Here is a 47,208-nt window from a genome sequence, read left to right as displayed (position 1 = left end):
CGCCGATCGGGCGCTTTGGCCGAGCGGCCGATTCACGGCTTCGGCACAAGCGCCTGCGCCGATCGGGCGCTTTGGCCGAGCGGCCGATTCACGGCTTCGGCACAAGCGCCTGCGCCGATCGGGCGCTTTGGCCGAGCGGCCGATTCACGGCTTCGGCACAAGCGCCTGCGCCGATCGGGCGCTACCGCGCCGGCGCGGGATCCGGCACCGTCCCCGCCGCATCCTGGCCGATGCCGAAGATGCCGCGCAGGAAGCCCGGCGTCAGCGCCGCCAGCGGGTTCACCGAGACCCCCGGATCGGCCATCGGCCCGCGCATCCGGTAGGTCGCGGCGAACAGCCCGCCGCCCTGCTCGGGGCTGAAGATGCGCCCCAGCACCGGGATGCGCCCGAGCAGCGAATTGAACACATAGGCCGGCACGATGGTGCCTTCCATGTCGATGGTGTCGCGCTGCCGGTCGATCCGCCCGCGCGCCGTCACCCCCAGCGAGACCGAGAAGGCACGCGCATCGTTCAGCACCAGGGCCTCGCGCGTGAGCACGAAGGGCGCGGTCAGGCTGGCGAAGGACAGACCGCGCTGGTCCAGCGCCTCGAACACGCCGAACACCGTCATCGCCTGCAGCAGCTTGGCCAGCGCCGGCGCGTCGCGCACCGCGAATTCCTCCAGCGTCGCGCTGCCGGTCAGCGGCGCGTTCGGCCGCGCATTGGCATAGGTCGCATCCACCGCGAGCCGCCCGCCCTGGATCGTGCGCAGCACGCCGAAGGCGCGCAGCAGCGCGCCGCCGTCGCTCGAGCCGATCCGCACGCGCCGCTGCGCGCCCTGCGGCGTGATCCGCATGTCGAAGGGCCCGCCGCCGGCCACGCCGCCGCGCACCTCGGCCGCCATGATCACGCCATGGCCATCGACGCGGGCCGAGGCGCTGACGCCGGTCAGGGCGCGGTCGTCGGCCAGCAGCATGCGGTCGAAGCGCGCCTCCACCGCGGTGCCCGGCCCGCTCGGCGCCTGTGCGCCGGGCAGCGGGCCATGCGGTGCGGCCAGCACCGGCACCAGGTCCAGCACCGGACCGCGCAGCCCGACGGTCCAGGAATCGGCACGGCTGCGCGGCGGCGCGATCTCGGCCGTGAAGCGGTTGCGGCCGAGGTTGCCCTGCTGGATCTCGATGCGCTGCGGGATGTTGTCGCGCGGGTTGATCGCACGGCCACGCAACAGCGCGTCGGGCGCCTCGACGCGGATCGCCTCGACCGCGGCGAGCGACCCGTTCAGCATGTTGATGGTGGCCTCGCCGGTCGCGCGCAGGCCCGGCGCCTTCGCCCAGGCCAGCGGTTCGACCGACAGGCGCGCGGCCGTGAGGTCGGCGCGCAGCTGGATGCGGCCCTGCCCGTTGCGCCGCGTCTCGCCACGGATGTCGAGCCCGACCGGCCCCTCCACGAAGGGCCGCGGGTCGAGCCCGAGCCCGGCGATCTGCGCCGCATCGGCGCGCCCCGTCGCCGTCTCGCGCGAGACCACCTGGCCCGGCGGGCCGGGGCGGAAATCGGCTTCCTGCGTCAGGCGCAGCTGGATGCCGGCGAGCGTCGCGGTGCCGTTCACGCGCAGCCCCTCGGTATCGGCGGTGAAGTCGAAGCTGCCGCGCTCGATGTCGCGCCCGAGGATGGCGCGCGGCACCCGCACCTCGGTGCCGCGGCCGGAGGCGCTCACGCGCACCGCCTCGACCGGCACGGACGCGAACAGCGGCAGGCTGACCTGCACGCGGCCTTCGCGCAGGGTGCCGGTGATGGCGGTGATGGGCGGCGGGCGGCGGTCGAACAGCCGCAGGCGCGGATGGCGCAGCAGCGCCCAGACATCGGCCAGCGGCCCGGCCGCCACCAGGGCGATGTCGGCGGTCTCCGGATCGCTGTCGAGGCCGATGCGCACGCTGCCCTCGCGCACCACGATGCCGCCGCCGGCCTGCCGCCCGCCGGCGATCTCGATGGTGATGGCATCGAGCGCGAAGCGTGCCCGCCCGCGCGCATCCTCGGCCGGCGGGATGGGGCGCAGCCAATGCACCGTGACGTCCTCGGCCTCGGCGCTGCCCTCGACCGCGGTGACGCGAACCGCGCCGGTCGCGACATCGCCGGCGAAGCCGACGCGCCAGGCGCCATCGCGCGCAATGCCCTCGGTCAGGTTTTCCGCCAGCCAGCCGCGCGCGCCGCGGGCCAGGCCGGCCGGCCAATAGTGCGGCAGGTCGGCCAGTTCGACCGCATCCAGGCGCAGCCGCGCCTCGCCGGTCCAGGCATCGCCATCGAGCCGCGCCTCGGCCTGCGCCTCGATGACCGGCCCGGGGGCGCCGGGCCGCGCGGGGGCGGGGCGCAGCAGCGCGTGCTCGACCCGCAGCGCCGCGCCATCCAGCGCCAGGTCCGCCTCGATCGCCGCCACCGCCAGCCGGCCACCGGCGCCGAGGTCGATCGCCCCGGGCCCGACGCGCAGCCGCGCCTGGGCGCGCGAGGGCAGGCGCAGGCCCTCGATCCGCACATCGAGCGCGATCGCGGCCGGCGCGTCCAGCGCGGCGAGCGGGCGCAGCAAGGGCGCGGCGCGCGCCAGGGCCGCCGGGCGGATCGCCGGCAGGCTCAGCGTCACCTGCCCGTCGCGCGTCGCGCCCTCGATCATGCCGGCCAGGCGCAGCGGGACCTGTTCGGGCCCGATGCTGGCGGCGCCGGTGCCGCCCAGGTCCAGCCCGCCGCGCTCGCGCCGCGTGAGCGACAGGGCGGCGAATTCGATCGACCAGGTGCGGTCGAGCTGCGCATCCGCGACCACCAGGCGCGTATCGACCAGCCGCAACCGCCGCAGCGCCGCCAGCGGCGTAGCGTCCGATGGCGGCTGCATGAGTTCGCCCAGCAGCGCCAGCACCGCTTCCTCGGCGCCGGAGGGCGCCGCGGCGGCATCGCCATCCTGCGGCACCAGCCCCAGGCCCAGGCTGAAGGCACCATCGGCGGCGCGCACCGCGCGCAGGCTGAGCCCGCGCATCTCCAGCACGCGCGGCGCCACCCGCCCGCGCAGCAGCCAGTCGGGCGACAGCGAGACCGCGGCATCGGGCAGTTCGGCCCGCACCGCGCCGTCGCGATCGATCGCGCGCACGCGCCGCAGGGTGAATTCCAGCGGCGATGCGTGGCCCTCGCGCCAGCCGGCCCAGGCGATCGTCGCCTCGCCGATCGACAGGCGCGCGGGGGCATCGGCGGTGTTGAAGGACGCCTCGGCCTGGCGTGCCAGCCAGGGCACCTCGACCGGCCCCTGGCCGAGCCGCCAGGCCACCGCCGTCAGGCCGACCGCCGCCAGCATCACCACGGCCGAACAGCCCCGCAGCAGCCGGTTCAGGGATCGCCCGGCTTGACCCGCGGCCCGCCTCACCTGTTCCCTGCCCGGCCATGACGGCCTGCTTTGCCCCCGAACGCCTGCCCCGCCCCTTCGACCCGGCCGCCGCCGCGCTGGCCGCCGAGCATTTCGCCGAGCGCGGCGCGGCCGAGCGCGACTTCGCGGCCAGCCCCGCGGGCGCGGCGCTGATCGCGGCCCTTGGCGGCCACAGCCCCTACCTGGCCGATCTGGCGGTGCGTGAATCCGCCGCGCTGCTCGCGCTGGCCGAACGCGGGCCGGATGTCGCCTTCGAACGCGCGCTCGATCCGCTGTCGCGCATCGACCCGGCCACGCCGCGCCCGGCGCTGGCCACCATCCTGCGCCAGGCCAAGCGCCAGGGCGCGCTGGCGGCGGCGGTCGCGGACATCACGGGGCTGTGGGCGCTCGACCGCGTGACCGGGGCGCTGTCCGACCTGGCGGAGGCCGCCATCGACGCCGCCTGCGCGCACCTGCTGCGCGATGCCGCGGCGCGCGGCGAGCTCAGGCTGTCCGGCGCAACGCGGGCCGACCCGCGGCTCGTGGGCCGGAACTCGGGCCTCGTCGTGCTGGGGATGGGCAAGCTCGGCGGGCGGGAACTGAACTACTCGTCCGATGTGGACCTCATGGTGCTGTATGAACCGACGACGGCAGCCTATCACGTCGATCGCGCCCAGGCGGTGCATGTCCGCATCGCCCGCGACCTGGTGCGGCTGCTCGAGGAACGCACGGCGGAGGGCTATGTTTTCCGCACGGATCTGAGATTGCGCCCGGACCCGGCGGCGACGCCGCTCGCGGTCTCGATCCCGGCGGCCATCACCTACTACGAAAGCATGGGCCAGAACTGGGAACGCGCCGCCATGATCAAGGCGCGCCCGGTCGGCGCCGACCGCGCCGCCGGCGAATCCTTCCTGCGCGAGATCCGCCCCTTCGTGTGGCGCCGGCACCTCGATTTCGCGGCCGTGGCCGACATCCATTCCATCAAGCGGCAGATCCACGCCCATAAGGGGGCCAAGGGCGCCAACGCCACCGTCCAGGTCGAAGGCCATGACGTGAAGCTCGGCCGCGGCGGGATCCGCGAGATCGAGTTCACCGCCCAGGTGCTGCAGCTGATCTGGGGCGGGCGCGACCCGGGGCTGCGCGACCCGACCACGCTCGGCGCCCTGGTGGCGCTGGCCGCCGCCGGCAAGATCGACCGCAAGGCCGCGGCCGACCTGGCGGATGCCTACGTGTTCCTGCGCGACCTGGAACATCGCCTGCAGATGGTCGCCGACCGGCAGACCCATCGCATGCCCGAGGATGCGGAAGGGGTGGCGCGCATCGCCTCCTTCCTCGGCTTTGCCGATCCGCAGTCGTTCCGCAGCGCGTTCCTCGGCCACATGGCGAAGGTCGAACGCCACTACGGGCGCATGTTCGAGGCCGAGCCGACGCTGGCCTCCGAGGACGCCAAGGGCAGCCTGGTCTTCACCGGCGTCGAGGACGACCCGGCCACCATCGCGACGCTGCGCGCGATGGGCTACGGCAACCCGTCGGGCATCGCCGCCATGGTGCGCGGCTGGCATCACGGGCACACCCGCGCGACGCGCAGCGAACGCGCGCGCGAATTGCTGACCGCGCTGATGCCCTCGCTGCTCGGCGCCTTCGCGAAGCAGCGCGACCCGGATACCGCGGTCGGCCGGCTCGATGGTGTCTTCGCGCGCCTCGCCGCGGGGGTGCAGGTGCTGTCGCTGCTGGCGCGCAACCCGGCGCTGCTGGACCGCCTGGCCAGCGTGCTCGGCGCCGCGCCGCAGCTGGCCGACCACCTGGCCCGCCATACCTCGGCGCTGGAGGGGCTGCTGATGGGCGTCGGCGGCACGGTCGGCAGCGCCGCCGCCACCCTGCCCGCCCAGCTCGACCAGGTGCACCACATCGAGGAAGCGATGGAGGCCGCCCGCCGCCTGGTGCAGGAGGGCAAGTTCGACATCGACGCCGCCACGCTGGAAGGCACGATCGATGTCGATGCGGCCGGCGAGGCGCGCTCCGCCCTGGCCGATGCCGCGATGTCCTCCCTGTTGCCGCATGTCACCGCCGCCTTCGCGGAGCGGCACGGCAAGGTCAAGGGGGGTGCGCTGGCGATCGTCGCACTCGGCAAGCTCGGCGGGCGGGAGATGCTGCCGGGATCGGACCTCGACCTGATCCTGATCTACGACCATGCCGAGGGCATCGAGACCAGCGAGGGCCGGGCCAAGCGCGGTGCGCCCCCGCTGCGGCTGCTGCCGGTGACGCAGTACTTCAACCGGCTGACGCAGCAGATGATCGCGGCGATCACCGCGCCGGGCGCCGAGGGCAAGCTGTACGAAGTGGACATGCGGCTGCGGCCGTCGGGGTCGAAGGGGCCGGTCGCCGTCTCGCTGTCGGCCTTCCAGCGGTATCACGCCGAGGATGCCTGGACCTGGGAACGCATGGCGCTGACCCGCGCGCGGGTGGTGGCCGGCCCCCCCGCGCTGCGCCGGCGCGTCGAGGCCGCCATCCGCGGCGCCCTGCTGCGTCCCGATTCGGCGCCCAAGGCGATCCCGGATGCGGTCGCGATGCGGGCCCGGATGCTGCGCGACCTGCCGCCCGACGGGCCATGGGACGTGAAGCTCGGCCGCGGCGGGCTGGTCGAGGTGGAGTTCATCGCCCAGGCACTGCAACTGGTCGAGGCGCGCGCCCATCCGCAGGTGCTGGTGCAGACCACCCGCCGCGTGCTGGCGAAGCTGGCCGAGGTCGGCGCGCTGAGCGCCGAGGACGCCGCCACGCTGATCGCCGCCGAGAAACTCTGGCGCACCGTCAGCGGCGCGCTGCGCCTGACGGTGGGGCCGTGGCGCGAGGACGTGCTGCCCGACAGCGTGGTGGCCGCGCTGCTCAATGCCTGCCGGTCGCTCGGCCCGGACAGCGCGCCGGTTGACCTCCCGTCCCTCCAGGCACAGATGGCGGAGCGGGCGGTGGCGGTGCGCGCGATCTTCGAACGCCGCCTGGGGCGCCCGGACATCCACGGGGAGCAGGCATGAGCGACTTGGCCGAGGGCAGCACGGCGCCCGCATTCACGATGCAGGCGAGCGGCGGGCGCGAGGTCTCCTCCGCCGCGCTGAAGGGCAAGCCCTACCTGATCTATTTCTACCCGAAGGCGGATACGCCCGGCTGCACCAAGCAGGCCTGCGGCGTGCAGGAGGCGCTGCCCGCACTCGGGAAGATCGGCCTGGAGGTGATCGGCGTGAGCCCCGACGCCATGCCGCCCATCGAGAAGTTCGCCAGGAAGTACAACCTGGCCTTCCCGCTGGCCTCGGACGAGGACCACAAGGTCGCCGAGGCCTATGGCGTGTGGGTGCAGAAGTCGATGTACGGCAAGACCTACATGGGGATGGAACGCTCATCCTTCCTGGTCGGCGCGGACGGCAAGATCGCGCGCATCTGGCGCAAGGTGAAGCCGGAGGCGCATGCGGCGCAGGTGCTGGAGGCGGCGGCCGCGCTGTAGGGCAGATCCCGATCGGATGGCGCCACGCGGTCGGGTGACGCTGCGCCCGGACCGGCGGATGTCCCGACCGGAGGGCGCCGCTGCTAGCGTGACGAGGCGCGCGTCACACAGGACCGGGATGCGTCGCGGCGCGCCGCTACGAGGCAAAGCGGCGCCAGTGGACGATGCGGCGTGCGCCGGGACGCCGCCGGCAGCCCGCCCTACTCCTCCATTTCGCCGAACAGCCGGAAGCGCAGCAGCCGCCGCGTCATGCGGTCCATGCCCAGCGCCTCGGCGCGGCGATAGGCCTCGATCGCCGGCTTGATGCGCTTGCGCGTGCGCTCGGCGTCGCACAGCCCGGTCCAGGCCGGGACCAGGTCGGGCTGCAGCGCGATCGCGCGCTGGAACTGCGCCACCGCGTCCTCAATGTCGCCGTTCTCGAGCAGCAGGTGGCCGAGCCGCGAGGCCACCGCCGGCTGGTCGGGCGCCGCCTCGGCGACCTCGCGCGCGGCGGCCAGCGCCTCGGCCCGGCGCCCCTGGCGCCACAGCGCATCGGCCATCGCCAGCTGGACCACCTCCGAGGCGGGGTCCTCGGCCACCACCTCGGCCAGGGCGGCGCGCGCCGCCTCGGCATCGCCACCCGCCAACAGCAACTGGCCGAGGCGCGTGCGCAGCTCGACATTGCGCGGATGCGCCGCGACGCCCTCGCGCGCCGCCGCCTCCGCCTCCTCGACCCGCTCGGCCCGCCACAGCGCGTCGGTCAGGCCGAGCCAGGCATGGGGCGTCGCCTGGGGCTGGCGCGTCACCTCGCGGAAGGCCGCGGCGGCCGGCAGCGGCGCGTTCTGCATCAGGTGCAGGAAGGCGAGCCGCAGCAGCAGCGGCGAGGCGCCCGGCAGCGCCACCAGCCCGGCCTCGACCGCGCGCACCGCATCGCGGCCGCGATGCTGGCGCCACAGCGCATCGGCCAGCAGCAGATGCGCCGCGTCGCGCTGCGGGTCGAGCGCCACGGCGGCGCGCGCCGCCGCCTCCGCGCGGATCGGATCCTGCGCCGCCAGCAGCAGTTCGGCGTTGCGCTGCACGACCTGCAACGCCGCCGGCAGCAGCATGGCGGCCTCGGTCGCCACCTTGGCCGCTTCGGCGGTGCGCTGCTGGCGGTCCAGCAGGTCGGCCAGGCCCAGCCAGGCCGCTGGCTGGTGCGGCGCCAGCGCGGTGGCGCGGCGCCAGGCGGCTTCGGCACCGGCGACGTCGCCCGCGGACTCGCGCAACTGCGCGAGCCGGGCGAGCAACCCCGGCGCCGGCGCCGCCCCCGCCGCCATGGATGCGGCGGCGAGCGCCGCGGCCGGCCGCCCCTGGGCCTCGATCAGGTCGATCAGCGCATGCCATTCGGCCTCGGGCGCCGGCTCGGCCGCCATGGTCGCCAGCCATTCCGCGAGCCCCTGGCCCGGCCCGTCATCGGCGCCGCCCGCATCGGCCGCGACCGCCCTGCCGTGGCGCGCGGCGGCATGGTCGGGATCGGCCGCGAGGGCACGGGCGAAGGCGGCCGCCGCGTCCTCCTTGCGGCCAGCGGCGAGCAGCGCCTCGCCCAGCAGCGCCTCGGCGGCCGCATGCCCCGGCAGGGCGGCGACGGCGGCCTCGGCGGCCTGGACGGCGTCGTCCGGGCGCCGCATCCGCCGCAGCAACCCGACCAGGCGCGCCTGCAGCGCGAAGGGCAGCGAACCGAGCCCGGCGGCCGCCTTCAGCGCGAGCACCGCACGCTGCCGCTGGCCCATGGCGAGGTTCGCCGCGGCCAGCCGACGCCGCGGCAGGGGCTGGCGCGGCTGGCGCCGGATCCAGGCGTTGATCACGGAGACCGCATCGGCATGGCGCCCGAGACGCTGGAGCGCGCGCACCCGCGCATCGGTCTGCGGCTCGGCGGCGGCCGGGCGCCGCGCAGCTGCCGTGACCGCGGCGGCGAGCGATTCATGGCCAGCAGCCGTCAGCCGCGTTGCCAAGCCCACCCGCATGCGCGGCGCCGCGAGCCGGGTGACGCGCAGCGCCATTGCCGCGCGCGGCAGATCGCCCGCCAGCAGGGCATCGATCACGTCCGGCAGCGCGCCGCCGCCGAGCACGACGTCGGCGAGCGCGCCGCCGACATGGGGCATCGGCACACCCAAGGCGCCGGCGCGCGCCGCGAGGGCCGCTTCCGTCGCCTCGCCAGGATCATAGGCGATCAGGGCAGCGCCGGCGGCGACGGGCTGCGGCGCGAGGCCGTCCCCGCGTGGCGCGATGGCGAGCACGGCCTTCGGCCGCGACATCGCTGAATGGTCCAGCGCCGCGACGGCGCCGGTGCCCAGGCCGACCAGGATGCGGCCGGCCTCCGCCGCCGCCAGATGCGGCAGCAGCGCCGCCATCGAAGCGGCGGGGAAGCCGCCATCGGCCGATCGCACCACCAGGATGGGCCGCGCGAGGCGGGCCGCGACGCGCCCGGCCCAGGCCTGCGCGGCCGCGTCGGGCGCCAGCACCACCAGGCCGGCGGCGCCCTCGCCGGGAATCATGTGAAGGCTGAGGCCATCGGCTGCGTGCAGCAGGCGCGGGGCGGGCCGGTCGGTCTCGGGCATGGGCGCGGCCCTACCAGCAACCGGCCGCGGCGTCGATGCGCGGCTTCGCCGCATGCCGGAGGTTCCCAAGACGCGCCGGCGGCGCCATTTGTGCCGGGTGAAGACATTCCTGCGCTGGACGGGCCGCATCCTGGCGGGCCTGGCCGTTCTCCTCGTGGTCGTGGTGGCTGGCGCGACCGCCGCGACCTGGTGGACGCTGCCGGCGCGGGAGGGGCGCGTGGCGCTGCCGGGCCTTGGCGCCGCGGTCGGGATCAGCCTGGATGCCCAGGGCATCCCGACCGTCGCCGCGCAGTCGGAGGCCGATGCCTGGACCGCGCTCGGCTGGCTGCATGCGCGCGACCGGATGTTCCAGATGGACAGCATGCGGCGCGGCGCCAGCGGGCGGCTGTCCGAGATCGCCGGCAGTTCGGCGCTGCGGCTGGACCGCTACATGCGCCTGCTGGGCCTGGTGCCGCGGGCCGAGGCGGATCTGCCGGCCCTGCCGCCGGAGGTGCGCGGCGCGATGGAGGCCTATGCGCGCGGCGTGAATGCCTGGATCGCCGCGCGCGGGCGCTTCGCGGCACCGGAATTCCTGCTGCTCGGCGCGCCCGAGCCCTGGCGGCCGGTCGACAGCCTGCTGTGGGGCAAGGTGATGGGGCTGTGGCTGTCGGGGAACTGGCGGACCGAGCTGGACCGCGCCCGGCTGGCGGGGCTGCTGCCGCCGGAGCGGATCGAGGATCTCTGGCCGGCCGATACCACGCCCGGGCGGCCGGACCTGCCGGAGCTGGTGGCCGGCGGGCCGGCACCCGCGACGACCCGCGCCGGGGTGGTCGCCGGCGACAGCCGCGCGCTCGACCGGCTGGCGGCGGCGATCCCGCGCTTCCCGGTCGATGCGCCGCTGCCCTCCATGGCGTCGAATGCCTGGGTGGTCGGCGGGGCGCGGTCGGCCAGCGGCGCGCCGCTGCTCGCGACCGACCCGCACCTCGGCTACCAGGCGCCGATCCTGTGGTACCTGGCGCGGATCGAATTGCCGGGCGGGCGGGTGCTGTCGGGGGCGACGGCGCCGGGCGTGCCGGGCATCGTGATCGGGCGGAACGAACGCATCGCCTGGGGCTTCACCACCACCCATTCCGACACGCAGGACCTGTTCGTCGAGCGCCTGGATGGCACCGATGCCTACCAGACGCCGGACGGCCCGCTGCCCTTCGTGGTGCGCGAGGAGGTGATACGGGTGCGCTGGTCGGCCCCCGTGACGCTGCGGGTGCGCGAGACGCGCCACGGGCCGGTGATTTCCGACCTCGATGCGCCGGCGGGGCGGGCGGATGGCACGGTGCTGGCGCTGGCGGCGGCGAACCTGGCGCCCGGCGACACCGCGGCGGCCGGGCTGCTGGCGCTGAACGGCGCGCGCGGCCTGGCGGATGCGCGCGCGGCCGCGCGGCTGATCACCAGCCCGTCGCAGAACCTGATGGTGGCCGAGGCCGGCGGCGGCATCGCGATGTACCTGACCGGGCGCATCCCGGTGCGGCGCTCGGGCGATGGCAGCCTGCCGGTGCCGGGCTGGGACGGGCGGGCGGATTGGGACGGCTTCATCCCCTTCGACCGCCTGCCGCATGTCGAGAATCCGGCCAGCGGCATGATCGCCAATGCCAACAACCGGGTGGTGCCGCCGGGGCATGATGCCTGGCTCGGGCGCGACTGGAACGGGGATTGGCGCTTCCGCCGCATCGGTCAGATGCTGGGCGACGCCGCGCGCCACGACGTGGCGGGCTTCGCCGCCATGCAGGCCGATGCGCTGTCGTTGTTCGCCGCCGAGGTGCTGCCCGCGCTGCGCGCCGCCCCCCGGCCGGCCGGCAGCGCCGGGGCGGCGTTCGACCTGCTGCTGCGCGGCTGGTCTGGCGAGATGGCGGCCGGGCTGCCCCAGCCGGTCATCTTCCACGGCACCATGATGCGCTTCGGCCGCGCGGTGCTGGCCGGCGCCGGCCTGGCGGAGGATGCGGCGCGCGCCAGCCCCGAATTCCTGCGCCGCGTGCTGACCGACCCGGCGACCGGCGCCGCCTGGTGCGGGGCGGCGGGTTGCGGACCGATGCTCGCCGCGGCGCTGACGGCGGCGGTCACGGAGCTGGCGGCGGCGCATGGCAACGACCCCACCGCCTGGCGCTGGGGCGCGGTGCACCCGGCACGCTTCGAACACCCGCTGCTGCGCTTTGTGCCGGGCCTCGGCGCGCTGACGCGCATCGCCACGCCCTCGCCCGGGGATGGCGAGACGGTCAACCGCGCCGGCTTGCGGCCTGAGGCCGGCGGGATCTTCGCCAATGTCCATGGCGCGGGGTTCCGCGGGGTCTTCGACCTGTCCGAGCCCGCCGGCGCCTTCGCCATCATCGCGACGGGCCAGTCCGGCCATCCGATGAGCCCGCACTGGTCCGACCAGCTCGGGCGGTGGCGCGACGGGGCGTTGCTGCGCCTGGGTCCGGCGGCGGGTGGGCCGGGCGGACGCATCAACCTGGTGCCCTGAACGTCCTGCCGGTTGATTCCCGGCCCGCGCGCGCCGACACTACGGGACACCGATGCTCCACCGCTCCGCCCGCCGCCCGCAATTCTTCTACACCACCGCGCCCCTGCCCTGCCCCTACCTGGCCGGGCGGACGGAGCGGAAGATCGTGACCGAGCTGTCCGGCACGGATGCCGAGGCGCTGCACGACCGCCTGTCGCGCGCCGGGTTCCGGCGCAGCCACAACATCGCCTATTCGCCGGTCTGCCCCGGCTGCCAGGCCTGTATCCCGATCCGCATCATCGCCGGCGCCTTCGAGCCGGACCGCACCCAGCGCAAGGTGGCGCGCTTCAACGCCGACGTGCTGGCGGCCGAAATGCCCGCCCGCGCCACCGCCGAGCAGTTCGCGCTGTTCCACCGCTACCAGAAGGCCCGCCACGCCGATGGCGACATGGCGGCGATGGGCTTCTACGACTATCGCGCCATGGTCGAGGACACGCCGATCGGCACCGGCGTGGTGGAATTCCGCGACGCCACCGACAAGCTGCTCGGCGCCTGCCTGACCGACCGGCTGAGCGACGGGCTCTCGGCGGTCTATTCCTTCTACGACCCGGCGGCGGAGAAGCGTTCGCTCGGCACCCATGCCGTGCTGTGGCTCGTGGATCGCGCGCGCGAGCTGGGCCTGCCCTACGTCTATCTCGGCTACTGGGTGCCGGAGAGCCGCAAGATGGCCTACAAGGCGCGCTTCCGGCCGAGCGAGGTGCTGATGGGCGGCACCTGGCGGATGCTCGGCGACGTGCCCGCGCTGGCGTCGCCGGCGATGTCCAGCGTCGAAGCCTGAGACCCGCGGCGATGCAGGCGCCGGAGCCGGTGATGGACATCGCCCATCTCGGCCATGTCGAGCTGCTGACGCCCAGGCCCGACGAGTCGCTGCGCTTCTTCCGCGACGTGATGGGCATGACGGTCAGCGGCACGCAGGGCGACAGCGTCTTCCTGCGCGGCTGGGACGACTATGAACGCTATTCGCTGCAACTGACCGCATCGACGACGTCGGGCCTTGGCCACGCCGCCTTCCGCACGCGCAGCGCGCAGGCGCTGGAACGGCGCGTCGCGGCGCTGCGCGCCGATGGTTGTGCCGTCACGCAGGTCGACGGCAGCTTCGGCCATGGCAGCGCCTACCGCTTCCGCGACCCGGACGGGCACGTCTTCGAGCTGTACTGGGACACCGAATGGTACGCGGCGCCGCAGGACCGCCGCCCGTCGCTGAAGAACCAGCCGGAACGCTACCCGGCGCGCGGCGTGAACGTGCGGCGCATCGACCACTTCAACTGCCTGGCGGTCGATGTGCGCGCCTGCCGCGACTTCTTCGAGCGCACGCTGGGCTTCCGCTGCACCGAGCGCATCGAGCTCGACACCGGCGAGGAAGCCGGGATGTGGCTGACCGCCACCAACAAATCCTACGACTTCGCCTTCACGAAGGAAGCGCATGGCGTGCCCGGGCGCTTCCACCACGTGACCTTCGCGCTGGACAGCCGGGAGGCGATCCTGCAGGCGGCCGACATCTTCCTCGAATCCGGCGTGCCGATCGAGACCGGGCCGCACAAGCACGCCGTGCAGCAGACCTTCTTCCTGTACGTCCACGAGCCCGGCGGCAACCGTGTCGAGGTCGCCCATGCCGGGGCGCGCCTGGTGCTCGCCCCCGACTGGAAGACCATCACCTGGACCGAGGCGGAGCGGAAGAAGGGCCAGGCCTGGGGGCTGCGCACGGTCGAAAGCTTCCACACCCGCGGCACCCCGCCGCTGCCCGGCGAGGGCGGCGCGTAGCGACCGCGGCGCCCGGCGTGCCATGATGCGCGCCCAGGGAGGACCCAGCACCATGATCACCCGTCGCGCGGCCGGCCTCGGCGCCGCCGCATCCGCCTTGCTGCCGGCGCTGGCCGCGGCGCAGACCGCGCCCGCCGGCCCGGCGCAGGCGCCCGGCTTCCACAGCTTCAAGGTCGGGTCCTTCACCGTGACCGTGGTCAATGACGGCTTCGCCCGGCGCAACATCGATGGGCTGGTGCTGAATGCGCCGGTCGAGACGGTGCGCGCCGTGCTGGCGGAGTCCTTCCTGCCGACCGACCACTATATCGGTCCCTACAACGTGACCTTCGTGGATACCGGGCGGCAGCTCGTGATGATCGATGCCGGCACCGGCGGGCAGCTCACGCCGACCGCGGGGCGGCTCGCGGCGAACATGGCGGCGGCGGGGCTCGATCCCGCGCGGGTGGGGCTGATCGTCATCACGCATTGCCACCAGGACCACATCCATGGGCTGACCACCGCCGATGGCCGCGCCGTGTTTCCCAACGCCGAGGTCGCGATCTGCGAGACCGAGCACGCCTGGTGGACCGATGCCGGCAACGAGACGCGCAGCCCGCAGGGCCAGCGCGTGAACTTCGCGAATGTCGCGCGGCGCTTCGCACCCTATCAGGGCCGCATCCGCCGCTTCGCGCCGGAGGCCGAGATCGCGCCGGGCTTCCGCGCGGTCGCGGCGCATGGCCACAGCCCTGGGCATACGGTGGTGCAGGTGGCCGACGGCAACCAGCAGATGCTGATGCTGGCCGACATCACCCATCGGCCCGAGCTGTTCGCGCGGCGGCCGGACTATGTCTCGCTGTTCGACTTCGACGGCGCGGCGGCGGCCGCTTCGCGCCGGCGCATCCTGGATCGCGCCGCGACGGACCGCGTGCGCGTCACGGGCTTCCACTTCCCCTTCCCCTCCAACGGGTTCATCACCCGCGAGGGGGAAGGGTTCCGCTTCGTGGCGGCAGACTGGAACGGCTGAGCTTCAGCGCGGCGCGGCGGCGCGGAATCGTTCCAGCAGCTGCTGGCCCTCCGGCCCGGCGCGCTGCGCCCATTCCTGGGTCTGCCGCGTGCCGACCTCGCGCAGTTGCGCGAGGAATTGCGGCGAGGGCGTGCTGATCTGCATGCCGCGCGCGCGCAGGCGCTCGACCATCTCGGTCTCGGCGGCCTTGGCGGCTTCCAGGCCGCGCGCGGTGGCGCGTTCCGCCGCCTGCGTGACGGCGGTGCGCGTCGCTTCATCCAGCCCGCGGAAGGCGCGCGCATTGACGATGATGAAGTTGCGCGCGCGCATGCCGCCCACATCGGTGAAGTAGCGCGCGTAGTCCCACGCGCTGGTGTCCACGCCGGTCTGCGCCGAGGTGAACATCGCCGCGATCACGCCTGTGGCGAAGGCCTGCGGGATCTCCGCCACCTGCACCGTGACCGGCGCGGCGCCCAGCAGTTCCGCCATCCGCGTGGTCAGCACGTTGTAGGTGCGGAAGCGCAACCCGCGCAGGTCCTCGACCGTGCGGACCTCGGCGCGGGTGTAGAAGGCCTGGCTCGGCCAAGGCACGGCAAACAGCGGCAGGACGCCCTGGCGTTCCATGCGCGCCGCGATGAAGGGCGTGCTGACGCGGTCCAGCACCGCCGTCGCTTCCCAGGTGTCGGCCAGGAAGGGGACGGAATCGACTTCGAAGAACGGGTCCTCGTTGCCATGCACCGAGAGCAGCACTTCGCCGAGCTGGATCTGTCCGGTCTGCACACCGCGCTTGATGGCGGGCATCTGCAGCAGGGAGGCGGCGGGGTGGAGCTGGATGGTAAGGCGGCCGCTGGTGCTGCGCTCCACATCCTCGATGAAGGCGCGGATGTTGCGGGTGTGGAAGTTGCCCTCGGCATAGGCCGTGGCCATGGTCCAGCGGGTTTGCGCCGTGGCGGTGGCGCATCCCATGGCCAGCATCGCGGCGGCCGCCAGCAGCGTCCTGCGCATCGTGATCCTCCCTGGATGTTGCGGCGATCACGCGTCGCCGTCGCGCGCATCCTTTCCCCGAATGCACGGCGCGGCAAGGGCGGCCCTGGCCGCGGCCGCGCACCGCGGCTAGCCTGCCGCGCAACGGAGGAATCACCATGACCGCGACGCTGCTGCCGACCTCGCTTGTCGGTTCCTACCCCCAGCCCGAATGGCTGATCGACCGCAAGCGCCTGGCCGGGCGCTTCCCGCCGCGCGTGCGTGCGACCGAGCTGTGGCGCGTGGCACCCGAGGCGCTGGAGCAGGCGCAGGACGACGCCACGCTGCTGGCGATCCGTGCGCAGGAGAAGGCGGGGCTCGACATCATCACCGATGGCGAGATGCGGCGGGAAAGCTATTCCAACCGCTTCGCCACCGCGCTGGATGGCGTGGACACCGAGAACCACGGCACCGCGCTGGACCGCAGCGGGCATCCGAACCCGGTGCCGCGGGTGGTGGGGCGCATCAGCCGCCGCCATGCGGTCGAGACGCGCGACGTGGCCTTCCTGCGCGCCAACACGGACCGGATGATCAAGATCACCGTGCCCGGCCCCTTCACCATGTCCCAGCAGGCGCAGAATGATTTCTACAAGGACGAAGGGCAGATGGCGAACGACTACGCGGCCGCGGTGAATGCCGAGATCCGCGACCTCTTCGCCGCCGGCGCCGACATCGTGCAGATCGACGAGCCCTACATGCAGGCGCGCCCGGACAAGGCGCGCGCCTTCGGGCTGGAGGCGGTGAACCGCGCGCTGGATGGCATCACCGGCACGACCGCGCTGCATATCTGCTTCGGCTATGCCGCCATCATCCACGAACGGCCGAACGGCTATTCCTTCCTGCCCGAGCTTTGCCGCTGCAAGGTGCGGCAGATCTCGATCGAGACCGCGCAGTCGAACCTCGACACCTCCGTGCTGAAGCAGCTCCCGGACCAGACCATCATCCTGGGCGTGGTGGACCTGGCGGATCCGAAGATCGAGAGTGCTGAGACCATCGCCGCGCGCATCCGCCGCGCGCTGCCGAACATCAACCCCGAGCGGGTGATCGTGGCACCCGATTGCGGGCTGAAGTACCTCCCGCGCGAAATCGCCGACGGCAAGATGCGCGCCATGGTCGAGGGGGCGGCGATCGTGCGCGCCGAGCTCGCGCGATGAAGCCCTGCCTGCCCTCGCTCGATGTCGAGCCGACGCCGTCCTGGAAGGGGCCGGCGCTGTCCTGCGATTGCCACTTCCACATCTTCGGGCCGTATGACCGCTTCCCGCTGGATGCCGGGCGGCACTACGACCCGCCTGCGGCGCTGATCCCGGCCTATCTGCGGATGGCCGAGGCGCTGGGCATCGGGCGCATGGTGATCGTGCAGCCCTCGGTCTATGGCACGGACAATGAATGCTCGCTGGATGCGGCGGCGCGCTTCGGGCTGGACCGCGCGCGCGTGGTCGCGGTGGTCGATGACAGCTTCGACGAGGCCGCGCTGCGTGCGCTGCACGACCGCGGCACGCGCGGCGTGCGCTTCAATGCGGTCAGCGGCAACGGCACGCCGCTCGACCAGCTGGACACGCTGGCGCGGCGCATCGCGCCGCTGGGCTGGCATTTGCAGGTCTATGCCGAATGCCACCAGCTGCCCGACCTGGCGCCGCGCCTGGCGGCGCTGCCGGTGCCCGTCGTGATCGACCACATGGGCGGCGTGCGCACCGCCGATGGCGTGAATGGCGAAGGCTTCCAGGCGCTATTGCGGCTGCTGGAGGCGCCGCGGACCCATGTGAAGCTGTGCGGCTACCGCATCAGCAGCGCCGGCCCGCCCTTCGCCGATGTGGCGCCCTTCGCGCGCGCGCTCCTGGACGTGTCGCCGGATGGCTGCCTGTGGGGCACCGACTGGCCGCATCCCTCGCTGTCGGACTGGATGCCGGAGGATGGCGCGCTGTTCGACCTGCTGGGCGAATGGGCGCCAGGTGCGGCCGAGCGCAAGCGCGTGCTGGTGGACAATCCGGCGGGGCTCTACGGCTTCTGATACTGGCCAGCCAGTCGTGGTGCCGGGCGCTCACGGCCGCCCCACCAACCCCGCGCGCGTGATTCACCGCGCCGCGGGCTGGAACATCAACGCGAAGCTCGGGATGTAGGTGGTGAGGAACAGCACCACCAGCATCCACGCGATCTGCGGCCAGATCGCGCGGCTGATGCGTTGCAACGACAGCCCGCTGATCGCCATGCCGATGAACAGGCAATAGCCGATCGGCGGCGCCGCCATGCCGATCGCGACATTGGTGACGATGATCGCACCGAAATGGATCGGGTCCACGCCGAACTTGGTGGCGATGGCGATCAACATCGGGCCGAGGATGACCATGATGGCGATCTCGTCCATCACCGCCGCCATCAGGAAGAAGGCGATGTTGAGCGCGGCCAGCGCCATCCATTTCTCGCCGACATTCTCGCCCAGCCAGGCGGCAAAGCGCGTGGCGATCTGTTCCTGCGCGACCAGGATGCCGAAGCCGGCCGACACCGCGATGATGGCGCAGACGATGGCACTTGTTCGCATCGCGCTGGCAAAGATGCCCGGCAGCGCGCGCAGGGTCAGTTGCTTCTCGACGAACAGCCCGACCAGCAGCGCATAGACGCAGGAGATCGCGGCCGCCTCGGTCGGCGTGAAGACGCCGCCGTAGATGCCGCCCAGCACCAGCAGCGGCGAGGCCAGCGCCCAGCGGCCGCGCGCAAAGGCCGTCGCTGCCTCGCGCAGCGTGGCGCGCGGCAGGCGCGGCACATCGCGCCGCCAGGCATGCACCCAGCAGATCACCAGCAGCCCCGCCGCGATCATGATCCCCGGCACGATGCCCGACAGGAACAGCCGGCCGATCGACTGTTCCGCCACGATCCCCCAGATGACGAAGGCGATCGACGGCGGGATCAGCGGCCCCAGCACACCGGCACTCACGGCGATGGACGCCGCGAAGGCCCGGTCATACCCCGCCGCCGCCATGGCCGGGATCATGATGGCGCCGATCGCCGCCGTGGTGGCAGGCGCCGAGCCGGAAATCGCGGAGAACACCAGCGCCGCCAATACCGTGACCATCGCCAGCCCGCCGCGCAGATGCCGCACCAGCGTGCCGGCGAAATCCACCAGGCGCTGCGACAGCCCGCCGGCGGTCATGATCTCGCCGGCCAGCATGAACAGCGGGATCGCGAGCAGGCTGAAGGATTGCGATCCGCTGATGACGGATTGCGCGAGGAAGGCGGGTTCGATGTCGGCGGCGATCAGCGCGCCCGTCACCACCAGCGCGATGGTGATGGCGAAGGGGACACCCAGCACGACCAGCACGGCGAAGCCCGCCGTCAGGAACCAGGCGACCTCGCTCACGCCGCGGTCTCCACCGCACCGCCGGGGCGCAGCGCGCGTTCCAGCCCGAACAGCGCGACCAGCGCGCCGCAGGCGATGGCGAGCGCGTTCAGGATCTCGGTCGGGTAGCCCATCGCCGCCGAGACCGACCCCGATGTCAGGTCGAGGAAGCGCCAGCCCGACCAGGCCAGGAAGCCGCCCAGTGCGGCCGTCAGCGCATCCACCAGTCGTTCATAGCCGACGCGTCCGCCGCGCGGCAGCGCATCGGGCAGCAGCGTCAGGCGCACATGGAAGCCCTCGTGCACGCCAAGCGCCAGGCCACCCAGCACGCTCCAGGAGAACAGCAGCACCGCGAGTTCCTCGCTCCAGGACGATGCCGCGCCGACGACGTAGCGCATCACCACCTGGTAGACGATCGCGGCGAGCATTCCCGCCGCGGCCAGTGCCACAGACAAGCGCGTCGCCGCCGCGACGGCGCGCGTCGCGGCGGCGAGCAGCCTCACTGCACGGCGGCCAGCGCGTCGCGCACGATGTCGGCGCCGATCTGGCCGCGGAACGCCTCGTACATCGGCAGCACGCCGCGGCGGAAGGCGGCCTTGTCGGCGACCTCGTTGATCGTCATGCCATGGCGCGCGAGGCTTTCGCGGAAGCCGACATTCGACGCCGCATTGGCGGCGCGCTGCGCGGCGGTCGCCTCGGCGGCGGCTTCCTGCACCGGACCGCGCAGGTCGGCGGGCAGGCGGTCGAAGCTGCGCTTGGCCATCAGCAGGCCGATCATCGAATAGATGTGGCCGGTCAGCGAGAGGTACTTCGTCACCTCGTAGTACTTGTTCTGGTCGATGATCCCGAGCGGAATCTCGAGCCCGTCGATCGCACCCTGCTGCACGGCGGTGAAGGTCTCGCCCCAGGCCATCGGCACGGCGTTGCCGCCGAGCGATCGGAACATCTCGATGTAGATCGGGCTCTGCAGCACGCGGAACTTGATGCCGCGCAGGTCCTCCGGCCGCACGATCGGGCGGACGTTGTTGATCATCTGGCGGAAGCCGCCCTCCATGTAGCCGAGGGGCACCACCCCGCGCGCCTCCAGCCGCGTGCGCAGCGCAGCCCCCACCTGGCCGTCCAGCACGCGATGCGCCTGCGCCTCGCTGGAGAACAGGAAGGGCATGTCGTTGACCTGGAAAGCCGGTTCGACCTGCGCGATCACCGCATTGGTGATGACGCCCATGTCGACGGTGCCGAGCCGCATGCCATCCAGCATCGGCCGCTCATCGCCCAGCGCGCGATTCGGGAAGAGCTGCACGTCCACGCGCTCGCCGACGCGGCGCTCCAGCCCCTGCTTGAACAGCCGCGCGCCGGAAGCGTAGGGGTCCTGCGCGCCATCGCCGCTGGTCCAGCCGATCCGCAGCACGGTGCGGCCCTGCGCACGCAACACGCTCGGCGCGACGGACGTGGCGAGGGCAGCGGCGCCGAGGCCGCGGCGGGTCATCGTGGTCATCGGGGTTTCCTCCATCGGCCCGGTCGGTGCCGGGATGTCGCGGCGGATGATAGGGCGGTCGCGCGCCCCGGCAAGCCGTGTCAGGCCAGCGTCATCAACCGCCCGAAGCCCGGCACCGCATCGGCGATGCCGCAGCGGCGCAGCGCATGCCAGGCCATGATCTGGTTGCTGGTGACGACCGGCATGCGGAGCTCCGCCTCCAGCGGCGCGATCAGCGATGCGGAGCGGATGGCGGTGCAGGAGATGAAGCAGGCCTCCGCGCCTGGCGATGCCGCCGCGGCCGCGCGCACCTGGTCGATGATGCGCGCCGGCGGCAGGACCGCCATCTCGGCATTGGTGTTGAGCCCCAACATCGACCCGCCGACCACCGTGATGCCATGCGCGGCGAGGAAGGCGATCTCGCGCGCATGCACCTCGGCGATATAGGGCGTGACCAGCAGGATGCGGCGGGCACCCAGCGCAGCGAAGGCGGCGAGGATGCCCTCGGCGGTCGCGGTTGCCGGCAGGCCGGTGGCCGCGGTCATGCGGCGCAGGATGTCATCCGCCATGGCGGGCGCGAAGGTGGAGACGGCGGTGCAGTGGAAGGCGACCAGGTCCGGTCGCGCATGCGCGACCAGGCGGGATGCGGGTTCCAGGTCGTCCAGCATGCGCATCAACTCGGGTTGGGAGCTGCCGCGCAACTCCAGCCGCGTGACCAGGGCGGCGACGCCGGCCGGCATCATGGCGTGCAGTTCGGGCTCGCTCACCGCATTGCCGGAGGGCACGAGGAAGCCGATTCGTGCGCGGTCGCCGTAGTCGATCGCGGTCACAGCGATGCCCTCGCGGCGGCAAGCCAGCTGCGGTCGATGTAGTCCTCGGCGCGGGTGCGCGCGCGGGTCGGCAGGTCGCGGATCAGCGCGCTGGTCTCGATCAACGCCTGCACGCCGGCGGCACTTGCCTCGCCATCGCGGGGGAAGATTTCGCCGCGCGTGTATTCCGCCCAGGCGCTGTCGGCGTAGCGCGGTTCGATGCCGCTCTCGGCGACCGCGACCTGCCGCGCCAGGTCGCGGTCCGTGGTGAATCGTTCATGCGCGCGCAGGAAGCCGCGCAGGAAGCGCAGCAGCAGGTCGCGATGGTCCGCCGCCCAGCGCGTGTCGACATCAAGGCTGGTGAACTGGAAGTCGTCGCGCGGCTCCGCCAGGGAGACGAAGCCCTGGTCGAGCGCCATGTGGTTCAGCGGCGCGCCCTGCAATCCGGCATCGATGCCACCCGACCGCAGCAGGTCCCAGCGCGCGAGGATCGGCCCGCAGGCGACCAGTTCGTAGTCGCCGGGGTAGTGCAGCCCGTGCGACGCCAGCATCCGCATGATCAGCGAGGACGACCCCGCGCGCAGCGACGACACGCCGATCCGCTTGCCGCGCAGCCCCGCGATCCCATCGATGCCCGCACGCGCGACCAGCGAGAAGGGCAGCCGGTTCACGTTCCCGCCGATGATCGCCTGGTGGCCGCCCGCCTCGGCATCGAGGATGACATGCTCGGTCACGCCATAGGCGAGTTGCGCGCGGCCATCGCGCACGCGCTCGTTCACGTCCTCGATGCCCTCGATGTGGTCGATCGCGAGGTCGATGCCTTCATCCGCAAACAGCCCGGCATGCAGCCCGACCCAGGCCGGCATGTTGAAGTAGTTGCGAGAGACGACGGCAAGCGTCAGGCGGTCCATGGCAGCTTTCCCCGGGGCCGAGCGGCGCGGAGCCTTGCATCGTCGGCACGCCCTGGCCAGGGCGCGGATTTCCGTCGCGCGGCGGCCGGCCTGACTGTATTGTACGTACCATGGAGTTAAAAGATGCCGATCGCCCCCGCCGCACCCGCGACCCGGACCAGACCCGGCGCGACCTGATCGACGCCGCCATCGCCGAGTTCAGCGAGAAGGGCTTCTCCGGCGGCCGCGTGGACGACATCGCCGCCCGCACGCGCACCACCAAGCGGATGATCTACTACTACTTCGGCAGCAAGGAACGGCTCTACGCCGCCGTGCTGGAGGAGATGTACGGCGGCATGCGCGATGCCGAGCAGGCCCTGCCGCTGGCGCGCCTGCCGCCGCTGCTGGCCCTGCAGCGCCTGGTCGAGACCACCTTCGACCACCACGCTGCGCATCCGGAATTCGTCCGCCTGGTCAGCGTCGAGAATATCCACGAGGCACGCAACGTCGCCGCCTCGCCCGAGATCATCACGCGCAATGCCGCGGTCATCGGCACGCTGCGCGACCTGATCACGCGCGGGGAGCGCGAAGGCGCCTTCCGCAGCGGGCTCGATGCGCTCAACCTGCATATGCTGATCAGTTCGTTCTGCTTCTACCGCGTGTCGAACCGCCACACGCTGACGGCGATCTTCGGGCGCGACCTGCTCGCGCACGACACCCTCGCGGCGCATCGGCGCATGATTGTCGAGGCGGTGCTGCGCTACGTGGCGCCCGGCTGAACCATCGCGGCGAAGTGGCGCAGCATGCGCCCGGCATCCGGCGCGATGCCGGTGAAGTGCCGGAAGGCGCCGACCGCCTGGAACACCGCCATGCCACCGCCATCGAGCGTGCGGCAACCGAGCGCGCGCGCAGCGCGCAGCAATTCGGTCTCGAGCGGGAAGTAGATGATCTCGGCAACCCAGAGATCAGCGCGCAGCAGCGCGGCCGGCAGCGGCGTCCCCGGCAGCTTCGCCATGCCGACCGGCGTGCAGTTCACCAGCCCATCCGCGGCGGCGACGGCGGCGGCCAGGTCCACCACGGCCGCCGCGCGGCCGGCGCCGAATCGGACATTCAGGTCCGCCACCAGAGCAGTGGCGCGCGCCGCGTCGACATCCGTGATCGACAGCAGGCCCACGCCTTCGCTCAGCAGCGCATGCGCCACCGCCGCCCCCGCGCCGCCGGCGCCAAGCTGCACGACGCGCGACCGCGCCACGCCGGGCAGGCCGCGACGGAAGCCCTCGGCGAAGCCCGAGCCATCCGTGTTGTGGCCGATGCGCCGGCCGTCGCGCAGCACCACCGTATTCACCGCGCCAAGCGCGCGCGCATCGGGCGAGAGTTCGTGCAGCAGCGCGATGACCGCCTGCTTGCAGGGATAGGTGATGTTGAGCCCCGCGAAGCCCATGCGCTCGGCGGCCGTCAACAGGTCAGGCAGCGCCTCGACGCCGACGCGAAGCGGATCGAGGTCGATGATCCGGTAGATCAGCCGCAGCCCCTGCTCCGCGCCCTCGCGCTCATGCAGCGCGGGCGTGCGGGAGGCCTGGATGCCGGCACCGATCAGCCCGGCGAGGACGGCGGGCCTGCTGTCCCAGGTGGTCATGGCGATCCTCCGTGCGGCTGCACTTTTCACTTGCCTCCGTAATGTACTATCCAGTACGTACACGTCAACGCCGCACCGACGACGATCGAGGGAGACAACCGACATGATCACCCGCCGCAGCCTCGCCGCACTCGCCGCCCTGCCCGCGCTCGGCGCGCGCGCCATGGCGCAGGAAGCCTGGCCTTCGCGCCCCGTCACCCTCGTCGTCCCCTGGGCGGCGGGCGGATCGACCGATGCCGTGGCGCGCATCCTGGCCCAGCGCCTCAGCCAGGACACCGGCCGCAGCTTCGTGGTCGACAACCGGACCGGCGCCAATGGCACGATCGGCTTCAATTCCGTCGCCCGCGCCCGGCCGGATGGCACCACCCTGCTGGTCAGCACCGTCAGCACCTATGCCATGGCGCCGTGGCTGCTGCCGCTGCCCTACAACAACGAGCGCGACTTCACGGGCCTCGGCCTGCTCGCGACGATGCCCATCATCATGGTCGTCCACAAGGACTTCCCGGCGCGCACCGTCGCCGAATACATCGAGATGGCGCGCCGGCCGAATGCGCGCATGACCTACGCGAATTCCGGCACCGGCTCCTCCACGCACCTGGCGACCGAGCTGTTCCTGCAGGAAGCGCGCATCGAGGTCGCCGACATCGGCTATCGCGGCGGCGCGCCCGCGGTGCAGGCCGTCCTGGCCAACGAGACACCGATGGTGTTCCAGGCCGCCTCCGGCATCCTGCCGCACATCCAGTCAGGCGCGTTCCGCGCGCTGGGCATCGCCTCGCGCGAGCGCAGCCCGCTGGCGCCCGAGATCCCGACCTTCGCCGAACAGGGCCTGCCTGGCGTGGTGGTCGAGGAACACATCGCGCTGCAGGCCCCCGCCGGCCTGCCGCCCGAGATCATCCGCCGCGCCAACGAGGTTTCGCGCGCCGCCATGGAGGCGCCGGAGACGCGCCAGCGCCTGGCGACGCTGGCAGTGGTGCCCACCGTGACCTCGCCGGATGACTGGCCCGCCTATTTCGCCGCCGAGAATGCGAAGTGGCGAGACATGATCCGCGCCAGGAACATCCGCCTGCAGTGACCTCGCGGGGGCCGGCGCCAGGCGCGCCAGCCCCCCAAGGACCGCACCATGCCCGGCCCGCCGGCCGTGAACCGAGAAGGACCAACGCCATGCAGGCCGATGCCGAATTCGTCGCGCGCGACCCCGCCGCGCATCCGCCGGCGCTGACGCCGATCTACAAGACCAGCGTCTTCCGCGCGCCGCATCGGCCCCTGCTGTCGCTCGAAAACTCGCTGTCCGAGGTGACCGGGCCGGTCTTCGGGCAGAACGAGCTCGGCCCGCTCGATGCCGACCTGGTGCTGAACTACGCGCGCGACGGCGGCGCGCCGATCGGCGAGCGCATCATCCTGCATGGCCGCGTGCTGGACGGTTCGGCGCGCCCGGTCGCGGGCGCGCTGGTGGAACTGTGGCAGTGCAATGCGGCCGGGCGCTACCGCCACCGCAACGACACCTATGACGCGCCGATCGACCCGAATTTCGGCGGCTGCGGCCGCTGCGTGACGGATGCCGAGGGCCGCTACGCCTTCCGCACCGTCAAGCCCGGCCCCTACCCCTACCGCAATCGCGTGAACGACTGGCGCCCGGCGCATATTCATTTCTCGGTCTTCGGCTCCGGCTTCGCGCAGCGCCTGGTCACCCAGATGTACTTCGAGGGCGACCCGCTGCTGCGCCACGACAGCATCCTGCACACCGTTGCCGATCCCGCGGCGCGCGAACGGCTGGTCGCGTTGCTCGACCTCAATGCCTCGGTGCCGCTGCACACGCTGGCCTATCGCTGGGACATCGTGCTGCGCGGATCGCGTTCGACGCTGTTCGAAAACCGCCTGCAGGGGAACTGACGCCATGATCCCGCGCGACGCGCTGGGCTACCTGCCCGAGACTCCCTCCCAGACCGCCGGCCCCTATGTGCATATCGGGCTGATCCCCAAGCAGGCCGGCTTCGACATCTTCGACAACAACCTCGGCGAGGCGATGGTCGCACCCGCGACGCTGGGCACGCGCATCCGCGTCGAGGGCCGCATTCTCGACGGCACCGGCGCGCTGGTGCGCGATGCGCTCGTGGAAGTCTGGCAGGCCAATGCCGCCGGCCGCTACGCCCACCCCGCGGACCGGCAGGACGGCAAGGAAACGGACCCATGCTTCCGCGGCTGGGGCCGCACCGGCACCGACTTCGCCACCGGCATCTGGGCCTTCGAGACGATCAAGCCCGGCCCCGTCGCCGGCCGCGCCGGGCATCGCGCGATGGCGCCGCACCTCAACCTCTGGATCGTGTCGCGCGGCATCAACCTTGGCTTGTCGACGCGGATGTATTTCGGCGACGAGGACGCGGCCAATGCCGCCGACCCGGTGCTGAACATCGTCGAGCAGCCGGAACGGCGGAAGACGCTGATCGCGCGGCCCGAAACGCGCGACGGCAAGCCGGTCTATGTCTTCGACATCCGCCTGCAGGGCGAGGGCGAGACGATCTTCTTCGACATCTGATGCGATCGGCGGCGTCGCCGGACGTCTCGCGCGCAAGCTTGGCGGGCACCCATCGACGCGTGCTTCGATGGGGCACGGCGGGGCGGCTGCACACCAGACCAAAGGGATAAGTGCCATGGCGCCGATGCGGTCGATCGCCACCGTCTGCCTGTCCGGCACCCTGCCCGACAAGCTGGAGGCCGCCGCATCGGCCGGCTTCGACGGCGTCGAGATCTTCGAGAACGACCTGCTGACCTTCGAGGGCTCGCCGGCTGATGCGGGGCGCATGGCCGCCGATCTCGGCCTCGCCATCACGCTGTTCCAGCCCTTCCGCGACTTCGAGGCGATGCCCCCGACGCAGCGCGCGCGCAACATGGACCGTGCCGAGCGAAAGTTCGACATCATGCAGGCGCTCGGCGCGCAGATGATCCTGGTGTGCAGCAACACCCAGCCCGCCGCGCTACCCGAAGCCGAGCGCGCCGCCGCCGACCTGCGCGAAATGGCCGATCGCGCGGCCAAGCGCGGCCTGCTGGTGGGCTACGAGGCGCTGGCCTGGGGGCGCCATGTGAATCGCTGGCGACAGGCCTGGGATATCGTGCAGCGGGCCGACCATGCTGCGCTGGGCCTGATCCTCGACAGCTTCCACACGCTGGCGCTGGGTGACGATCTCTCCGGCCTGGCGGGCACGGTGCCGGCGGAAAAACTGTTCTTCGTCCAGCTTGCCAATGCGCCGCGCCTGGCGATGGACCCGCTTTCGTGGTCGCGGCATTTCCGCAACTTCCCCGGGCAGGGCGAGCTGCCCGTCGCGGGCTTCCTGCGCGATGCGCTCGCGGCGGGCTACGCGGGCCCACTCTCGCTCGAAGTGTTCAACGACGAATTCCGCACCGCCCCGGCGCGCCGCATCGCGCGCGATGCGCTGCGCAGCCTGGTGTGGCTCGACGACCAGGCGGGTGTCGCGCCGCTTCCGGCGCTGCCGCGCCTCGGCGGCATCGACTTCATCGAATTCGCGGTCGATGGCCAGGCGCATGACGCGCTCGCGCGTTTCATCGCGCCGCTCGGCTTCCGTCGCGTCGGCACGCACCGGTCGAAGGCGGTCGAGCTCTGGCGCAACGGCGGCGCCAATATCGTGCTGAATGCCGAACCCGACAGCGCGGCCTCCGAACGATTCGAAATGGTCGGCCCCTGCGTCTGCGCCATGGCCTTCCAGGTCGACGACGCCGCGCGCGCGGTGGCGCGGGCCGAGGCGCTGCTGTGTTCGGTCTGGTCGGAGCGCCTGGGCGCCGGTGAACGGCGGATCCCCGCGCTGCGCGCACCCGACGGCATGCTGATCTACTTGGTCGAGACGCCCGCCGCCGGCGCGCCGGCGCATTGGGAGACGGATTTCCACATGGCGGCGGATGCCGATGCGCCCGGCACGCTGCTCGGCATCGACCATGTCGCGCAGGCGCTGGCGCCCGGGCTGCTCGACGGCTTCGAGCTGTTCTACCGAACGGTGTTCGGCCTGGAGCCTGACGCGCCATGGGAACTGCCCGACCCCTACGGCCTGGTGCGCAGCCGCGCCTTCACCAGCCTGGGCGGGCCGCGCCTGCCGCTGAACGTCTCCGAGAGCGGGCGGACCGGCACGGGGCGCTTCGTGACCGCCTTCGCGGGCGCTGGCGTGCACCACGTGGCCTTCGCGACCGGCGATGCGATGGCCGCCACGGCATCGGCCGCCGGCGCGCCGCTGCTGGACATTTCCGCCAACTACTACGAGGACGTCGCCGCGCGGTTCGGCCTGGACGATGCCGAACTCGATGCCCTGCGCGCGCGTCACCTGCTGTTCGACCGCGATGCCGCCGGCGACTTCCGGCACGCCTATACCCGCGCCTTCGACGACCGGTTCTTCCTCGAACTCGTCGAGCGGCGCGGCGGCTATGCAGGCTATGGCGCCGCCAATGCGGGGGTCCGCATGGCGGCGCAGCGGCGCGCGCGCGGCGGAGATTGACGCCGGCGGCGCGCGTTTCTCAATTGCGCCACGGCCCTCCGGCGCCGCGCGAGGCACCCGACCGCCGATCGAGGGCACCCACAGGCGGCACCCTGAGGCCGCGCTTCGACCCTTCGCGCGATCAGTTGAGCCGGATGCCGCGCAGCACCTCCGCCTTCTGCTCGATATCGGTCTGCAGCCGCCGCGTGAAATCGGCGCGGTTGAGGAAGAAATTCGCCGGCTGCGACCCGGTGCGCGCCGCGGTGCGATAGACCTCGCTGGCCGCCGCCCTGGCGCAGGCGGCCTCGATGCGCGCGATGCGGTCCTCCGGCGTGCCGGCCGGGGCGAACAGCCCGCCGAAGGAGGCCGGCGCCACCTCGAAGCCCTGCTCGATGGCCGTCGGCGCATCGGGGAAGTCCGGATGGCGCTGCGCGTCGAACACCGCCAGCACGCGGATGTCGTTGCGCCCGGCCGCCGAGCCCAGCACGATCGAACCGACATCGATGCGCCCCTGCAGCACCTCGGTCATCACCGCGGCGTCGGCGCGGTAGGGTACGTGCTCGATCTCCGCGCGCGCCGCACCCAGCCACTGCACCATCGCCAGGTGCGGGATCGAGGTGACGCCGAGCGTGCCATAGGTCATCCGACCGGGCGCTGCCTGCGCCGCCGTCTGCAAGTCGCGCAGCGTGCGGATCGGGCTGTCGGGCTTCACCACCAGCGCCATGGAATTGCTGAACACCTGGCAGATCGGCCGGAAGCTGTTCGTCGCCAGGCCGCCCTGCGGCTGCGTCACCGGCAGCACCGAGGCGACCAGCGCCGGCACGAACAACAGCGTGTAGCCATCCGCCGGCGCGCGCGCCACCGAAACCGAACCGACCAGCGCGGCCGCCCCCTCGCGGTTCACCACCACCACCGGCTGGCCCAGCAGCGGCTGCATCTGCGCCGCCAGCGCCCGCACAAGCAGGTCGATCGCATTGCCCGGCGGATACGGGATGACGACCTGGATCGGCCGCGCGGGCCAGGCCTCCTGGGCATGGGCGGCGAAGGGCAGTGCTGCGGCGGCGCCCGCCAGCAGGCGTCGGGTGATCATGGCGTCTTCTCCCTGGGGTCGTCGAAATTCAGCCGGCCGGCACCAGGCGGGACGGGTCGGAGCCCACGCGCCCGCCGCCGCCCGCGGTGTCGCGGGACATGGTGAAGTCGTAGCGGATGCTCGGGATGCCCGGCATCGGCGCGTCGGGCAGGCCGAGCGCCTCCTGGATCACCAGCGACTTCGAGACACCGAACACGGTGTCGCTGTCCACATGCGCGTCGTCGGCGAAATACAGTGCCGTCACCAATTCGCGGAAGCCGGGGGCGGCGACCAGGATGTGGATATGCGCCGGGCGGAAGCCGTGGCGGTCCTGCTGGCGCACCATGGCCCCCACCGGCCCGTCCATCGGGATGGAATAGCCCAGCGGCTTCAGGGTGCGGAAATGGAAGCGCCCCTCGGCGTCGCAGGCGAGCTGCCCGCGCATCTCCATCACCGTCGGATCATGCGCCTGGAGGTCGTACATGCCCTCGGCGTCGGTCTGCCAGACATCGATGGTGGCGTGCGCGATGCCCTTCCCGTCGGCGTCGGTGACCTGCCCGAAGATAACGATCTCGGGCCCCTTCGATGCATAGGCGATGCTGCCGCCGAGTTCGATCTTCGGCGCCTGCTCGCGGAAGAACGGGCCGAGCAGGCTGGTCTCGGTACCGGCCGCCTCGCGCCCCGTCGCGTCGTGCATCACGTTCACCAGGCGCGACAGGCCAAGCACATCCGACAGCAGGATGAATTCCTGGCGGATCGGCGAACAGGCCTGGCCGACGGCGGTCAGGAAGGCGATGCCCTTCAGCCACTCGTCGGGCGTCAGCTTCACCTCGCGCGCGAAGGCGTGCAGGTGGCGCACCGCGGCCTCCATGATCTCGCGCATGCGCGGATCCGGCGTCTGCGCCATCTGTTCGATGACGGCGTCGGTGATGCCGTTGGCGTCCAGGTCCTGCATGGGGTCCTCCGTGCGCCGCGGCGCGGCGGCGTTGTGTTTAAATCAGGCTGCGGGTCGCGGGCGGGCAGGGTCAAGCGAGCCGGCGCCATCCGCGGTGACGATATCGGCAAGGCCGGCGCCGGCGACACCCCCGCGCATCGGTGTGCCGGCGGCCGGGAAATCCTGCCGGAACGCGATGCCCGCATCCGCCATGCGGCCGAGCACGGCATCGAGGTGCCGCATCGCGCCGCCGGCGATGTCGTGCAGCACCAGCACGGGGCGGGGCTGTGCCAGGCATTGCTCCAGCGCGTGGTCGGGCCAGCCATCGGGGTCGCGCCAGTCGCCCGGCACGGCCGACCACAGCACGACCGTATGGCCGCCCGCCGCCAGATAGTCGCGCGCCTCCAGGCTCAGCAGGTGCCGCCCAAGACGCCCGCCGCCACCGACCGGTCGGAACAGCCGGTCCGGATGCGCGAGCTCGCCGATCAGGTCCTGGGTGCGGCCGATCTCCGCGACGGCGTGGCCGCGATCCTGCCGGTCGCCCAGCGGCCCCCCGTGGCTGAAGGTATGGTTGCCGATCCAGTGCCCTTCGGCATGGGCGCGCTGCGCCAGCGCGCGCCGCGCGGGATCGGCCAGGTGCTGCCCGACCACGAAGAAGGTCGCGCGAAGGCCGCGGCGGCGCAGCACATCGAGCACCCCCGGCGTGGCGTCGGGATCGGGGCCATTGTCGAAGGTCAGCGTGACCGCGGGGGCGTGGGCGGGAGGGCGCATCGAGGGCCTCGGACGTCCATGCTGTTTTTACCGATAAAAACACCACGTCAAGCGATTTTGTCGGGGTTGCAGCAACCCCTGGGCTGCCCCATCCTGCGCCGGCCATGACCGGACCGCCCAGCCTCGCGGGATCGCCCGACACCCAAGCGACCGCCGCCTATCGTCGGTTGCGCGCCGCGATCCTCGAAGGCCGGCTGGCACCCGGACAACGGCTCAAGGTGCAGGATCTCGCGGTGCTGTGCGGCGCCGGGCCGACGCCAGTGCGCGAGGCGCTCGCGCAGCTCGCCGCGGAAGGCCTGGCGCGCCGGATCGAGCAGCGCGGCTTCCGCGTGGCCGATGCCGACCCGGCAGGGCTGTCCGAGCTGGTCCGCAGCCGCTGCCTGGTCGAAGCCGCCGCGCTGCGCGAAGCGATCGCGCGCGGCGATGCCGCCTGGGAGGATTCCGTGGCCGCCGCCGAACGGCGCCTGGCCCGCCTGCCGCGCTCGCTCGACCCCGCCCGCTACGTGACGAATCCGGCCTGGGAGGCGGCCCATCGCCGCTTCCACCAGGCCCTGGTATCGGCCTGCGCGGCGACCCCGCTGATGGCCTTCTGCGAAAGGCTGCGCGACGAGGCGGAGCGCTATCGCGCCCAGGCCAACGCCGTCGCCTGGCCGGGCCGCGACGTTGCGGCCGAGCACGCCGCGATCGCCGAGGCGGCGCTCGATCGCGATGCGGATCGCGCGGTCGCGCTGCTCGCCCAGCACCTGGATGCGACCGGCGAATTCGTGCGACTGGCGCTGGAACGCCAGGCCGCCGCTCCGCCACCGCGCCGGCGCTCCGGCGAATGACGCCGCCGGCGCGCTGCGCCGGCCCAGGACAAGGACAGGACACCCCATGGCCGACACCGCCCCCCTGCTGCCCACCACCGTGGTCGGGAGCTACCCGCAACCCGAATGGCTGGTGGACCGCGCCATCCTGACCAAGAACAACGTCGTGCCGCGGCTGCGCCTGAAGGAGATCTGGCGGGTGGCGGAGGATGCGTTGGAGCAGGCGCAGGACGACGCCACGCTGATCGCCGTGCGCGACATGGAGCGCGCCGGCATCGACATCATCACCGATGGCGAGATGCGGCGCGAAAGCTACTCCAACCGCTTCGCCCTCGCGCTCGACGGCGTGGACATCGACAACCCTGCCGTGGTCAGCGGCCGGATGGGCAAGCCCACGCCGGTGCCGCGCGTGACCGGCCCGATCCGCCGCCGCCACGCGGTCGAACAGCGCGACGTGGAATTCCTGCGGGCGAACACCGACCGCCGCATCAAGATCACCCTGCCCGGCCCCTTCACCATGTCGATGCAGGCGCATGACGAGCACTACGGCGACGACGAGGCCTTCGCGATGGCCTATGCCGCCGTGGTCGCCGAGGAAGCCCGCGACCTGGTCGCCGCCGGCGCCGACGTGATCCAGCTGGACGAGCCCTGGCTGCAGGCGCGCCCGGAACAGGCCAAGCGATATGGCGTGAAGGCGATCAACCGCGCGCTGGAAGGCGTTCCGGGCACCACCGTGGTGCACCTTTGCTTCGGCTACGCGGCGCTCGTGACCGACAAGCCCTCGGGCTATTCCTTCCTGCCGCAGCTGGCCGACAGCACCGCGACGCAGATCTCGATCGAGGCCGCGCAACCGCGGCTCGACCTCGGGATGCTGTCGGACCTGTCGAACAAGACCATCATGCTCGGCGTGCTCGACCTCGGCACGACCGAGGTGGAAAGCGCCGAGACCGTCGCGGCGCGGCTGCGCGAAGGGCTGCGGCACGTGCCGGCGGACCGGCTGGTGGCGGCGCCCGATTGCGGCATGAAGTACCTGCCGCGGCCGCGCGCCTTCGCCAAGCTGAAGGCGCTGGCCGATGGCGCGGCGATCGTGCGGCGCGAACTGGCGGGCTGACCTTCGGGCGCGGGCGCGGCGCGCCCGGGGTGCTGCGCTACGCGTCCATCCCGGTCGGCAGCAGCGCCGCCATCGCCATGTCGCGGTCGGCGCGCAGGTGGTCGCGCATCAGTGCCTCGGCCGTCGCGCCGTCGCGCGCGACGATCGCGTCGATGATCCGGCCATGCTCCTCCAGCGCCTGCGGGGCGCGGCCGTGGCGCAGGGTCATCAGCCCGAAGCGGTGCACCTGGTCGCCAAGCTGCGCCATGAAGCGCGCCAGCCGGGCATTGCGCGTGAGGGCGATGATCCGCGCATGCAGCCGGACCGAGGCCTCGTAGGCCTCCTGGAGGTTCCCGTGCGCGAATTGCGCGAGGGCCTCGGCATGGTCGGCGGCCAGCGCGCGCGCGTCGGCCTCCGTCAGGTGCTCCGCCGCCAGTCGCGCGGCGAAGCATTCGAGCTGCTCGCGCAGCTGGTACACCTCGACGATATCGCGCACGGAGGGCTCCGCGACCACCACGCCGCGCTGCGGCAGGATGCGCACCAGCCCGCCGGCGGCGAGCTCGCGCAGCGCCTCGCGGATCGGCGTCCGGCTGATCCCCATTTCCTCCGAGAGCTGGTTCTCGGAGAGCAGGCTGCCGGGCGGGTAGCGAAGGTCCAGGATCCGGCCGCGGATCGTGTCGAGCGCCTGTTCCCGCAGGCTGCCCGCCGGCCTACGCGGACGCCCCATGGCTCAGCCTGCGTCGCATGTAGTGTCCGGTGCCCACGGCGCCGTCGTCGAGCGCGCCGTCGCGCAGCACGAAGCGCCCGCGCACCAGCGCATGGACCACGCGCCCGGTCAGCTCCCAGCCTTCGTAGATAGAATAGCCCGCCGCGCTGAGCACACCGTCCCGCGCGACAGTCCAGCGCGCGGCCGGGTCGACGATGGCGAAATCCGCATCCATCCCGGGGGCGATGGCGCCCTTGGCGTGATCGAGGCCCATGGCGCGCGCCGGATTGCCGGACGTCAGCGCGGCGATGCGGGGCAGGCTCAGGCCGCGCTTCGCATGGCCTTCGCTCAGCAGCACCGGCAGCATGGTCTCCATCCCGGGGCAGCCAGGCGATGCGGCCCAGATGCCGCCCTCCTTCGAGGTGATGTCGCGATGCACGTGGTCGGTCGCAACCGTATCGATGCTGCCGTCGTGCAGGCCGCGCCACAGCGCCTCGCGATCCGTGGCCTCGCGCAGCGGCGGGTTGATCTTGCCGACGGCGCCGCCCGGCCAGGTGATGTCGTGCGTCAGGTAGTGCGGGCAGGTCTCGATGAACACGCGCGCCCCCGCGGCGCGCTGGCGCCGCGCGGCGTCGAGCGCCTCGGCCGAGGATGTGTGGACGACATAGAGCGGCGCGCCCGCGGTCCGCGCGACATAGGCGGCGCGCTGCACGGCATCGGCCTCCACGAAGGGCGGGCGGGAGGCGTTCCAGCTCGCGAGCCCGCCGGTGCCTTCGGGGTCGTCGCGCATGATGCGTTCGCGCAGCACCCAGGCGAGTTCGATCGTCTCGGGATGCGGGCAGACCATGCCGCCATGCGCGGCGGCGGCTTCGCACAGGCGCAGCAGGAAGCCGTCGTCGATGTCCGGCAGGCCGAGCCGCTTCCCCTCGCCGCCGCGGTTGTTCATGAAGATCTTGAAGCTCGGCGCGCCCCAGTCGCGGATGCAGGCCGCGACCTCGGCCAGTTGCGCCTCGGTCGAGATGATCGGGTGGTAGCCGAAATCGATGCGCGCACCGGCCGTGGTGACGGCGATGACGTCGCCGAGGATCTCGCCGAAGCGGTCGGTCGCCATCAGATACGGGATGAAGCAGGTGATGCCGCCCGCGGCGGCCGCGGCGCTCTCGCGGTCGGCGTCGCCCGGCACGCGCGGGCGCGAGATGTCCTTGCCGTGGCCAAGATGCAGATGCGCGTCGATCGCGCCCGGCATCACGACCAGGCCGCCGAGCGGGACGCGCTCTTGCGCCGGCACCTCCGCACCCGGCGCCAGCAGCGCGGCGATGCGCCCCGCCGCGATCGCGATGTCGCAGGCAACGGGGGTCGCCGCGCCCGGCAGCACGACGGTCGCGCCGGTCAGGAGCAGATCGTACGCCATGCCCGTCACGCCGCGACCGGCAGCGCCTGCAACGCCGCGACGCAATCATCGGTGCTCATGACATCGGCGTATTTCGACGCCATGTCGAACAGGTTCACGGCGTGGGAGACGCGGCTGCGGTCGTAGACCGCATCATGCGGCACCGCGACCTTGAAGTTGTACGCGAAGCCATCCACCACCGAACCGCGCACGCAGCCGCTGGTGGTGCAGCCCGTGACGACCAGCGTGTCGGCGCCGAGGTCGATCAGGTAGCTCGCGAGCGGCGTTCCGAAGAAGGCGCTGGGATGCTTCTTCGGCAGCAGGATGTCCCGCGCCTGGGGGCGGATTTCCTCGACGAAGTCGTAGCCGTTGCGCGCGACGGTCATCAACGCGGGCACTTTCTCGGCCAGGCGGCCCTGGTCGAAGCTCTCCTTCGGCGAGACATGCGGGTAGAGCACCGGCCAGCCGCGCGCGCGGAACAGCGCGAGCAGGACCTCGATGCGGCGCACCGCGGCCCAGCCGACGTCGCCGCAGGAGGTCGGGAATTCCTTGATGGCGTCCCAGAACGGCATCGGGCGCGTGCCAACGGTGCGGTACTGCACGTCGATGATCAGCAGCGCCGGCCGCTTGCCGAGGCCTGAGGCGCGCCCGAAGCCTGCCGCGCCATAGGCCTTCTGCTCCTCGGCGGGAATGATGCCGTCCCAGGGATTCATCAGCGTGCTCCAGTGCCGGTGCGTCCTGACATTAACGGGCGACGCGTCTTCCACACAAGTGGGATCCCAGTCTCTTGACAGGCTCCGGCACAAGGGAATGTTATGGCTGCGGCGTCCTGCCGCGGACGTCTCGTGCCTTCCGCCAGGCCTCGCGGTGCCGGGTGGCTTGCCGAGGCGACGCACGCGACGCCGGCGCACCGGATCGGGCCGTGCCGATCGGCAGGGCGCCTGGCCGCAAACGCTTTTGAAGGAGCAGGTCCCATGCGAACGACACTCTCTCGCCGTGCCGTGCTCGGCGCTGGCGCCACGCTTGCCACGGTTGCGGTCGCCACGCCGGCGCTCGCCTTCCCGGACCAGGCCGTCCGCATCGTGGTGCCGTGGAATGCCGGCGGCGCGACGGACGTCGTCTCGCGCGCGCTTGCCTCCGCGATGGCGCCGCTGCTCGGCCAGCCCGTCGTGGTCGACAATCGGCCCGGCGCCAATGGCGCCGTCGGCGCGCAGTTCGTCGCCAGTGCCCGGCCCGACGGCCACACGCTGTTCGTCGCCAGCGCCGAGACGCATACCGTCAATCCGCTGGTGTACTCGCGCCTCGCCTACGACCCCGTCGCCGGCTTCGAGCCGATCACCGTCTTCGCCGATGGCCCCTTCGCGCTGGTGGTCCGCTCCGGGCTCGGCGTGGAGACGTTCGATGCCTTCGTCACGCTCGCGCGCAGCCGGCCGGGCCAGCTCACCTACGCCTCCTGGGGCATCGGCTCGACGTCGCAGCTCGCCGCGGCGGGCGTGATGCAGCACGCCGGGCTCGACCTGCTGCACGTGCCGTTCACCGGCGCGGCGCCGGCCTATACCGCGCTGGTGGCGGCGCAGGTCGATGCCATGTTCATGAATGCAGGGCCGGCCGAGGGGCTTGCGCGCGATGGTCGCGTCCGCATCCTCGGCATCGGGTCGGCCGCGCGGGTGCCGCTGCTGCCGAATGTGCCGACCTTGCGGGAGCTCGGCATGGCGGTCGATGCGGCGAATTGGTTCGCCCTGCTGGGACCGGCGCGCACGCCCGCGCCTGTCGTCGCCCGCATCGCCGAGACCGCCGCCGCGGCGCTGCGCACCCCCGCCACGCAGGAGGTCTTCCGCGCCCAGGGCATCGTGCCGGTCGGCCTGCCGCCGGACCAGACGCGCGCCTTCATCGCCGCCAACCGGGAACAGCTGGGGGCCGTGGTGCGTCGGCTCGACATCCGGCTCGACTGAGGGCGGGCTGGCGCAGACGCGCGCGCCGGGATGCCGCGCACGGCGCTGCGTCGACTGACGGCGCGCACCGCCGGCGCGATGGGTGGTCGCCGCGCGGCTGCAGCGCGCGGCGATCGCCGTGCCGCCGCAGCGGCACGAGGTGGCGGCGCGCTGCACCGAAGGGGGCGGCGCCGCGCGCCCAGCCGGCCCCGCGGCAGGGCGTCACCGACGCGACAAGTCGGCCGCAGGACTCATCCGGCGCGGTGCGGGCCTGCATGGATGGTGGCTTTCCACGGCGCCTTGGCGACGGCTAGGCAACTGCCCGCTCGGGTCGCGGTGACGCCTCTGGCGACGCGGCTGCACGAACGCCATCACTCCACCAGGCTGGTCCATGGGAGCCGGCGCAGGCCGACTGGCCGACGCGATCGATCCGCTGGCTGGTGCCCGTCGCCGCGGGCGGCGCGGCGGACACGTCCTCGCGCGCGATATCGGCGGAGATGCAGGGCGGGCTCGGCCAGAACATCGTCATCGAGAACCGCACCGGCGGGAATGCCGTGATCGCCGCCAAAGCGGCGCGCCAGGCGCCGCGCGACGGCGACACCTTCCTGATCGATGCCGCGAACCACCCGACCAACCCGGTGTTGCTGCGCGACCTGGCCTTCGACTACGAAGCGTCCTTCAGCCCCGTCTCGCTGGTCTGCTTTTTTCCGCAGGTGATTGCGGTCAAGACCGACTTCCCGGCGCGCACCATCCAGGAATTCATCGAGATCGCGAAGGCGAGGCCGGCGACCATTTCGGTGGGTACGCCGCCGGCGGCCGGCATGGGGCACCTGGTCCTTGCGTCATTCGAACGCCAGGCTGGAATCCGCCTGGTGCATGCGCCCTATCGCGGCGGCGCGGACGCAGCGCGCGACATTCTGGCGGGCAGCATCGATGCGGTGCTGATCACCATGTCGTCGATCCGCCCGCCGGTGCAGGCGGGACGCGCACGCATCCTGGCGGTCACCAGCCTTGAGCGCGTGCCGTCCCTGCCGGATGTGCCCACCCTGGCGGAATCGGGCTTCCCGGGCTTCGACATGACCGATTGGAATGGATTGTTCGCGGCGGCTGGCACGCCCCGCGGCGCGATTGACCGGCTGGCCGCCACGGCTGCGGCGGCGGCACGCGCGCCGGCTGTCCGTGCGCGCATGGATCCCGCCGGCGCAATCATGGTCGGCAATACGCCGCAGGCTTTCGCGACCTGGATCGCGGCACAGCGTCGTACCGCCGTGCAGGTCATCCGCGAGGCAGGGATTACCTTGGGCTAGGCTGCTCCTTGGGGTGACGCGGTGCCCAGCGAGAAGGCCGCTCCCGCACGGGTTGGCGGCCTTGCTGGTCGGATGTCGGGAACGTTGTATGCGGTGACGCGCATCGGCCGATGCCGAACGCGGCTCGGGCAACCTTGGCCAGCGCCGCGCATGGCGCGGTCCGATGGGCGCGGGATCGCGCTTCAGCCGAACGGATCGCGAGCCCTGCGCGAGAACCGGCCACGAACCGTGCCAAGCCATCCTGCGGGGAGCCGGATCTCGGCGGGGTCCCGGTCGACGCGCTCAGTCGCGAGGCCGGTCGGAACTCCGCTTCGGCCGCCCGCGGCTGTCGACGCTACGCGAGCCGATGCGACGTCAGGCGGGCGCCGCGCTCAACGCCGCCACTTGCGTGTCCGCATCTGCCTGCGTCGCCGAAGGCTGGTCAACAACGCGTGCGGTCAGCGGCAGGCTCGCGGTCACGACCGTGCCACTTGGGCCGCTGGCGATGGAGAGATCCCCACCCAGGTGCCGTACGCGCGCGCGCATGCTCGACAGTCCCACCCCTTCACTGACAACGCCGTGCGCGCCCTGCATCATGCCGTGCCCGTCATCGATGACAGCGACGGTGAGTCCGTCCTCATGCACGATTATGCGAACCCGGATGTTGCGGGCCTCGCCATGCGAGACGGCATTCGCCAGGGCTTCCTGCACGACGCGAAACAGTGCCGTCTCGGCTGACCGCGACAGTTTCGGTGCGACGGGCGGTGCCTCGACGATGATCGCGACGCCGCTGCGCCGTGCCACCCCCTCGGCATAGAGACGCAACGCGACCACGAGGCCGCATTCGTCGAGCAGGGGCGGCTGCAGCAGGAAGGATACGGTCCGCAGTTCCGCTTTCGCCCGCGTAAGGGCGTCGGCGGCATCGGCCAGCGCCTGGTCCGCCTCTGCCGGCGCCGCGCGCGCATGCGCGATGCACAGCGAAGCCGCCACAAGCTCCTGCACCGTGCTGTCGTGCAGGTCGCGGGCGATCCGTCGCCGCACCTCGTCCTCTGCCTGCAGGAGGCGACCTGTGGCGTGTTCCAGGTCGCGGGTCCGCTCCGCGACGCGCTGTTCGAGCAGCGACGCGGTCTCGGTCATCGCATGCAGCCGCGCCTGCGCCTCGGCGCGGCTGCGGATCGCGCCGCCCGCTGCCTCGAGCGCACGCCGGACCACGGCCACCTCGGTCACGCGGCTGCCGCCTTCCACCGGCGCGCCCTCGGCCATCGCGGAAGCGGTGGCGACCAGCCCCCTGGCCTGGCGCAGCAGGAAGGCCGCGAGCAGCACCGACAGCAGGACGGCCAGCATGAGCCCGCCGACCCCGGCGGCGCCGAGCCACATCATCGCCCGGCGGGCGCTTGCGGCGACGGCCTCCTCGGGTGCGACCACCACCACCTGCCAGCCGGTATCCGCGATCAAGCTGCGTGCTGCCAGCAGCCGCGCCGCGCCGGCGCGCTCGATCAGCCCGACCCGCCCCGGCGCCAATCCATCCAGCGCCTGCACCGGAAACTCCCCGGGCGCCCCGGCGGACCGCCCGGCGATCGTGCCGCGCCCGTCCAGCACAACGGAGAAGGCGCCGGCACCGAAGACCGGCTCCGGCAGCAGTCGTTCGAGGCGCGCGGTGTCGACCCGGACGCCGATCGCCACCGCGATGTCCGCCGGCGCGCCCTGGACCGGCACGATCACGGCAGCGATCGGTCGGTCCATCAGCGGCGCCTGGAACAGGTCGGTCACGAAGGGCGCAGCCCGTTCGCGCACCTGGCGCACGAGGTCTGGCTCGGGGCGCGCGTTGATCGGCTCTCCGCGCGCGACGCGGCTGTTGAAGGTCTGCCTGCCATGCTCGTCGCCGGTCGCGACCGAGGTTCCGTTGGCGTCCGCCGCCTCGCGCGCCTGCAGGGCGAAGGTCTCGATGTCGCCGCGCCGCAGCGCCGGGGAGGCGGCGAGCGTCCGCCCCAGGACGATGGCGCGGCCGAACTCGACCTCGAGCGCGCCGGCCGCGCTCGTGGCCAGGCGCGTAAGCTCGCGCGCCGTCACGCTGCGTTCCGCCGCGACCACGCGCCAGGCCGACCAGCCCGCGAAGGCCAGGACCGGCAGCAGCGTCGCCGCCACGAGCGCAATCAGGTAGGTCCGCAGCCGCACGTGCTACGCTCCCTGTCCCCTGTTGCGGGGCTCGGGAGCATTCAAGGCCGCCGCGGGTGCGGCTGTCATCAGATTTCCTGACGCCGCGTGGGGAGGGCGTGTCTAGGGAAGCATCGGGTCTCGACCCGAGCGCGCATGGGCACGCAAGGTCCTACCCTGGCCGTGGCTTCCACGGATATGAGGATGGCCGGAGCGACGGAGCGCGTGGCCGTGATCAGTATCCTTCTCGCCGACGACCACGCCGTCGTGCGGCGCGGTTTGCGCAGCATGCTGGAGCTGCAGCCGGGCTGGTCGGTGGTCGGCGAGGCCGCCGACGGTCGCGAGGCCGTACGGCTCGCGACCGAGCTCGCACCCGACGTTGCCATCCTCGACATCGCCATGCCGCAGCTCAACGGCCTCGAAGCGGCGCGGCAGATCCGCGCGACCAGCCCGGGCACCGAGGTTCTCATCTTCACCATGGTCGAGAGCGAGGAGATGATCCGCCTGGTGCTGGAGGCGGGTGCCCGCGGCTATCTGCTGAAATCGGACGTTGGCGACCAGATCGTGGCGGCGGTGCGCACGCTCGCGGCGCACCGTCCCTTTTTCAATCCCGGCGTGACGGAGCGCATCCTCGAGGGCTACCTGCGCCGCGGCGCCGAGGCTCCGGTGGTGCCGAATGCGCTCACGCCCCGGGAACGCGAGGTGGTGCAGGCGATTGCCGAGGGGCTGTCGAACAAGGAGATCGCCCGGCGCCTCGCGATATCGGTCAAGACCGTGGAGACGCATCGCGGCGCGCTGATGCGCAAGATCGGCGCGCATACCGTGGCCGAGGTCGTGCGGTATGCAGCGCGGAACAACATCACGGCGGTCTGACCACCGCGCTTCGACCCGGGGTGCCTCGGGTATCGACCCGATGGGGGCGGCACCACCCGCACGCTAGCCTTCCCCCGGCACCGCAGCACCCCAGGTGCGGGGGGCGCGGGCGGAAGGAAGATCGGGTGGTGACGACCAGGTCCATCATGCGGCCGACGGCGGGGCTGGAAGGCGACGCGTCGACACCGGGCATGGTCCGCATCCCCGGCGGCACCTTCCTGATGGGATCGGACCACCACTATGCGGAGGAACGTCCTGCGCACCTCGCGCAGGTCGATCCGTTCTGGATGGATGCAACGGCCGTCACCAATGCCGAGTTCGCGGCCTTCGTCAGCGCGACGGGCCATGTGAGCGTGGCCGAGCGGCCGCTCGACCCCGCCATGTATCCAGGGGCGGATGCGGCAATGCTGGTGCCCGGCGCCCTGGTGTTCCGCATGACCGAAGGCCCGGTCGACACGCGCGACATGTCCAACTGGTGGCACTGGACGCCGGGCGCCTGTTGGCACATGCCCGAAGGCCCGGGGAGCGACCTGGTTGGGCGCGAGGACCATCCCGTCGTGCAGGTCGCCTTCGAGGATGCCGAAGCCTATGCACGCTGGGCCGGCAAGGACCTGCCGACAGAGGCGGAGTGGGAATTCGCCGCGCGCGGCGGCCTCGACGGTGCGGAATTCGCCTGGGGCGATGCGCTGCGGCCCGCCGAGGTGGATGTCGCGAACACCTGGCAGGGCCCCTTTCCCTGGCGCAACTTTGCCACGGACGGCTTCGAGGGCACCTGCCCGGTCCGCTCCTTCGCGCCGAACGGATACGGCCTGTTCGAGGTGTGCGGGAATGTCTGGGAATGGACCACCGACTGGTGGGGCGCCCGGCATGCCGCGGACCCGACGAAGCCCTGCTGCGCGCCGGACAATCCCCGCGGACCAGCCATGGAGGGATCCTTCGATCCGGCCCAGGCCGCCATCCGCATCCCGCGCCGCGTGGTGAAGGGCGGGTCCTTCCTGTGCGCGCCGTCCTATTGCCGGCGCTACCGGCCCGCGGCGCGCCACGCCCAGATGGTCGACACCGGCATGAGCCATATCGGCTTCCGCTGCATCCGCCGCGACACCCCACAAACCCGAGGAGACATCGTCCCATGACGAACAACGGCACTGGGCGTTCGCGCCGCGGCATGCTGCTGGGCGGCGCCGCCGGCCTGGCCGCCGGCACCCTGCCCGGCGGGGTCACCCTGGCGCAGGCGCAGACCCGTCCCGCCACGCCGGCGCCCGCCGCCGCCAGCGGCCGCCGGCCGAACATCATCGTGATCTGGGGCGACGACGTCGGCCTTCACAACATCAGCGCGAACAGCCGCGGCCTGATGGGCTTCAAGACCCCGAACATCGACCGCGTCTTCAACGAAGGCATGACCTTCACGGATTACTACGCCGAGCAATCCTGCACCGCCGGGCGTTCGGCCTTCATCACCGGCCAGGCCACGGTGCGCACCGGCCTGTCCAAGGTCGGCCTGCCAGGCGCGGCCGCGGGCATGAAGCCCGAGGACCCGACCATCGCGCGCATCCTCAAGGGCATGGGCTACGCGACCGGGCAGTTCGGCAAGAACCACCTGGGCGACCGCGACGAACACCTGCCCACCGCGCACGGCTTCGACGAGTTCTTCGGCAACCTCTATCACCTCAACGCCGAGGAGGAGCCGGAGAATGTCGACTACCCGCGCAACCCCGAATTCCGCCGCCGCTTCGGCCCGCGCGGCGTCATCAAGTCCTTCGCCAATCCGGACGGCACGCAGCGCATCGAGAACACCGGGCCGCTGACGCGCCAGCGGATGCAGACGGTGGATGACGAGTTCCTCGACGCCGCGATGAACTTCATGGACCGCAAGCACGCGGCGAACGAGCCGATGTTCGTCTGGTGCAACGCAACGCGGATGCATTTCCGCACGCACGTGCCGGCGAATTTCCGCGGCCGGTCCGGGCTGAACGAATATGCCGACGGCATGCTCCAGCACGATGAATGGGTCGGCAAGATCCTCAAGAAGGTCGACGACATGGGGATCGCGAACGATACCATCGTGATCTACGGCACCGACAACGGCCCGCACTACAACACCTGGCCCGATGCCGGCATCACGCCCTTCCGCAGCGAGAAGAACAGCAACTGGGAAGGCGCCTTCCGCGTGCCCTTCGCGATCCGCTGGCCGGGCCGCATCCAGCCGGGCAGCTACACCAACGAGATCTTCTCGAACCTCGACTGGTTCCCCACGCTGGTCGCCGCCGCCGGCGATCCCGACATCAAGGCGAAGCTGCTGGCCGGCCACGCCACCCAGGGCCGCACCTACAAGGTGCATCTGGACGGCTACAACCAGTTGCCGCTGCTGACCGGCCAGACACAGGAAGGCCCGCGCAAGGAATTCTACTACTTCAACGACGACGGCCAGATGGTCGCGATGCGCTACGAACGCTGGAAGGTCGTGTTCCTCGAGAACCGCGGCGTCGGCTTCGGCGTGTGGCGCGAACCCTTCGTGCAGCTGCGCGTACCCAAGCTGTTCGACCTTCGCATGGACCCCTACGAACGCGCCGACCAGTCGAGCAACACCTACAACGACTGGTTCATGGACCGCGTCTACCTGCTGGTGCCCGCGCAGGCCAAGGCGCGGGAGTTCTACGAAACCTTCCGCGACTTCCCGCCACGGCAGCGCCCCGACAGCTTCAACCTGGAAGGCATCCTCCGCCAGATGGAGGAAGCGGCGTCGGGCGGCGGCTGAAGGCGCTGCGGGCGGGCGTCCCCCGGCGCCCGCCCGCGTCCCTGCATGATGTGGTGCACGTCGTGACATCAAGATGGCTTCGCCTGCGCCATGCCGCGGCGGCGGTCCTGCTGATGGCCGCGCCGGCGGTGGGCCGGGTTCAGGAGCCCGATGCCAATGCGCAGGCGAACAATCCGCTCGCCAGCGCCACCTCGCTCACCCTGCAGAAACAGTATGTCGCGCGGCTGAGCGGCACCAGCGAAGCCGCCAACGCCGTGTTGCTGCGCGGCGCGCAGCCCTTCGCATCGGCGAGACCCGCTGGATCGCGCGCGCCACGCTGCCCATCAACAGCTACCCGGTGGTGCCGGGCGGCGGGCACGAGACCGGCATCGGCGACCGCAACATCTTCGCCGCCTACCTGTTCGACACGGCGAATCCGGGCGTGAGCTTCGGCATCGGCCCGCGGCTCACCGCACCCACGGCGAGCGACCGGGCGCTCGGGTCCGGGCAATGGTCAGCCGGCTTCGCCAATGTGCTCTTCGTCGCCACCAGCCCGGCCTGGCAATACGGCTACCTGCTGACATGGCAGGCCAGCATCGGCGGCAACGACACGCGCCGCCCTGTCCATCTTGGCAACTTCGAGCCCTTCCTGTTCCGGCAGCTGGGCGAGGGTTGGTACCTGCGATCATCCGCGGTGTGGACCTACGACTTCGACAGCAACGCCTATGCCGTGCCGCTGGGCCTGGGCATCGGCAAGGTCGTCCACATCGGCAACACCGTGGCGAGGCTGTTCGTCGAGCCGCAATACTCGTTGTTGCGCCAGGGCCCCGGGCAGATGGAATGGGGCGTCCTCACCGGCATCAACGTCCAGTTCCGCCTGTGACCGAAGCGCGATCCCATGCACCGCCTGTGAAGGGAAAGACCATGACCACGACGCGACGCGGTATCGCCGCCGGGTTGGGTGGCGCGCTGCTGCTGCTGGACGCCACCAACGGCGCCTTCGCCCAGGCCACCGACCTGCTGCCCTCCTGGCGCGACGGGCCACGCCGGCGCGTGTTGATGGACTTCGTCGCCGCCGTGACCACCGCGGGCGGCCCAGACTTCGTCGCACCTGCCGAGCGCATCGCGGTCTTCGACAATGACGGGACGCTGTGGGTCGAGCAGCCGGCCTATACGCAGCTGTTCTTTATCCTAGACCGCATCAAGGCGCTCGCGCCGCGGAACCCGGACTGGCAGCAGGACCCCGTTTTCCGCGCCGCCATCGCCGGGGACATGCGCGGGGTCGCGGCGGGTGGCACGGAGGGGCTGCTGAAGCTCGCCGGCGCCGCGCAGGCCGGCACCTCGCCGGAGGACTTCCGCAGCGTCGCTGCCGAATGGCTCGCCACCGCGCGCGACCCGAAATGGGGCCGTCCCTTCACCGCGCTGGTCTACCAGCCGATGGTCGAGGCGCTGGCCTTCCTGCGCGCGAACGGCTTCAGCACCTTCATCGTCTCGGGCGGCGGAGTGGAATTCGTGCGCGCCTTCTCGCAGCAGGTCTATGGCATCCCGCCGCACCAGGTGGTCGGCTCGACCTTCGCGCTGCGCCCGGGCGAGACCGATGGCCGCATCACCCTCACGCGGGAGGCGCGCATCGATTTCATCGATGACGGGCCGGGTAAGCCGGTCGGAATCGCGCGCCAAATCGGCGTACGGCCGATCGCCGCCTTCGGCAATTCGGACGGCGACCACGAGATGCTGCGCTACGTAACCGAGGGGCCGGGACGGCGCCTCGGCATGATCGTTCGCCACGACGATGCGGCGCGCGAATATGCGTATGATCGGCAAAGCCATATCGGGCGACTCGCGCGCGCGCTGGACGAGGCACCAGCGCGCGGGTGGCAGGTTGTCTCGATGCGGGATGACTGGTCGCGCATCTTCCCGGGAGGATGACCATGCGCGGCACACCATTCCGGACGAGCCGCGCATGAGGGCGCTGCGCCGCGCGCTGCTCGACGGCGCCCTGGTAGTGCTGCCGCTCGGCGCGGTGGTGCTCCTGGTCCTCGGCATCATCCACAAGCTGCAGGATGCGGCGGATCCGCTTGCGCGAAGCTATGGGCATCCCGCGATCGCGGCCGTGCTGTTGCTGGTCCTGCTCTGCCTGGTGATTGGGTTGCTCGTGCGTTCGGCGGCCGGCGGCTGGGCGCGCAGGGTCCTCGAAGGGGCATTGTTCGACAGGATTCCAGGCTATCGGTTGGTGAAGGCTTTCTCGGGCGAAGGTCCGCTCGCCCGGGGTGGAGGCCGCGCGCTGCGTCCCGCGCTTGCCGCGATCGAGGAAGGATGGTGCCCCGCCCTGGTGATGGATGGCTTCGCGGATGGGCGGCTGGTGGTGTTCGTGCCGGGGTCGCCGGCGCCGATGTCGGGTGCGCTCTATGTCTTCGCGCCGGAGCGGGTGCGCTATCTCGACGTGCCGCTGTTGCCGTTCCTGAAGGCGATTTCTTCCTGGGGGCTCGGCCTGCGTGAGATGATCGAGACGCAGGAGGCACGGCAGGGCGATGGCGGGGCTGGATGAGCCACATACTGCGGCGACCGGGCGCACTGGATCGCGTGATGCACGGGGTGGCGGAGGGCGCGCTCGCCCCCCGTTCGGGGTTGCAATGCGATGTTGGAGGCACGGCGCGACGCGCTCGATGCAGGGAGCGCGGTGGCGGGGGTAACCCGGCGCTGCCTTGCTCGCGCGGCAACCTGGCTGAGGTGCATGGGGCGAAGGTTTCGCGACTTCGGGAGGCATTGTTGGCCGAGCGCGGCCTGGACCACATCGAGGCGATCGGGTCGTTGATTGACCGGGTTGAGGTGCATCCGCCTGCCGAGGACGGCCGGACGCCGCGTCTCGAGCTGGTCGGTCACCTTGCGGCGATGATGCGCGTGGCAGATGCGGGAGCGCTGGTTGGGCTGGGCTCCGCGAACGCGAGAAGCCCACCGGCGGGTGCCGATGGGCTTGATGTGTTGTTGCGTTCGGAATTGTTGGATGCGGGGACAGGATTTGAACCTGTGACCTTCAGGTTATGAGCCTGACGAGCTACCGGGCTGCTCCACCCCGCGGTGGTGAGTGTGGGTCTGAGGATCCGGCCTGGTGGCCTGGCGGCGACC

At 72.0% G+C, this 47,208-nt stretch carries 39 protein-coding genes and 1 tRNA gene; 23 read left to right on the top strand and 17 right to left on the bottom strand.

Going from position 1 to position 47,208, the window contains the following annotated elements; genetic code table 11:
* Nucleotides 1-181 precede the first annotated feature (181 nt).
* Entirely contained in the window at nt 182-3,379 is a 3,198-nt protein-coding gene (locus LQ222_RS20210) for a DUF3971 domain-containing protein (RefSeq protein ID WP_230168652.1), read from the bottom strand.
* Nucleotides 3,380-3,396: 17 nt separating this feature from the next.
* On the opposite strand from LQ222_RS20210, the gene LQ222_RS20205 reads away from it, so the two are divergent.
* Nucleotides 3,397-6,387, top strand: a complete 2,991-nt coding sequence (locus LQ222_RS20205) for a bifunctional [glutamine synthetase] adenylyltransferase/[glutamine synthetase]-adenylyl-L-tyrosine phosphorylase (RefSeq protein ID WP_230168651.1) — start codon at nt 3,397-3,399, stop codon at nt 6,385-6,387.
* A complete protein-coding gene (gene bcp, locus LQ222_RS20200) occupies nt 6,384-6,851 on the top strand; it encodes a thioredoxin-dependent thiol peroxidase (RefSeq protein ID WP_230168650.1) in 468 nt (155 codons plus the stop codon). The genes LQ222_RS20205 and bcp overlap by 4 nt, the downstream gene beginning before the upstream one ends.
* A gap of 200 nt (nt 6,852-7,051) precedes the next feature.
* On the opposite strand, the gene LQ222_RS20195 is transcribed toward bcp, so the two are convergent.
* A complete protein-coding gene (locus LQ222_RS20195) occupies nt 7,052-9,427 on the bottom strand; it encodes a tetratricopeptide repeat protein (protein WP_230168649.1) in 2,376 nt (791 codons plus the stop codon).
* Nucleotides 9,428-9,524: 97 nt separating this feature from the next.
* Between LQ222_RS20195 and LQ222_RS20190 the strand changes: the two genes are divergently transcribed.
* Genes LQ222_RS20190 through LQ222_RS20175 form a run of 4 tightly spaced genes read left to right on the top strand, consistent with a single transcriptional unit; the run spans nt 9,525 to nt 14,721 of the window.
* Nucleotides 9,525-11,918: a penicillin acylase family protein gene (locus LQ222_RS20190; RefSeq protein ID WP_230168648.1), complete on the top strand. Its 2,394-nt coding sequence runs from the start codon at nt 9,525-9,527 to the stop codon at nt 11,916-11,918.
* 52 nt (nt 11,919-11,970) lie between these two features.
* Complete coding sequence (locus tag LQ222_RS20185; RefSeq protein ID WP_230168647.1) at nt 11,971-12,735, top strand: arginyltransferase; 765 nt, start codon at nt 11,971-11,973, stop codon at nt 12,733-12,735.
* 32 nt (nt 12,736-12,767) lie between these two features.
* Nucleotides 12,768-13,718 carry a catechol 2,3-dioxygenase gene (locus tag LQ222_RS20180; RefSeq protein WP_230168646.1) on the top strand — a complete coding sequence of 317 codons (951 nt, stop codon included), beginning with the start codon at nt 12,768-12,770 and terminating at the stop codon, nt 13,716-13,718.
* Nucleotides 13,719-13,770: 52 nt separating this feature from the next.
* Entirely contained in the window at nt 13,771-14,721 is a 951-nt protein-coding gene (locus LQ222_RS20175; RefSeq protein ID WP_230168645.1) for an MBL fold metallo-hydrolase, read from the top strand.
* A 3-nt stretch (nt 14,722-14,724) separates the two neighbouring features.
* Here the strand turns inward: LQ222_RS20175 and LQ222_RS20170 are convergent, their stop codons facing one another.
* The gene (locus LQ222_RS20170; RefSeq protein WP_230168644.1) at nt 14,725-15,705 is read right to left on the bottom strand and encodes a TRAP transporter substrate-binding protein; all 981 of its coding nucleotides are present in this window, start codon (nt 15,703-15,705) and stop codon (nt 14,725-14,727) included.
* A gap of 137 nt (nt 15,706-15,842) precedes the next feature.
* On the opposite strand from LQ222_RS20170, the gene LQ222_RS20165 reads away from it, so the two are divergent.
* Both LQ222_RS20165 and LQ222_RS20160 read left to right on the top strand, forming a co-directional pair.
* Nucleotides 15,843-16,877: a 5-methyltetrahydropteroyltriglutamate--homocysteine methyltransferase gene (locus LQ222_RS20165; RefSeq protein WP_230168643.1), complete on the top strand. Its 1,035-nt coding sequence runs from the start codon at nt 15,843-15,845 to the stop codon at nt 16,875-16,877.
* Nucleotides 16,874-17,731 carry an amidohydrolase family protein gene (locus tag LQ222_RS20160; protein ID WP_230168642.1) on the top strand — a complete coding sequence of 286 codons (858 nt, stop codon included), beginning with the start codon at nt 16,874-16,876 and terminating at the stop codon, nt 17,729-17,731. The genes LQ222_RS20165 and LQ222_RS20160 overlap by 4 nt, the downstream gene beginning before the upstream one ends.
* A gap of 63 nt (nt 17,732-17,794) precedes the next feature.
* Here the strand turns inward: LQ222_RS20160 and LQ222_RS20155 are convergent, their stop codons facing one another.
* The 5 genes from LQ222_RS20155 to LQ222_RS20135 all read right to left on the bottom strand — a co-directional run bounded on the left by LQ222_RS20155 (nt 17,795) and on the right by LQ222_RS20135 (nt 22,248).
* Nucleotides 17,795-19,075 (bottom strand): TRAP transporter large permease, encoded by a 1,281-nt coding sequence (locus LQ222_RS20155; protein WP_230168641.1) that lies wholly within the window; start codon nt 19,073-19,075, stop codon nt 17,795-17,797.
* Nucleotides 19,072-19,557 carry a TRAP transporter small permease gene (locus tag LQ222_RS20150; protein ID WP_230168640.1) on the bottom strand — a complete coding sequence of 162 codons (486 nt, stop codon included), beginning with the start codon at nt 19,555-19,557 and terminating at the stop codon, nt 19,072-19,074. Before LQ222_RS20150 ends, LQ222_RS20155 begins: the two co-directional genes overlap by 4 nt.
* Nucleotides 19,554-20,549 carry a TRAP transporter substrate-binding protein gene (locus tag LQ222_RS20145; RefSeq protein ID WP_230168639.1) on the bottom strand — a complete coding sequence of 332 codons (996 nt, stop codon included), beginning with the start codon at nt 20,547-20,549 and terminating at the stop codon, nt 19,554-19,556. Before LQ222_RS20145 ends, LQ222_RS20150 begins: the two co-directional genes overlap by 4 nt.
* Before the next feature lie 80 nt (nt 20,550-20,629).
* Nucleotides 20,630-21,358, bottom strand: coding sequence for a hypothetical protein (locus tag LQ222_RS20140; RefSeq protein ID WP_230168638.1), 729 nt, complete (start codon nt 21,356-21,358; stop codon nt 20,630-20,632).
* Nucleotides 21,355-22,248 (bottom strand): ABC transporter substrate-binding protein, encoded by an 894-nt coding sequence (locus tag LQ222_RS20135; protein ID WP_230168637.1) that lies wholly within the window; start codon nt 22,246-22,248, stop codon nt 21,355-21,357. Before LQ222_RS20135 ends, LQ222_RS20140 begins: the two co-directional genes overlap by 4 nt.
* A gap of 110 nt (nt 22,249-22,358) precedes the next feature.
* Between LQ222_RS20135 and LQ222_RS20130 the strand changes: the two genes are divergently transcribed.
* Complete coding sequence (locus tag LQ222_RS20130; RefSeq protein WP_230168636.1) at nt 22,359-23,006, top strand: TetR/AcrR family transcriptional regulator; 648 nt, start codon at nt 22,359-22,361, stop codon at nt 23,004-23,006.
* Here the strand turns inward: LQ222_RS20130 and LQ222_RS20125 are convergent.
* Nucleotides 22,988-23,863 carry a shikimate dehydrogenase gene (locus tag LQ222_RS20125; RefSeq protein WP_230168635.1) on the bottom strand — a complete coding sequence of 292 codons (876 nt, stop codon included), beginning with the start codon at nt 23,861-23,863 and terminating at the stop codon, nt 22,988-22,990. The genes LQ222_RS20130 and LQ222_RS20125 overlap by 19 nt on opposite strands.
* A gap of 103 nt (nt 23,864-23,966) precedes the next feature.
* Between LQ222_RS20125 and LQ222_RS20120 the strand changes: the two genes are divergently transcribed.
* The 4 genes from LQ222_RS20120 to LQ222_RS20105 all read left to right on the top strand — a co-directional run bounded on the left by LQ222_RS20120 (nt 23,967) and on the right by LQ222_RS20105 (nt 28,359).
* The gene (locus LQ222_RS20120) at nt 23,967-24,935 is read left to right on the top strand and encodes a tripartite tricarboxylate transporter substrate binding protein (protein WP_230168634.1); all 969 of its coding nucleotides are present in this window, start codon (nt 23,967-23,969) and stop codon (nt 24,933-24,935) included.
* 89 nt (nt 24,936-25,024) lie between these two features.
* On the top strand, nt 25,025-25,753 hold the full coding sequence (gene pcaH, locus LQ222_RS20115; RefSeq protein WP_230168633.1) for a protocatechuate 3,4-dioxygenase subunit beta: 729 nt from the start codon (nt 25,025-25,027) through the stop codon (nt 25,751-25,753).
* 4 nt (nt 25,754-25,757) lie between these two features.
* Nucleotides 25,758-26,396, top strand: a complete 639-nt coding sequence (gene pcaG, locus LQ222_RS20110; protein WP_230168632.1) for a protocatechuate 3,4-dioxygenase subunit alpha — start codon at nt 25,758-25,760, stop codon at nt 26,394-26,396.
* Nucleotides 26,397-26,511: 115 nt separating this feature from the next.
* Nucleotides 26,512-28,359, top strand: a complete 1,848-nt coding sequence (locus LQ222_RS20105) for a bifunctional sugar phosphate isomerase/epimerase/4-hydroxyphenylpyruvate dioxygenase family protein (protein WP_305800028.1) — start codon at nt 26,512-26,514, stop codon at nt 28,357-28,359.
* 121 nt (nt 28,360-28,480) lie between these two features.
* On the opposite strand, the gene LQ222_RS20100 is transcribed toward LQ222_RS20105, so the two are convergent.
* Genes LQ222_RS20100 through LQ222_RS20090 form a run of 3 tightly spaced genes read right to left on the bottom strand, consistent with a single transcriptional unit; the run spans nt 28,481 to nt 31,112 of the window.
* Nucleotides 28,481-29,428, bottom strand: a complete 948-nt coding sequence (locus tag LQ222_RS20100) for a tripartite tricarboxylate transporter substrate binding protein (RefSeq protein ID WP_230168631.1) — start codon at nt 29,426-29,428, stop codon at nt 28,481-28,483.
* A 28-nt stretch (nt 29,429-29,456) separates the two neighbouring features.
* Complete coding sequence (locus LQ222_RS20095; protein WP_230168630.1) at nt 29,457-30,362, bottom strand: dioxygenase; 906 nt, start codon at nt 30,360-30,362, stop codon at nt 29,457-29,459.
* Nucleotides 30,363-30,404: 42 nt separating this feature from the next.
* A complete protein-coding gene (locus LQ222_RS20090) occupies nt 30,405-31,112 on the bottom strand; it encodes a polysaccharide deacetylase family protein (RefSeq protein ID WP_230168629.1) in 708 nt (235 codons plus the stop codon).
* A 104-nt stretch (nt 31,113-31,216) separates the two neighbouring features.
* On the opposite strand from LQ222_RS20090, the gene LQ222_RS20085 reads away from it, so the two are divergent.
* Both LQ222_RS20085 and LQ222_RS20080 read left to right on the top strand, forming a co-directional pair.
* Nucleotides 31,217-31,939: a GntR family transcriptional regulator gene (locus tag LQ222_RS20085; protein ID WP_230168628.1), complete on the top strand. Its 723-nt coding sequence runs from the start codon at nt 31,217-31,219 to the stop codon at nt 31,937-31,939.
* A gap of 46 nt (nt 31,940-31,985) precedes the next feature.
* Nucleotides 31,986-33,029, top strand: a complete 1,044-nt coding sequence (locus tag LQ222_RS20080) for a uroporphyrinogen decarboxylase family protein (RefSeq protein WP_230168627.1) — start codon at nt 31,986-31,988, stop codon at nt 33,027-33,029.
* Nucleotides 33,030-33,066: 37 nt separating this feature from the next.
* On the opposite strand, the gene LQ222_RS20075 is transcribed toward LQ222_RS20080, so the two are convergent.
* From LQ222_RS20075 to LQ222_RS20065, 3 genes are read right to left on the bottom strand one after another with little or no spacing between them, the layout of a single operon-like run.
* Nucleotides 33,067-33,735, bottom strand: coding sequence for a GntR family transcriptional regulator (locus tag LQ222_RS20075; RefSeq protein ID WP_230168626.1), 669 nt, complete (start codon nt 33,733-33,735; stop codon nt 33,067-33,069).
* Complete coding sequence (locus LQ222_RS20070) at nt 33,719-35,125, bottom strand: dihydroorotase family protein (protein ID WP_230168625.1); 1,407 nt, start codon at nt 35,123-35,125, stop codon at nt 33,719-33,721. Before LQ222_RS20070 ends, LQ222_RS20075 begins: the two co-directional genes overlap by 17 nt.
* 5 nt (nt 35,126-35,130) lie before the next feature.
* The gene (locus LQ222_RS20065; RefSeq protein WP_230168624.1) at nt 35,131-35,817 is read right to left on the bottom strand and encodes an isochorismatase family protein; all 687 of its coding nucleotides are present in this window, start codon (nt 35,815-35,817) and stop codon (nt 35,131-35,133) included.
* Between the two features lie 261 nt (nt 35,818-36,078).
* On the opposite strand from LQ222_RS20065, the gene LQ222_RS20060 reads away from it, so the two are divergent.
* Both LQ222_RS20060 and LQ222_RS20055 read left to right on the top strand, forming a co-directional pair.
* On the top strand, nt 36,079-37,056 hold the full coding sequence (locus LQ222_RS20060) for a tripartite tricarboxylate transporter substrate binding protein (RefSeq protein ID WP_230168623.1): 978 nt from the start codon (nt 36,079-36,081) through the stop codon (nt 37,054-37,056).
* A 419-nt stretch (nt 37,057-37,475) separates the two neighbouring features.
* Entirely contained in the window at nt 37,476-38,342 is an 867-nt protein-coding gene (locus LQ222_RS20055) for a tripartite tricarboxylate transporter substrate binding protein (protein WP_230168622.1), read from the top strand.
* A gap of 354 nt (nt 38,343-38,696) precedes the next feature.
* Here LQ222_RS20055 and LQ222_RS20050 read toward each other — a convergent pair whose 3' ends face one another.
* Nucleotides 38,697-40,391, bottom strand: coding sequence for an ATP-binding protein (locus LQ222_RS20050; protein WP_230168621.1), 1,695 nt, complete (start codon nt 40,389-40,391; stop codon nt 38,697-38,699).
* Between the two features lie 240 nt (nt 40,392-40,631).
* Here LQ222_RS20050 and LQ222_RS20045 point away from each other — a divergent pair, with 240 nt between their 5' ends.
* The 6 genes from LQ222_RS20045 (at nt 40,632) to LQ222_RS20020 (ending at nt 46,630) form a co-directional block, all read left to right on the top strand.
* Nucleotides 40,632-41,348 (top strand): response regulator transcription factor, encoded by a 717-nt coding sequence (locus LQ222_RS20045; RefSeq protein WP_230168620.1) that lies wholly within the window; start codon nt 40,632-40,634, stop codon nt 41,346-41,348.
* A 128-nt stretch (nt 41,349-41,476) separates the two neighbouring features.
* Nucleotides 41,477-42,481, top strand: coding sequence for a formylglycine-generating enzyme family protein (locus tag LQ222_RS20040; protein WP_230168619.1), 1,005 nt, complete (start codon nt 41,477-41,479; stop codon nt 42,479-42,481).
* Complete coding sequence (locus LQ222_RS20035; protein ID WP_230168618.1) at nt 42,478-44,103, top strand: arylsulfatase; 1,626 nt, start codon at nt 42,478-42,480, stop codon at nt 44,101-44,103. Before LQ222_RS20040 ends, LQ222_RS20035 begins: the two co-directional genes overlap by 4 nt.
* Nucleotides 44,104-44,440: 337 nt before the next feature.
* On the top strand, nt 44,441-44,965 hold the full coding sequence (locus tag LQ222_RS20030) for a hypothetical protein (protein ID WP_230168617.1): 525 nt from the start codon (nt 44,441-44,443) through the stop codon (nt 44,963-44,965).
* 41 nt (nt 44,966-45,006) lie between these two features.
* Nucleotides 45,007-46,011, top strand: coding sequence for an HAD family phosphatase (locus LQ222_RS20025; protein ID WP_230168616.1), 1,005 nt, complete (start codon nt 45,007-45,009; stop codon nt 46,009-46,011).
* Nucleotides 46,012-46,045: 34 nt separating this feature from the next.
* On the top strand, nt 46,046-46,630 hold the full coding sequence (locus LQ222_RS20020; RefSeq protein ID WP_230168615.1) for a hypothetical protein: 585 nt from the start codon (nt 46,046-46,048) through the stop codon (nt 46,628-46,630).
* A gap of 453 nt (nt 46,631-47,083) precedes the next feature.
* Here LQ222_RS20020 and LQ222_RS20015 read toward each other — a convergent pair.
* Nucleotides 47,084-47,160 (bottom strand) — tRNA-Met (locus LQ222_RS20015).
* Between the last annotated feature and the right edge of the window lie 48 nt (nt 47,161-47,208).

Source organism: Roseomonas sp. CECT 9278, from assembly GCF_918698155.1.
In the GTDB taxonomy this organism is placed as follows: domain Bacteria; phylum Pseudomonadota; class Alphaproteobacteria; order Acetobacterales; family Acetobacteraceae; genus Neoroseomonas.
Note: the sequence above shows the minus strand (reverse complement) of the source record. Positions and strands in the feature narration are given on the sequence as shown.

Bases quoted from the DNA above. Each gene is read 5' to 3' on its own strand.
- pcaG (WP_230168632.1), top strand. From the start codon at position 25,758: ATGATCCCGCGCGACGCGCTGGGCTACCTGCCCGAGACTCCCTCCCAG.
- LQ222_RS20180 (WP_230168646.1), top strand. From the start codon at position 12,768: ATGGACATCGCCCATCTCGGCCATGTCGAGCTGCTGACGCCCAGGCCC.
- LQ222_RS20085 (WP_230168628.1), top strand. From the start codon at position 31,217: ATGACCGGACCGCCCAGCCTCGCGGGATCGCCCGACACCCAAGCGACC.
- LQ222_RS20095 (WP_230168630.1), bottom strand. From the start codon at position 30,362: ATGCAGGACCTGGACGCCAACGGCATCACCGACGCCGTCATCGAACAG.
- LQ222_RS20090 (WP_230168629.1), bottom strand. From the start codon at position 31,112: ATGCGCCCTCCCGCCCACGCCCCCGCGGTCACGCTGACCTTCGACAAT.
- LQ222_RS20035 (WP_230168618.1), top strand. From the start codon at position 42,478: ATGACGAACAACGGCACTGGGCGTTCGCGCCGCGGCATGCTGCTGGGC.
- LQ222_RS20195 (WP_230168649.1), bottom strand. From the start codon at position 9,427: ATGCCCGAGACCGACCGGCCCGCCCCGCGCCTGCTGCACGCAGCCGAT.
- LQ222_RS20185 (WP_230168647.1), top strand. From the start codon at position 11,971: ATGCTCCACCGCTCCGCCCGCCGCCCGCAATTCTTCTACACCACCGCG.
- LQ222_RS20160 (WP_230168642.1), top strand. From the start codon at position 16,874: ATGAAGCCCTGCCTGCCCTCGCTCGATGTCGAGCCGACGCCGTCCTGG.
- LQ222_RS20165 (WP_230168643.1), top strand. From the start codon at position 15,843: ATGACCGCGACGCTGCTGCCGACCTCGCTTGTCGGTTCCTACCCCCAG.
- LQ222_RS20075 (WP_230168626.1), bottom strand. From the start codon at position 33,735: ATGGGGCGTCCGCGTAGGCCGGCGGGCAGCCTGCGGGAACAGGCGCTC.
- LQ222_RS20065 (WP_230168624.1), bottom strand. From the start codon at position 35,817: ATGAATCCCTGGGACGGCATCATTCCCGCCGAGGAGCAGAAGGCCTAT.
- LQ222_RS20130 (WP_230168636.1), top strand. From the start codon at position 22,359: ATGGAGTTAAAAGATGCCGATCGCCCCCGCCGCACCCGCGACCCGGAC.
- LQ222_RS20120 (WP_230168634.1), top strand. From the start codon at position 23,967: ATGATCACCCGCCGCAGCCTCGCCGCACTCGCCGCCCTGCCCGCGCTC.
- LQ222_RS20105 (WP_305800028.1), top strand. From the start codon at position 26,512: ATGGCGCCGATGCGGTCGATCGCCACCGTCTGCCTGTCCGGCACCCTG.
- pcaH (WP_230168633.1), top strand. From the start codon at position 25,025: ATGCAGGCCGATGCCGAATTCGTCGCGCGCGACCCCGCCGCGCATCCG.
- LQ222_RS20125 (WP_230168635.1), bottom strand. From the start codon at position 23,863: ATGACCACCTGGGACAGCAGGCCCGCCGTCCTCGCCGGGCTGATCGGT.
- LQ222_RS20070 (WP_230168625.1), bottom strand. From the start codon at position 35,125: ATGGCGTACGATCTGCTCCTGACCGGCGCGACCGTCGTGCTGCCGGGC.
- LQ222_RS20080 (WP_230168627.1), top strand. From the start codon at position 31,986: ATGGCCGACACCGCCCCCCTGCTGCCCACCACCGTGGTCGGGAGCTAC.
- LQ222_RS20100 (WP_230168631.1), bottom strand. From the start codon at position 29,428: ATGATCACCCGACGCCTGCTGGCGGGCGCCGCCGCAGCACTGCCCTTC.
- LQ222_RS20045 (WP_230168620.1), top strand. From the start codon at position 40,632: ATGGGCACGCAAGGTCCTACCCTGGCCGTGGCTTCCACGGATATGAGG.
- LQ222_RS20135 (WP_230168637.1), bottom strand. From the start codon at position 22,248: ATGGACCGCCTGACGCTTGCCGTCGTCTCTCGCAACTACTTCAACATG.
- LQ222_RS20170 (WP_230168644.1), bottom strand. From the start codon at position 15,705: ATGCGCAGGACGCTGCTGGCGGCCGCCGCGATGCTGGCCATGGGATGC.
- LQ222_RS20145 (WP_230168639.1), bottom strand. From the start codon at position 20,549: ATGACCACGATGACCCGCCGCGGCCTCGGCGCCGCTGCCCTCGCCACG.
- LQ222_RS20175 (WP_230168645.1), top strand. From the start codon at position 13,771: ATGATCACCCGTCGCGCGGCCGGCCTCGGCGCCGCCGCATCCGCCTTG.
- bcp (WP_230168650.1), top strand. From the start codon at position 6,384: ATGAGCGACTTGGCCGAGGGCAGCACGGCGCCCGCATTCACGATGCAG.
- LQ222_RS20025 (WP_230168616.1), top strand. From the start codon at position 45,007: ATGACCACGACGCGACGCGGTATCGCCGCCGGGTTGGGTGGCGCGCTG.
- LQ222_RS20060 (WP_230168623.1), top strand. From the start codon at position 36,079: ATGCGAACGACACTCTCTCGCCGTGCCGTGCTCGGCGCTGGCGCCACG.
- LQ222_RS20020 (WP_230168615.1), top strand. From the start codon at position 46,046: ATGAGGGCGCTGCGCCGCGCGCTGCTCGACGGCGCCCTGGTAGTGCTG.
- LQ222_RS20205 (WP_230168651.1), top strand. From the start codon at position 3,397: ATGACGGCCTGCTTTGCCCCCGAACGCCTGCCCCGCCCCTTCGACCCG.